This window comes from Pseudomonas sp. AC083, from assembly GCF_979253165.1.
This window is the reverse complement of record NZ_CEEDDH010000001.1, coordinates 57,672-115,342: the sequence shown is the minus strand read 5'-3', so window position 1 is coordinate 115,342 and position 57,671 is coordinate 57,672. Positions and strand designations below refer to the sequence as shown.

The 57,671-nt window shown below is 59.2% G+C and carries 48 protein-coding genes, 3 tRNA genes and 2 pseudogenes (2 of these 53 cut by a window edge); 24 read left to right on the top strand and 29 right to left on the bottom strand.

Features of this window, described 5'->3' with window-relative positions:
• Positions 1-401: the 5' portion of a cytochrome b/b6 domain-containing protein gene (locus AC0IXA_RS00465; protein WP_110599401.1), read on the bottom strand. 220 nt of this gene lie to the left of the window's left edge; only the first 401 of its 621 coding nucleotides appear in the window; it begins with the start codon at positions 399-401; the stop codon falls past the left edge of the window.
• Between the two features lie 71 nt (positions 402-472).
• Positions 473-1,081, bottom strand: coding sequence for a hypothetical protein (locus tag AC0IXA_RS00460; protein WP_042609816.1), 609 nt, complete (start codon positions 1,079-1,081; stop codon positions 473-475).
• Between the two features lie 215 nt (positions 1,082-1,296).
• On the opposite strand from AC0IXA_RS00460, the gene AC0IXA_RS00455 reads away from it, so the two are divergent.
• Entirely contained in the window at positions 1,297-1,992 is a 696-nt protein-coding gene (locus AC0IXA_RS00455) for a heavy metal response regulator transcription factor (protein WP_039760267.1), read from the top strand.
• Positions 1,965-3,353 carry a heavy metal sensor histidine kinase gene (locus AC0IXA_RS00450; RefSeq protein WP_039760264.1) on the top strand — a complete coding sequence of 463 codons (1,389 nt, stop codon included), beginning with the start codon at positions 1,965-1,967 and terminating at the stop codon, positions 3,351-3,353. The genes AC0IXA_RS00455 and AC0IXA_RS00450 overlap by 28 nt, the downstream gene beginning before the upstream one ends.
• Here the strand turns inward: AC0IXA_RS00450 and AC0IXA_RS00445 are convergent.
• Both AC0IXA_RS00445 and AC0IXA_RS00440 read right to left on the bottom strand, forming a co-directional pair.
• Positions 3,325-3,831: a nuclear transport factor 2 family protein gene (locus AC0IXA_RS00445; protein WP_042609814.1), complete on the bottom strand. Its 507-nt coding sequence runs from the start codon at positions 3,829-3,831 to the stop codon at positions 3,325-3,327. The genes AC0IXA_RS00450 and AC0IXA_RS00445 overlap by 29 nt on opposite strands.
• Positions 3,832-3,910: 79 nt before the next feature.
• Entirely contained in the window at positions 3,911-4,669 is a 759-nt protein-coding gene (locus AC0IXA_RS00440; protein WP_471811085.1) for an SDR family oxidoreductase, read from the bottom strand.
• Between the two features lie 168 nt (positions 4,670-4,837).
• On the opposite strand from AC0IXA_RS00440, the gene AC0IXA_RS00435 reads away from it, so the two are divergent.
• On the top strand, positions 4,838-6,349 hold the full coding sequence (locus AC0IXA_RS00435; RefSeq protein WP_223631549.1) for an MFS transporter: 1,512 nt from the start codon (positions 4,838-4,840) through the stop codon (positions 6,347-6,349).
• 1 nt (position 6,350) lies between these two features.
• Here the strand turns inward: AC0IXA_RS00435 and AC0IXA_RS00430 are convergent, their stop codons facing one another.
• Complete coding sequence (locus tag AC0IXA_RS00430) at positions 6,351-7,211, bottom strand: LysR family transcriptional regulator (RefSeq protein WP_122704478.1); 861 nt, start codon at positions 7,209-7,211, stop codon at positions 6,351-6,353.
• A 118-nt stretch (positions 7,212-7,329) separates the two neighbouring features.
• Here AC0IXA_RS00430 and AC0IXA_RS00425 point away from each other — a divergent pair, with 118 nt between their 5' ends.
• The 4 genes from AC0IXA_RS00425 to AC0IXA_RS00410 all read left to right on the top strand — a co-directional run bounded on the left by AC0IXA_RS00425 (position 7,330) and on the right by AC0IXA_RS00410 (position 9,873).
• Positions 7,330-8,181: an NAD(P)-dependent oxidoreductase gene (locus AC0IXA_RS00425; RefSeq protein WP_042609811.1), complete on the top strand. Its 852-nt coding sequence runs from the start codon at positions 7,330-7,332 to the stop codon at positions 8,179-8,181.
• 34 nt (positions 8,182-8,215) lie between these two features.
• Positions 8,216-8,548, top strand: a complete 333-nt coding sequence (locus AC0IXA_RS00420) for a chorismate mutase (protein WP_042609810.1) — start codon at positions 8,216-8,218, stop codon at positions 8,546-8,548.
• Positions 8,549-8,594: 46 nt separating this feature from the next.
• A complete protein-coding gene (locus AC0IXA_RS00415) occupies positions 8,595-9,248 on the top strand; it encodes a hypothetical protein (protein WP_471811082.1) in 654 nt (217 codons plus the stop codon).
• 232 nt (positions 9,249-9,480) lie between these two features.
• Positions 9,481-9,873 carry a RidA family protein gene (locus tag AC0IXA_RS00410; RefSeq protein WP_009049394.1) on the top strand — a complete coding sequence of 131 codons (393 nt, stop codon included), beginning with the start codon at positions 9,481-9,483 and terminating at the stop codon, positions 9,871-9,873.
• A gap of 191 nt (positions 9,874-10,064) precedes the next feature.
• Here AC0IXA_RS00410 and AC0IXA_RS00405 read toward each other — a convergent pair.
• Positions 10,065-10,666 (bottom strand): annotated as a pseudogene (locus tag AC0IXA_RS00405) (terminase small subunit).
• Between AC0IXA_RS00405 and AC0IXA_RS00400 the strand changes: the two are divergent.
• A pseudogene (locus tag AC0IXA_RS00400) lies at positions 10,666-11,151 on the top strand (tyrosine-type recombinase/integrase); the annotation flags it as partial. The pseudogenes AC0IXA_RS00405 and AC0IXA_RS00400 sit on opposite strands and share 1 nt — an antisense overlap.
• A 93-nt stretch (positions 11,152-11,244) precedes the next feature.
• Here the strand turns inward: AC0IXA_RS00400 and AC0IXA_RS00395 are convergent.
• A tRNA-Leu gene (locus tag AC0IXA_RS00395) sits at positions 11,245-11,331 on the bottom strand.
• Positions 11,332-11,825: 494 nt separating this feature from the next.
• On the opposite strand from AC0IXA_RS00395, the gene AC0IXA_RS00390 reads away from it, so the two are divergent.
• A complete protein-coding gene (locus tag AC0IXA_RS00390; RefSeq protein WP_163012213.1) occupies positions 11,826-12,359 on the top strand; it encodes a GAF domain-containing protein in 534 nt (177 codons plus the stop codon).
• Between the two features lie 83 nt (positions 12,360-12,442).
• Here AC0IXA_RS00390 and AC0IXA_RS00385 read toward each other — a convergent pair.
• The 6 genes from AC0IXA_RS00385 to AC0IXA_RS00360 form a co-directional block, all read right to left on the bottom strand.
• A tRNA-Cys gene (locus AC0IXA_RS00385) sits at positions 12,443-12,516 on the bottom strand.
• Positions 12,517-12,562: 46 nt separating this feature from the next.
• Positions 12,563-12,638 (bottom strand) — tRNA-Gly (locus tag AC0IXA_RS00380).
• Between the two features lie 60 nt (positions 12,639-12,698).
• Positions 12,699-13,259 carry a CDP-diacylglycerol--glycerol-3-phosphate 3-phosphatidyltransferase gene (gene pgsA / locus AC0IXA_RS00375; protein ID WP_016774513.1) on the bottom strand — a complete coding sequence of 187 codons (561 nt, stop codon included), beginning with the start codon at positions 13,257-13,259 and terminating at the stop codon, positions 12,699-12,701.
• 32 nt (positions 13,260-13,291) lie between these two features.
• A complete protein-coding gene (gene uvrC, locus AC0IXA_RS00370; RefSeq protein WP_024012762.1) occupies positions 13,292-15,115 on the bottom strand; it encodes an excinuclease ABC subunit UvrC in 1,824 nt (607 codons plus the stop codon).
• Positions 15,116-15,117: 2 nt separating this feature from the next.
• A complete protein-coding gene (gene gacA / locus AC0IXA_RS00365; RefSeq protein ID WP_024012761.1) occupies positions 15,118-15,759 on the bottom strand; it encodes a response regulator transcription factor GacA in 642 nt (213 codons plus the stop codon).
• 127 nt (positions 15,760-15,886) lie between these two features.
• Entirely contained in the window at positions 15,887-16,330 is a 444-nt protein-coding gene (locus AC0IXA_RS00360) for a GNAT family N-acetyltransferase (protein ID WP_341637666.1), read from the bottom strand.
• Between the two features lie 603 nt (positions 16,331-16,933).
• Between AC0IXA_RS00360 and AC0IXA_RS00355 the strand changes: the two genes are divergently transcribed.
• Positions 16,934-18,007 carry a 3-deoxy-7-phosphoheptulonate synthase gene (locus tag AC0IXA_RS00355; protein WP_341637667.1) on the top strand — a complete coding sequence of 358 codons (1,074 nt, stop codon included), beginning with the start codon at positions 16,934-16,936 and terminating at the stop codon, positions 18,005-18,007.
• 53 nt (positions 18,008-18,060) lie between these two features.
• Here AC0IXA_RS00355 and AC0IXA_RS00350 read toward each other — a convergent pair whose 3' ends face one another.
• Positions 18,061-19,140 carry a hypothetical protein gene (locus tag AC0IXA_RS00350; RefSeq protein WP_341637668.1) on the bottom strand — a complete coding sequence of 360 codons (1,080 nt, stop codon included), beginning with the start codon at positions 19,138-19,140 and terminating at the stop codon, positions 18,061-18,063.
• A gap of 334 nt (positions 19,141-19,474) precedes the next feature.
• On the opposite strand from AC0IXA_RS00350, the gene AC0IXA_RS00345 reads away from it, so the two are divergent.
• The 10 genes from AC0IXA_RS00345 to AC0IXA_RS00300 all read left to right on the top strand — a co-directional run bounded on the left by AC0IXA_RS00345 (position 19,475) and on the right by AC0IXA_RS00300 (position 32,400).
• A complete protein-coding gene (locus AC0IXA_RS00345; RefSeq protein WP_341638013.1) occupies positions 19,475-20,344 on the top strand; it encodes an esterase/lipase family protein in 870 nt (289 codons plus the stop codon).
• A 95-nt stretch (positions 20,345-20,439) separates the two neighbouring features.
• Positions 20,440-20,721 (top strand): peptidylprolyl isomerase, encoded by a 282-nt coding sequence (locus AC0IXA_RS00340; protein ID WP_016774509.1) that lies wholly within the window; start codon positions 20,440-20,442, stop codon positions 20,719-20,721.
• Positions 20,722-20,852: 131 nt separating this feature from the next.
• Positions 20,853-22,721 (top strand): extracellular solute-binding protein, encoded by a 1,869-nt coding sequence (locus tag AC0IXA_RS00335; RefSeq protein ID WP_341637669.1) that lies wholly within the window; start codon positions 20,853-20,855, stop codon positions 22,719-22,721.
• Entirely contained in the window at positions 22,721-23,782 is a 1,062-nt protein-coding gene (locus tag AC0IXA_RS00330; protein ID WP_471811077.1) for a microcin C ABC transporter permease YejB, read from the top strand. Before AC0IXA_RS00335 ends, AC0IXA_RS00330 begins: the two co-directional genes overlap by 1 nt.
• Positions 23,782-24,804, top strand: coding sequence for an ABC transporter permease (locus AC0IXA_RS00325; protein ID WP_024012756.1), 1,023 nt, complete (start codon positions 23,782-23,784; stop codon positions 24,802-24,804). The genes AC0IXA_RS00330 and AC0IXA_RS00325 overlap by 1 nt, the downstream gene beginning before the upstream one ends.
• 9 nt (positions 24,805-24,813) lie before the next feature.
• The gene (locus AC0IXA_RS00320; RefSeq protein WP_471811075.1) at positions 24,814-26,388 is read left to right on the top strand and encodes an ABC transporter ATP-binding protein; all 1,575 of its coding nucleotides are present in this window, start codon (positions 24,814-24,816) and stop codon (positions 26,386-26,388) included.
• Between the two features lie 132 nt (positions 26,389-26,520).
• Positions 26,521-27,948: a sigma-54 interaction domain-containing protein gene (locus AC0IXA_RS00315; RefSeq protein WP_186567145.1), complete on the top strand. Its 1,428-nt coding sequence runs from the start codon at positions 26,521-26,523 to the stop codon at positions 27,946-27,948.
• A 265-nt stretch (positions 27,949-28,213) separates the two neighbouring features.
• Positions 28,214-29,605, top strand: a complete 1,392-nt coding sequence (locus tag AC0IXA_RS00310) for a GntP family permease (protein WP_016774505.1) — start codon at positions 28,214-28,216, stop codon at positions 29,603-29,605.
• Positions 29,606-29,612: 7 nt separating this feature from the next.
• Positions 29,613-30,386 (top strand): 3-hydroxybutyrate dehydrogenase, encoded by a 774-nt coding sequence (gene hbdH, locus AC0IXA_RS00305; RefSeq protein ID WP_122610517.1) that lies wholly within the window; start codon positions 29,613-29,615, stop codon positions 30,384-30,386.
• Between the two features lie 58 nt (positions 30,387-30,444).
• Positions 30,445-32,400, top strand: coding sequence for an acetoacetate--CoA ligase (locus AC0IXA_RS00300; protein WP_471811072.1), 1,956 nt, complete (start codon positions 30,445-30,447; stop codon positions 32,398-32,400).
• Positions 32,401-32,448: 48 nt separating this feature from the next.
• On the opposite strand, the gene AC0IXA_RS00295 is transcribed toward AC0IXA_RS00300, so the two are convergent.
• Entirely contained in the window at positions 32,449-36,207 is a 3,759-nt protein-coding gene (locus AC0IXA_RS00295; RefSeq protein ID WP_471811070.1) for a hypothetical protein, read from the bottom strand.
• A 134-nt stretch (positions 36,208-36,341) separates the two neighbouring features.
• A complete protein-coding gene (locus AC0IXA_RS00290; RefSeq protein WP_130926598.1) occupies positions 36,342-37,451 on the bottom strand; it encodes a PilT/PilU family type 4a pilus ATPase in 1,110 nt (369 codons plus the stop codon).
• 109 nt (positions 37,452-37,560) lie between these two features.
• Here AC0IXA_RS00290 and AC0IXA_RS00285 point away from each other — a divergent pair, with 109 nt between their 5' ends.
• Together AC0IXA_RS00285 and AC0IXA_RS00280 are read left to right on the top strand one after the other, a co-directional pair.
• The gene (locus AC0IXA_RS00285; RefSeq protein ID WP_341637675.1) at positions 37,561-40,110 is read left to right on the top strand and encodes a PAS domain-containing hybrid sensor histidine kinase/response regulator; all 2,550 of its coding nucleotides are present in this window, start codon (positions 37,561-37,563) and stop codon (positions 40,108-40,110) included.
• Positions 40,111-40,150: 40 nt separating this feature from the next.
• A complete protein-coding gene (locus tag AC0IXA_RS00280; RefSeq protein WP_007912322.1) occupies positions 40,151-40,426 on the top strand; it encodes a peptidylprolyl isomerase in 276 nt (91 codons plus the stop codon).
• Between the two features lie 116 nt (positions 40,427-40,542).
• On the opposite strand, the gene kdgK is transcribed toward AC0IXA_RS00280, so the two are convergent.
• From kdgK to AC0IXA_RS00240, 8 genes are all read right to left on the bottom strand, one after another.
• Positions 40,543-41,463 (bottom strand): 2-dehydro-3-deoxygluconokinase, encoded by a 921-nt coding sequence (kdgK, locus tag AC0IXA_RS00275; RefSeq protein ID WP_336352786.1) that lies wholly within the window; start codon positions 41,461-41,463, stop codon positions 40,543-40,545.
• Between the two features lie 134 nt (positions 41,464-41,597).
• On the bottom strand, positions 41,598-42,812 hold the full coding sequence (locus AC0IXA_RS00270; RefSeq protein WP_471811067.1) for an amino acid deaminase: 1,215 nt from the start codon (positions 42,810-42,812) through the stop codon (positions 41,598-41,600).
• 38 nt (positions 42,813-42,850) lie between these two features.
• A complete protein-coding gene (locus AC0IXA_RS00265) occupies positions 42,851-43,615 on the bottom strand; it encodes an IclR family transcriptional regulator (RefSeq protein ID WP_136493653.1) in 765 nt (254 codons plus the stop codon).
• Positions 43,616-43,762: 147 nt separating this feature from the next.
• The gene (locus tag AC0IXA_RS00260) at positions 43,763-44,152 is read right to left on the bottom strand and encodes a RidA family protein (protein ID WP_016774497.1); all 390 of its coding nucleotides are present in this window, start codon (positions 44,150-44,152) and stop codon (positions 43,763-43,765) included.
• A gap of 31 nt (positions 44,153-44,183) precedes the next feature.
• Positions 44,184-44,975 carry an amino acid ABC transporter ATP-binding protein gene (locus tag AC0IXA_RS00255; RefSeq protein ID WP_471811064.1) on the bottom strand — a complete coding sequence of 264 codons (792 nt, stop codon included), beginning with the start codon at positions 44,973-44,975 and terminating at the stop codon, positions 44,184-44,186.
• Positions 44,972-45,634: an amino acid ABC transporter permease gene (locus AC0IXA_RS00250; protein ID WP_016774495.1), complete on the bottom strand. Its 663-nt coding sequence runs from the start codon at positions 45,632-45,634 to the stop codon at positions 44,972-44,974. The genes AC0IXA_RS00255 and AC0IXA_RS00250 overlap by 4 nt, the downstream gene beginning before the upstream one ends.
• 9 nt (positions 45,635-45,643) lie before the next feature.
• Positions 45,644-46,306, bottom strand: coding sequence for an amino acid ABC transporter permease (locus AC0IXA_RS00245; protein WP_471811062.1), 663 nt, complete (start codon positions 46,304-46,306; stop codon positions 45,644-45,646).
• Positions 46,307-46,357: 51 nt separating this feature from the next.
• A complete protein-coding gene (locus tag AC0IXA_RS00240; protein ID WP_016774493.1) occupies positions 46,358-47,206 on the bottom strand; it encodes a transporter substrate-binding domain-containing protein in 849 nt (282 codons plus the stop codon).
• A gap of 458 nt (positions 47,207-47,664) precedes the next feature.
• Here AC0IXA_RS00240 and AC0IXA_RS00235 point away from each other — a divergent pair, with 458 nt between their 5' ends.
• Both AC0IXA_RS00235 and AC0IXA_RS00230 read left to right on the top strand, forming a co-directional pair.
• On the top strand, positions 47,665-48,096 hold the full coding sequence (locus tag AC0IXA_RS00235) for a thioredoxin family protein (RefSeq protein ID WP_341637678.1): 432 nt from the start codon (positions 47,665-47,667) through the stop codon (positions 48,094-48,096).
• A 113-nt stretch (positions 48,097-48,209) separates the two neighbouring features.
• Positions 48,210-49,286 carry a GGDEF domain-containing protein gene (locus AC0IXA_RS00230; RefSeq protein ID WP_471811060.1) on the top strand — a complete coding sequence of 359 codons (1,077 nt, stop codon included), beginning with the start codon at positions 48,210-48,212 and terminating at the stop codon, positions 49,284-49,286.
• A gap of 35 nt (positions 49,287-49,321) precedes the next feature.
• Here the strand turns inward: AC0IXA_RS00230 and AC0IXA_RS00225 are convergent, their stop codons facing one another.
• The 5 genes from AC0IXA_RS00225 to cobW all read right to left on the bottom strand — a co-directional run.
• The gene (locus AC0IXA_RS00225; protein WP_122699206.1) at positions 49,322-50,881 is read right to left on the bottom strand and encodes a TerC family protein; all 1,560 of its coding nucleotides are present in this window, start codon (positions 50,879-50,881) and stop codon (positions 49,322-49,324) included.
• Positions 50,882-51,238: 357 nt separating this feature from the next.
• Positions 51,239-51,931, bottom strand: a complete 693-nt coding sequence (locus AC0IXA_RS00220; RefSeq protein WP_341638014.1) for a vWA domain-containing protein — start codon at positions 51,929-51,931, stop codon at positions 51,239-51,241.
• Complete coding sequence (locus tag AC0IXA_RS00215) at positions 51,904-52,914, bottom strand: magnesium chelatase ATPase subunit I (RefSeq protein ID WP_122610530.1); 1,011 nt, start codon at positions 52,912-52,914, stop codon at positions 51,904-51,906. Before AC0IXA_RS00215 ends, AC0IXA_RS00220 begins: the two co-directional genes overlap by 28 nt.
• A 230-nt stretch (positions 52,915-53,144) precedes the next feature.
• Entirely contained in the window at positions 53,145-56,993 is a 3,849-nt protein-coding gene (gene cobN, locus AC0IXA_RS00210) for a cobaltochelatase subunit CobN (protein WP_471811057.1), read from the bottom strand.
• A gap of 3 nt (positions 56,994-56,996) precedes the next feature.
• On the bottom strand, positions 56,997-57,671 hold the 3' portion of the coding sequence (cobW, locus tag AC0IXA_RS00205; RefSeq protein ID WP_024012737.1) for a cobalamin biosynthesis protein CobW. It continues 390 nt past the right edge of the window; 675 of the gene's 1,065 nt are visible here — the last part of the coding sequence; its start codon lies beyond the right edge, outside the window; its stop codon occupies positions 56,997-56,999.

The window sequence follows — 57,671 nt, the reverse complement described above, 5'->3', positions numbered from 1 at the left end:
ACGATCAGTACACCTGCCGCCAGCACGATCCAGTACATCAGGCGCTGTACTGCGTTATAGACACCCTTTTCATGCACCAGCCGAAAGCGCAAGGCATCGGTCAGATCATGCTTCAATGCGGCAATGCCGATGGGCAGCAGCTCACGTTTGAAATGACGACTGGCCAACCCGTACAGCACATAGATTGCGCCGTTGATCAGCAGCAGCCACATGAACGCAAAATGCCAGGCAAGTGCCCCGCCCAGCCAACCGCCCACGGTCAATGACACCGGAAACCTGAAACTGAACAGTGGCGAGGCGTTGTAGATAGCCCAACCGCTCATGAACATGCAGACCATGCAGGCCGCATTGAGCCAATGGGTGAGGCGAACCGGCCAGGGATGCAGTTTCTTCTGTCTCACGTGGTTCCCCTTGCAAGCCTTCCGTGTAGCGGAGCGTTGCCAGACGGCAACGCTCAAGCTTTCTCAGATGATTACATCGGTGGCTGGAAGCCATCCTTGCCGACTGCAATGCCGCGTGCGGTGCCATCTGCAGCGGGGAACACGACGATTTTCGTTCCTTTGACCAGCTCATCGGCTTTGCCTGGCTCGACGTAGGCGATAGGCACGTCATCCGGCACGACGATTTGTTTCTCGCCGCCCTGGTAGTTGACGGTCAACGTGCGGCCGTCGGTTTTGGACAGTTTGCCAACGGTGCCGTTGGTCATGGTGCCAGTGCTGCCGTCTGCGTTCTGCCAACCGTAATGACCTTCGCCGCTGCCCTTGAGCCTGGCGTCGAATACCGTGACCTCAAGCGCCTTCAAGGTTCCGTTGGCCTGCGGGATGGCCGCCGAGCCGATGAAGCTGTCGGATTTGATCGAGTCGATATTGGCCTTCGATACCCGGCTGATACCGGTCTTGTCAGTCAGTCCGATCGTCTGCTGGGCGCCAGAGCGGACAGTGAAGGTCAGCGTGTTGTTGCTGACGCTTTCCACCGTACCGCGCAGTGGTTTGATGACCGGCATGTCGGCGGCGGTGGCAATGACGGCAGCGCTGAGCATCACCAAACCGAACGTGGTAGACAGGGCGTTTTTGAGTTGCATGGCGACGATTCCTCATGGGTTGATGTGTCGCCATCCTCGACCGCAGACCGGGACGTCACGATGACCGTCGAATGACATTTTTGTCATTCGCCAACCCTGACCATGTATGACAGAAATGTAACCGACTGCGCCCGCTCATCCCGTTACACTGCACAGCCGAGATACCGATGTCGCGGACTTAACCCCGTCATGAAGAAACCCGAGCGCGCCTGACGATGCATATCCTGCTGATCGAAGATGACACCAAAACAGGTGAGTACCTGAAAAAGGGGCTCGGTGAGTCCGGTTACAACGTCGACTGGACCCAGCATGGCGCTGACGGCCTGCACATGGCCTTGCATACGACCTATGACCTGATCGTGCTGGACGTGATGTTGCCCGGGATTGACGGGTTTCAGATCATCGAGCTGTTGCGCGCCAGACAAGACGTACCCGTGCTGTTCCTTACCGCGCGCGACCAGTTGCAAGACCGCATTCGCGGTCTGGAACTGGGCGCCGATGATTACCTGATCAAACCTTTTTCGTTTACCGAACTGCTGTTGCGCATCCGCACTATTCTGCGCCGCGGTGTCGTGCGCGAAGCCGACCATTTCCACCTTGCCGATCTCGAACTGGATCTGGTCCGGCGCCGCGTGACCCGCCAACAACAGGTGATCGTGCTGACCAACAAGGAGTTCGCCCTGCTCCATCTGTTTCTCCGTCGAGCCGGCGATGTGTTGTCCAGGACACAAATCGCTTCGGAAGTCTGGGACATGAATTTCGACAGCGATACCAACGTGGTGGACGTCGCTGTCAAGCGCCTGCGCAACAAGGTCGACCAGCCCTACCCGATCAAGCTGATCCATACCATTCGCGGTATCGGCTATGTCTGCGAGGTGAGGCCATGCGGTCCCGACGCCAACCCTCGCTGACGCTGCGATCGACCGTGGCGTTTGCCATGGTCGCGATGCTGGCCGTGGCCGGCGCGGGCTTCTATCTGTATCAGACGATGAAGGCCTCGGTATTGGTCTACAGCGATCACGCGGTGATGGGCCGTCTGGAGCATTTTCGCAAGCTCCTGCATTACGAACTCGCCATCGAAAAGCTGCGCGACAGCCCGCAGATTTTCAAGAACATGCTCGACAGCGAAGACGACATCTTCATCATTGAAGAGCCGGGGCAGCCACCGGTCATCCAGGTCAATCCACTCAACGTCACGTTGCCTGAACTGCCGGTGATCGGCCAGGACACAAAGCTGAGCGTCAGTGATCTGCGCAGCGGCGTGACCGACTCGGGAACAAGGCTGCGCGCCGCCTCCGTAGTCACGACGTCGGGTGGCCGTGTAGTCCGATTGACGGCCGCCCACCTTATGGGCAAGGAAATGGCGATGCTTGCAGCGTATCGCGAGCGCATCTACCTGGCCGTGGCCCTTGCCTTTCTGGCAACCGCGTTGCTGGGTTATCTGTTATTGCGTCGCGGGCTGCGTCCGCTGCGCAAAATGGCCGCCCATGCCGCAGCCATAACGCCTGAGCGTCTGCACAGCCGTATGGACAGCGCCGATACGCCGGTTGAATTGCAACAGCTGAGTGACGCCTATAACGCGATGCTTGATCGTCTTGCTCAGGGTTATCAGCGACTGACGCAATTTTCCGCCGACCTTGCCCATGAAATCCGCACGCCGGTCGGGTCGTTGATGGGACATTGTCAGGTTGCCCTTCGCCAACGCCGTAGCGAGGACGAATATCAGGCGCTGATCGCTTCGAACCTTGAAGAACTCGAACGGATCTCGCGCATCGTCGAAAGCATTCTATTTCTGGCGCGCGCCGATGAAGCGCAAGCCGTAGTGGAGCGCCAACAACTGTCGCTGCATGACGAATCACAGCGCATCGCTGAGTATTTTGAGGGTTTGGCTGAAGAGCGGCGAATGAGCTTCCAAATAACGGGCGATGGTATCGTGCTCGCTGACCCCTTGCTGCTGCGCAGAGCGTTGAGCAACCTGGTGGCGAACGCTGTTCGCTACGCTTACGAGGGCACCGAGATTCTGATACGGGTATTGGAAACCCACGGAGGTGCCCGGATTGAGGTGGAGAACCAAGGGCCGGTGCTGGGCGACGAAACCCTCGGCAAACTCTTCGACCGCTTTTACCGTGGCGATGCGTCTCGGCACCAGAATTCCGACTCCTACGGGCTTGGCCTCGCCATTGTCGTGGCCATCATGCAACTGCATGACGGCCACGTGGGTGTCGAACAGCCAAGGGCCGGGACTATTCGTTTTTCGCTGTCGTTCCCTTGAGCTGCTCGAACGGTGCAAACTGTTCTTCGCCCGCTGCGGGTACCCAATCTTTTAACGGCGTCAGGAAATGCATTTCAAAACGACGTGACAGGAACGCCCACTTTCCGTCCCGACGTTCAAACCTGTCGTGGTAAAGACCGCTGACTTGCACCGGGCCTTTTTCAATGTCATGAAACAGGCAATCCGCAGCTACCGTGCCCACTGCGCTGTCACCCTCGATTTCAATCAGCGGGTTGGCCATCCAGTGGTGCATATGGGGCATCTGGCGCCAGCTGTTTTGCGCCATCGCCAGGATTTCGTCACGGTTTCCAGCCTGGCCAAAACCCGGTAGATCCAGTGTCGACTCTTCGTGCCAGATTGAGCTAAGAAGCGAGGCGTCGATGCGGTCGAAAGCATTGGCGTAGGCGCTGATCAGCGACTCGATGGCGGCGCGACTTTCCAGGGCGTCCAGTCGGGCTGTCAGTTGTTCATTGTTCATGATGAGGTTTCCTGCAGGGGCTGCGCATAAGCGAGGGAGGCAGCCCTGCGCGAGGGCTGCGCTACGGTTGAGCACGTGGTCAGATCTGCGACAGGCCGCCGTCGACCATCAACTCCACACCGTTGACATATTTCGCATCGGCAGACGCAAGAAACAGCGCCGACGAGGCGATTTCCTCAGGCTCGGCCATGTACCCCAATGGCGTGATCTGCTCGACGTGCTGACGCAGCGCGGCGACGTCGGTTTCGCTCATCTTCAAGCCGTTATCCATCAGCGGTGTGCGGGTGAAGCCAGGGCTCAGGACATTCGCTCTGATCTTGCGACCTTTGAGTTCGTTGGCCCACGTCCTGGCAAAGGAACGTACCGCGGCTTTGGAGGCGTTGTAGAGGCTCAGTCCTTCCATGCCATTGCTGGAACAGATAGAGGCCGTCAGCACGATCGAAGCGCCATTTTTCAACAATGGCATCAACGTCTGTACAGTAAAAAAGACTCCCTTTACGTTGATGTCGAACATGTTGAAATAGGCGGCCTCGGTGGTCTCGCCCAGCGGGTTCTTTTCACAAATACCCGCACTGGCAAACACTGAGTCCAGTTGATCGCCGTGCGCCTCAATCGTCGCCTTGAGCTCGTCCAGATCAACCTGGCGCGCGACATCGGAAATGACCGCGACCGCCCTGTCGCCAAGCTTGGCCACCGCAGCCTCCAGCGTGGCTGCAGAACGCCCGGTGATGTAAACGCGCCTGGCGCCCTCGGCAATCAAACCCTGTGCAATCGCAAATCCGATCCCGGTGGACGCGCCGGTGACGACTGCGACCTGATCAGCGAATTTACCTGACATAACTGACTCCTCGATTTCGGTTGTGTGGCTCGACTGGAACCACAGTGCGGCCATTTTGCGAGGAGGCAGGGGCGCAGCGGCACTGCCATAAATGAACATTGGCCGTTCATTTATGTGAGGCGTCAGCCAGGGTTTGATCGTTTAGATTGAAGTCAGCTTATTCAAAGCATGACTCGCAATCGAAAATATTCTGGAGCCGAAGGGTTTCAGAAAGGAGACCTTATGCCTGAGAAAATAGTAGCCCTTCCGGAACAGCGGCGCTGGCTGATGTTCGCCATCCTGTTGGTCGGTGCATTCTTGCCGCCGCTGGATTTCTTCATCGTGAACGTAGCGCTGCCTTCGATTCAGCAATCGCTGGGCACGGCCTCCTCTGCCGAACAGTTGATCATCTCTTCTTACGCGGCGCTGTATGCCGTGACACTGATCACCGGCGGAAGGCTTGGCGACATCTTTGGCCGCATGAGAATGTTCTTCGTTGGCCTGATTGGCTTTGCCGTCGCCTCACTGATCTGCGGTGTCGCCGAGTCACCCTGGGTGTTGATCGCCGGACGCTCGCTGCAAGGCGTGACGGCCGCTGTCATGGCGCCGCAGGCACTCGCTTCAGTGCAGGCGATATTCCCTGAGTCGGAAAAACCCTTGGCGTTGAGCCTGTACGGTGCGGTGTTTGGTTTGGCGTCGGTAGTCGGCCAGGCACTTGGCGGGATTCTGATCTCGCTCAACCTGATGAACCTGGGCTGGCGGTCGATATTTCTGGTGAATCTACCGATTGCGTTGCTGGTCATTCTGATCGCCATCCCCGTGGTCAAGGAAACCCGCGCACCCCAGACCAGCAAGCTGGATCTGGGTGGAACGCTGTTGTCGATGGTGACGCTTGCGGCGCTGATCGTTCCACTGATCGAGGGACGTGAAGCGGGCTGGCCGTGGTGGGCCTGGCTGTCGCTGGCGGCGGTGCCACTGCTGGCCTGGCTGTTCTGGCGCTACGAAGCCCGCTTGTATCAAGCGCAAGGCGCGCCGTTGCTGAACCCTGCTGCACTGCGTGCGCCCGGGCTGGGCCGGGCATTGCTGGTGGCGCTGACTTTTTACGCGATCGGCGTGTTCTTCCTGCTGTTTTCCATCTATTTACAGGGAGCGCTGCATACGAGCCCGCTCAGTGCAGGTCTGGTCTTTCTGCCATTCGGCGCTGGTTTCTTGCTGGGGCCGCTCGCCACCCATCTATTCCGGCGTTTGCTGGGGTCTTATGTGAATCCCTTCGGAATGGCACTCGAAGTGCTGGGGTTCGTGCTATTGGCCTGGCTCGTGGCGCACACGCCAACCGCCGTCACGCCCTCTGCGCTGTCCCTTGCCGTGATTCTCTTTCTGATCGGTTTCGGACAAGGACTGGCCCTTCCGACATTGATGCGCATGATCACTGGACGCGTGGCACCGGCGTATTCCGGCATGATTGCGGGCATCACCAGTTCCACACTGCAAATCAGCACGGCACTGAGCGTAGCGATCATCGGTGGCATTTTTTACACGCTTCTGGGCAAGGACACGGACGCGGCGGCCATCACCCACGCCTTCACCGTCGCCATACTGTGCATCGCTGCGTGTCTGGTGGTAGGCGCAGGACTGAGTCTGAGTCTGGCGCGCCAATCTGCTGCAGAGCTGCAAACGGCGGCCATGCAGCCGGCAGAGTGAATCAACCGCCTGCCTGAGTGCCAATCATGACGGAGGCCAGGTCGGCAAGCGCGCGCAGACTGTCCATCTGGCGCATGTCCTGGTGGTAGCCCATCCAAATGTCGCGGCCTGGTGGCGGTTCATCTGAATCGATCAGACGCAGCGCCGTCAACTGGTCGCCCAAAGCGCGGGGCAATACCGCGACGCCCTGCCCCTGCGCACACATTTGCGCCTGGACTGTGCGGCTGCTACTGGTAAACACGGTACGCGCCAGAGGGTAACGCTGCTGCAGCCACTGCACATCGGGATAATGAGACTGGGCAACACTCATGGTGATCAGACCCAGCCCGGCGCCCTGTGGCTCAGGGTCAGCAGATCCAACGGCTGCGTATAACCCGTAAGTCAGGGAGATCAGCTTGCGGTGCACGATATCGGGTTCGGTGAACGGAACGATTCGAAACGCGATGTCGGCGTCGCGGCGAGCCAGATCAAACAATCGATGCCCGGCAATGACCTCGGGCACGATCAATGGATAACGCCGGCCCAGTTCACTCAGCACCGGGGCCAGCACATAACAGGCGAACCAGTCAGCGCAGGAAATGCGCAGCACACCTTCGGGCTGTGCGCTGTCCCCCGCGAGGCGCCTTTCGATGGCCAACGCACTTTGCTCCATTTCCTGCGCGAGGCTGAGGAGCTTCTCGCCGCTGTCGGTCAACACGAGACCTTGGTTGGTACGCAGGAAAACGGGTTGGCCACTGAACTGTTCCAGCACCTGCAAGCGCCGCCCCACGGTCGGATGGCTGACCCCCAACAGCTTGGCGGCAGCCCCTAATGACCCGCTGCGGGCAATCGCGAGAAAGACCCGCACATCACTCCAGTCCATGCTCCGCCCCCGTACAAAAATGAACAGTGAGAGTGCAGCAATGGCAGTGCCGTAGCAATCCCGTGCCCGACATACTTGTCTGCATTCACCGTCGTCGAATACCAACCGGAGACTGCAAATGAAGATTGGTTTTATCGGAGTGGGATGCATGGGCAGAGCCATCATTCCACTGCTCGTCCGCGCTGGCCATCACGTCTCGGCATGGAACCGCAGTCAGGCGGCGATCAAGGATCTCGAAGGCATCAGCGTTATCGAAACGCCGGCCTCGGCGTTCCAGCAAGAGGTAGTCATCACTCTTCTGGCCGATGATGCCGCCGTCAGGCAAGTGCTGCTCTCCAGCGCTGTTCTGGAAACTGCAGACAAAGCTTGCGTGCATGTCGTGATGTCGACCTTGTCGCCTTCGCTGATGTTGGAGTTGCAGCGCGAACATGAAGCCGTCGGCATGCCATTGATCGCGGCGCCGGTCTTCGGCGTGCCCGCCGTGGCGGCCAAGGGCGAGTTGAATATCCTGGCGGCCGGATCGCAGGCCGCTGTCTCGACCGTCCAACCGCTGTTCGACCTGCTCGGGAAAAAAACCTGGTATCTGGGCGACCAACCTGAACAGGCCTGTATCGCGAAAATCGCCGGCAACATGATGATCACCCAAGCCATCCAGTCGCTGGGCGAAGCCAGCGGACTCGTTCAACGCCACGGACTGAGCCCTTCGATTTTCATCAAGCTCATGACCCAGACCCTGTTCGCCTGCCCCAGTTATCAACGTTATGGGCAGAACATCGTCAGCAGCAATTTTGAACCGGGATTCAAACTGTCGCTTGGCCTCAAGGATATGAATCTGGCGATCGATGCGGGTCGTCTCAAGGGGCTGGAGTTGCCAGCGGCGGATGCCGTGCGATTGAAAATGACGTCGGCGGTAGCCAGGGGAGATGGCGACAAGGACTGGTCGGTTTTTGCTCAGCAGACGAATCATTGAGAAGTTCTTTCGAACACCTGTCACGAGGTCATTCATGGAAAACTCCGACATCGCGCGTCAACTCTCAACATTCAGGAAAACCATCGACAATATCGACGCCGCCCTCATCCACCTGCTCGCGGAACGGTTTCGCTGTACCGATGAGGTCGGATTGCTCAAGGCCCGATATCAGTTGCCTGCGGTAGACGAGGCCAGAGAGCAGCAGCAATACCAGCGTCTGGCAGCACTTGCTCAGGAGGCCGAGCTGGATACGGCCATCGTGCAGAGGCTGATGCAGTTGGTCATTGGCGAAGTGGTCGAGCGCCACAGGCAGATCGCCGCCAGGCATGCCCCGGCACCCGCCAATAACCCTGACCCTCGGGCCTGACCCCGGCGCCACTTATCGAAGCAATCAGACAAACGAGCAGAACCGCATGAAATGGCCAACGATCGAGCAAATTCGCAGCTTCACCGATTTACCCTATGGCTACAGTTGGGATTACCTGAAACGTGAGGAGATCAATGTCGCGACAGATTTTTTCCGGACATGGTTTCCCTCCATTTCGGTGGGGTTGGCAAGCCCGTTTCTGGACCAGCAGTTCTACGCAGACAACGTGGTGCTCGAAGACGATCCGGATCGAGGCATATTCGCTACCGTCGTCCGCCAGAACGATGAGATTGTCGCTATCGCCACGTGGGAAAAAATTGACGATGCTGACGTTATTTTCGGGCGGGTCGGCGCGGTAGCCAAACCGCACAGACAAGCCAGACTGGCCGTTGCGGCCCAGGACCTGGGAGAAAAAATCGGCACGTTCATGGGCGCGGGGCTGATCTATGGCATGGCAACAACCCGCACGCCGTATATGCAACAAGCACTGGAGCAAGCCGGTTACAAAGCGGTAGGGATAATGCCTGGCTTGGACCGGGAAGAAACAGCACCTGGAATCGTGCGCAGGGTTTACGAAGTCATCTACGTAAAACGGCTCGCACCACACGCCGACTTTCTCATTCCTGCCGGTCATAACCTTACCCCTACAGTCGCGCGACTTTACGCAGATATATTTCAAGGTGATGACGACACGAACTGACGAGCCAGCCTAGCAGCGAACCAACCATCGAAATGCTTCTGATCAGTAACGCTACCGGCTCGCGCCTTTTGCATCGATCGAGGTAGCCACATTAGGTAATGAGTTCAAAAAGACTCAGCAGCGGCTAAAAGCACCTGTGGGGTTGATTAATAGATGAGAAGTGAACTGAGTGGACGCGGCTCTGGCCCCTGAGTTAGCTTTCGTAACCGTTCTAACTTGGGGCTCCGCAATCATGACTGACCGTCAGATCATTGTTCCAGATGGCATGAGATTGATCTACGAGCGCGCGGGTTATGCACCAGCAGTAAAGGTAGGAAAAACTCTCTACTGCGCGGGTCAGGTAGGCAGGACGCCGGAATTATCCGTCATTGAAGAACCTGAGCAGCAGTTTTTAGCTGCATGGGACAATCTCCGGATCGTCTTGGAGGCAGGTGGCTGTAAATTTGAAGATGTCGTAGAAATGACAACTTACCACGTCGACATGCACCGTCACATGCCAATTTTCAGACGCGTAAAGGATAAAGTATTTCCGAGAAGCACTTGTGCATGGACCTGCATTGGTGTCAGTGAATTAGCTCGACCTGGCCTTCTCGTGGAGATCAAGTGCGTCGCAGTAGAGCGATAACCCTCTGACAAGAACCTGCATATCCAGGTCTTAAAATGGGTGACTACGCATGCGGTGGTAGATTCAAAATTACACTTGCCTGCTGCATCGGTAGGCGCGTGATAACACTTTACGCCGACGGCTAATACTGACTGGAAGCAGGCGCCAATCAATTCCGATGCGAGCAGAAAAATGCCTATCAGCGGATATCCTTAGCACTCGCTAAACGCAAATCCAAAGTCATCGCTTGACACTTGTGCCGCTTCGTTAAGTCGTTGGCGCAGCGCAGCCGTTAGCTGCCTCTCCACCACCCACGGATCCGACAGCGGGGCGAGTTGTGGCGCCAATTGCGGCGACAGGCTCATTAGCGAATGATTAAGCGATCGCGCCGTTTCAAAAGCGGCTTTCTGCACAAAGCTGATTTCCACCAGCTCCCCCTGCGCCTTGCGAAACTCCATCTCAGCCATCCGCGCCAAGTAGTGCTCGCGATGTGCACGCGCTTTCTGAAAGTCCGGGGACTGCTCTTGCGCGGGATCAACGGGCGGCGGCGCAGCCATGTTGGTCGGTTCGGATTGTGTAGCGACGTGGCTGTACACATTACGCTGAAGCCGCTCCTGTTGGTGGCGAGCAGCGACGGCAGCCTTGCTCGGGTCAGCGGTATCGCGGATCAATGCTTCGGTGGCCAGAACGTCGACCTGCTTGCCATTGGGGACAGGACCAGTCGACCGTTTTCCTTCAGCCAGGTGATGTAACTCGGTGAGCGGCCGATGTGTGCGGCGAAGGCGCTCTTGGATAGGTACGTGGCTGCGGTCATACCAGCATGCCGATCAACCATTAAGAGATGCTTTGGACCTATTCTATCTAACAGGTCAGAGGGTCGCTGACACATTGAAGATGGATGAGCGCGACATAAAGGACGGAAAGCTCTCCGTCCAGCAAGGCAAAACTGGGGCTAAACGAAGGATCGAAATCATTGGTGAGCTCAAAGTCGTAATAGATCGAATCATGGCGCGAAAGACCGGACAGAAAATCAGATCAACACGCCTGGTAGTAATCGACTCTGGGCAGCCGATGACGACCAGCATGCTCAGAAAAAGGTTCGATGACGCCAGGGAAGCAGCCGGGATTCCAAAAGCAGAATTTCAGATGCGCGACCTACGAGCAAAAGCGGCCACGGATAAAGAGGAGTCAACAGGGAACATCAGAGAAGCTCGAGACCAACTTGGGCACACCACCGTAGGGATGACAGAACAGTACATCCGTATGCGGAAGGGCATGAAGGTCACCCCTACGAGGTGACTAACGGTCACGAATTGCGGAAAAGATTTTTTGATTGCGGAAAAAAGAACTAAGGGCTTGCATGAGGTATGTCATGCAAGCCCTTGATATTCATGGTGCCCGAAGCCGGAATCGAACCGGCACGCCCTTACGAGCGGGGGATTTTAAGTCCCATGCGTCTACCAGTTTCGCCATTCGGGCGGTAGCGCGGTGTTGCTTTGCTCAGCCTTGCGGTTGCGATCCTGACAGGATGGCCGCTTGAAAAGCCGAGCGGGGAATATATACATCACGTCCCGGTGAAGCAAGTTTGGAGTGCGCGATTTGAGAACTAAATATCGCTGACCGAGGAAAATCAAAAAGCCTCAGAAATCAGGGAGCTACGGAGTTTGCTTGAAGTAGACGCCGAGGTTACTGGCAAATCGCAGCAACCCGACTGGAAATTGAGACGATAAACTCAAAAGATTCAGACGCTCACCATCACCTTAGCTGCACGGGTGACAGATGTTTCATCGATTGAGATTATGAGCAGGCAACCCAGGACTGGACGGGATGTCTACGCTAAAGGATGGCGCCGAAATCAATAATCAAAGGGTAATCAGCACGCCCCCCCCTTCAACCACGATCACGCCTCACAGAACGTCACCAGAGCAGTGCTCAGGGATGTACAAGCAATCAGGAGATTTGATTCCATGCAAATGAGTGACACCGTTCTAAAAGCGTCTTTAAGCCAAGAGGAGCGCTCGGCGATCGCCGAGATCGAAGCGACCACCAATATCCTGCAACTTGTCACCCGTCTGACCGGTACACGCTTTGCCGGCATCGCAAAATTCACTGAAACAGAGTGGATCGTTTGTTCGGCGTACGATCCGATTGAACTGGGAATAAATGTCGGCGATACGCTGGATCTGGAAACCACCCTTTGCAGTGAGTTTCGACGAAATCCGCAAGCCCTCTTCCTTCCACAAATCAGCCAGGATGGACGACTTTCGTCACGTCCTGTGGTGAAGCAATATTCGATTGAAAGCTACGCAGGCGCGCCTGTTTTCCTGCCGGACGGGAGACTCTGGGGTGCCTTATGTGCTCTGGACTCAAGGGCTGTTCTGTTTGACAACCCCGATCTTGCAGAGACATTGACGCTGTTCGCGCGGCTCATTGGCTGCATCTTTTTCTCGAATCTCACGGTGGAAGGTGCCAGCCACATCCAGACCGGATCGTGCTTGACTGATTGACCCTCCGCAAACAGGTGAGCACCACATTTTTCTGCAGACAACAAAAAACCCCGTAGATCATTGATCTACGGGGTTTTTGATAGTGGAGGCCGAGGTCGGAATCGAACCGGCGTAGGTGGATTTGCAATCCACTGCATAACCATTTTGCTACTCGGCCTCAAAGTCTTTGCTGTCAGTAGCACAACAACAAACACTGTACAAATTGGAGCGGGAAACGAGACTCGAACTCGCGACCCCGACCTTGGCAAGGTCGTGCTCTACCAACTGAGCTATTCCCGCTTGGTGTGGCGCATTCTATAGAATTAAGATGCCCCGTCAACCCCTTGATTCAAAAAACTTTTATTTCTTTTCGACATCGGTCTTCAGGTGCGGCCAGGCGGCGCGAAGGTATTGAACCATCGACCACAGGGTCAGCCCTGCCGATACGATCAGCAGCGTATAACCGAGCACGACCCAGAAGCTGAATGCCTTTGGATGAGCCAGCAGAATCACCAGCGCGAGCATCTGCGCAGCGGTTTTCCATTTGCCCAGATTGGAAACGGCTACCTGCGCTCGTGCGCCGAGTTCGGCCATCCATTCGCGCAGGGCCGAAATCACGATCTCGCGACCGATGATGACCGCCGCTGGCAGTGTGAGCCAGAGATTGCCGTGTTCCTGCACCAGCAGGACCAGGGCAACAGCGACCATCAGCTTGTCGGCGACCGGATCGAGAAACGCCCCGAACGGTGTGCTCTGCTCCAGTCGGCGCGCCAGGTAACCATCGAGCCAGTCGGTTGCGGCCGCGAAGGCGAACACCGAAGCGGAGGCCATGTAACTCCACTCGTAGGGCAGATAGAACAGCAAAATAAAGATCGGGATGAGCAGGACGCGTAGAACGGTAATCAGATTAGGGATATTCATCGGCACAACTGGCTACGAGGTGAAGGGGCATTCTACTCACTATGCAGGTTCGCATAAATCGACTCAGCGAGCTTTTTACTGATCCCCGGGGCTTTGGCGATCTCTTCGATGCTTGCACGAGACAGCTCCTGCAATCCACCAAAATGTTTCAACAGGTCACGGCGGCGGGTCGGCCCTACCCCTGCCACGCCTTCCAGCGTTGAGGTTCGGCGGGTCTTGCCGCGACGAGCGCGATGCCCCGTAATTGCGAAGCGGTGCGCCTCATCGCGGATCTGCTGGATCAAGTGCAAGGCAGGTGAATCGCCGCGCAAGGTGAACTCGTGCGCTGCATCATTCAGATACAACGTTTCGAAACCGGCCTTGCGGGTAGCACCTTTGGCGACGCCCAACAGGATCAGATCCGGTACGGCCAGTTCGTTGAGCACATCCCGGGCCATCGACAATTGGCCTTTGCCACCGTCGACCAGCAGAATGTCCGGCAACTTGCCTTCGCCGTCCTTGAGTTTGCTGAAGCGGCGAGTCAGCGCCTGGTGCATGGCCGCGTAGTCGTCGCCGGCGGTGACGCCTTCGATGTTGTAGCGGCGATAATCCGACTTGATCGCGCCTTCCGGCCCGAACACCACGCACGAGGCCACCGTGGCTTCGCCGCTGGAATGACTGATGTCATAGCATTCCAGGCGCTGCGGCGGTTCATCCAGATTCAGCACTTCGGCCAGCGCATCGAATCGCGCGGCGGTGTGCTGACGGTTGGCCAGACGCGCGCCCAACGCTTGTTCAGCGTTAGTCACGGCCAATTGCTGCCAGCGCGCGCGCGTGCCGCGCACTCGATGGCTGATTGCCAACTCGCGGCCGCGCAAGGTATGAATGCCTTCGATCAACGCCGGGAAGTCTTCGTGAACCACGTTGACGATCAGTTCGCTCGGCAGATCGCGTTCGGGGCTACTAATGTAGTACTGACCGAGGAATGCTGCCATGACCTCGGAAACGTCTTCCTCAATGCCGACCTGCGGGAAGAAATTCTTGCTGCCGAGCACGCGCCCGCCGCGCACGCTGATCAGGTGGACACAGGCGCCGCCTGGGTTGACGAATGCGGCAATAACGTCGATATCGCCGGTTCCGCCTTCCATGCTCTGCTGGTCCTGCACCCGGCGCAGCAAGGCAATCTGGTCGCGCAATTCGGCCGCGCGTTCGAATTCGAGATTGATCGCTGCCTCTTCCATCGCGGTGGACAGCTCGTTGGTCAGCGCGTGGCTGCGACCTTCGAGGAACATCACCGAGTGGCGCACGTCTTCGGCGTAGACGTCAGGCTCGACCAGGCCCACGCATGGCGCCTTGCAGCGTTTGATCTGGTATTGCAGGCACGGACGGGTGCGATTCTTGTAATAGCTGTCCTCGCACTGGCGGACGAAAAAGGTTTTTTGCAGGATGCTCAGGCTTTCACGTATGGCGCCGGCACTCGGATAGGGGCCGAAATACTTGCCCTTGGCCTTTTTGGCGCCGCGATGGATGCTCAGGCGCGGAAACTGTCCGTCGGAGAGAAACACGTACGGATAGGATTTATCGTCGCGCAGCAGGATGTTGTACGGCGGGCGCCACTCCTTGATCAGCGTCTGTTCCAGCAGCAGCGCTTCGGTTTCGTTGGCGGTGATGGTCGTCTCGACCTGAGCGATACGCCCTACCAGTGCAGCCGTTTTCGGCGCCAGCCCGGTCTTGCGAAAGTAGCTCGCCAGACGTTTCTTCAGGTTTTTCGCCTTGCCGACATACAGCAGGCGCGCCTCGCTGTCGAACATGCGATAGACGCCCGGGCGACCGCTGACGGTCGACAGGAAAGCACTGGAATCAAATGTCTCGGTCATGGTCAGGCGCTGGCATCCACCATGCCGTGACGCACCGCGAGCAGTGTCAGCTCGACGTCGCTGCTGATCGAAAGCTTCTCGAAAATGCGGTAGCGGTAGGTGTTCACGGTTTTCGGCGACAGGCACAACTTGTCGGAAATGATCTGGACCTTCTGGCAGCCGACAATCATCAAGGCAATCTGGATTTCCCGCTCCGACAAGGCATCGAACGGCGAATCATTGGTTGGCTGAAATGATTTGATCGCCAACTGCTGAGCGATCTGCGGACTGATGTAACGCTGCCCGGCGAAAACCAGCCGAATGGCCTGAACCATTTCCGGCAGACCCGCCCCCTTGGTCAGGTAACCGGCGGCGCCGGCCTGCAGCAAACGCGTCGGGAAAGGGTCTTCCTCGCACACCGTAACGGCAACCACCTTGATGTCCGGGTGGCTGCGCAGCAGTTTCCGTGTGGCTTCGAGGCCGCCGATGCCGGGCATCTTGACGTCCATGAGCACTACGTCAGGCTTCAATTCACGGGCTTTGATCAGGGACTCTTCACCTGACTCGGCCTGACCCACCACCTGCAGGCCATCGATATCGGCCAGCATCCGTGTAATGCCTGTACGAACGAGATCATGGTCGTCGACCACTAGCACCCTAATCAAGCAGACACCTCGCGATATGGTCTTATTGGGATGCCGGACACCTTAGCAAAAAGTGCCAGACAGACCTAGCGGAAAGCCGCATTTAAAAAGTTTCAATTCATCATTCAGGGCTTGCCGGCTGTGGGTTTCAGAGCACAGCTGTACTCACATCAAGCTGCATTCTGAGGAAACACTCATCCCTGCCTACGATACGCAGTCCTTTGCGGACATACAGTGCTTGCGCAGGATTGTTATCGAAGACCGTCAGTCGCAGTGCAGGACGTCGCGCCTGACGGGCCATGTCAATAACCTGATCGATAGCCCAGGACCCGGCGCCCTGCCCTCGCCAGGTCTGATCAATCTGCAATTCGCGTATGTACAGCGCCCGCGAATCCTCGCTCAGACTGACAAAGCCGATCAGCAGTTCATCCTGGAGGATCATCCAGCTCTCACGATACTGCCAGCCTGCGTCAAACGCCTCGTCCTGCCACAACAGATCGTGGTCAATGTAATAACGCAGCATGTTGCGACAGGTCAGGTCCCGCGCAAAAGCAAGATCATCATGGGTGGCATGCCGAATTCGATAACTCATTCAGCTCTCTCCAATCGTAAAAATGCACTTTAACCAGATCGTTTGCCAGTGATAGCCGTTTCGCTCGGCACGCAATAGCATTTTCTGATTGCTGACGCGTATCAGCGTCGAGTAAGCTCGGCGCATTCATCGGAGACAGACCATGTTCAACGCCCCTTCACAGTCTTGCATCGCCAGCGCCTCGCGCTCGATTGCGGCTGCGTGGGTGAACGACGCCTGCGCTCCAGACAACTTTTATTTTGGGTATTGGTTTAGCCACTGGCGCGCCTGATACCCAAACGGCGCCCATGATAACGGGTCGCCTACCAGAGATTTCTCAACCCCCGGTCGGCTTCCCGACCGGGGGTTTTGTTTTTTCAGGCCCATCACTTTCAGCGACACACCACATTTCGAGGTTTACACCATGAACTACGCCACTTATTACCGTTACGACAGCTTTAGCGCCTGGCGATTTACCAGCCTCCGCTCGGGACAGCCTGCCGCCTCCGATCGGTCACCTACAGGTGGCAAACACACACGCCTAGCCAGTACGGCCATTTGTCGAACACCCCAGTAGGGCCGAGTGCGCGGGAAAAACCCGCCATCCGCCCAGGAAGACCGAACATGAACTCTTCAGTTTCCGCTTTGCCGCCGTCCATCCTCGATTCTGCCAACGAAGCGCTGACCCTGCGTCTGCCCAGCTCGTTGCAGCTCAAACAGCAATTACCGCTCAGCCACTCCCTGCATCAGCAGGTCACTGCCCATCGCCAGGCGGTGCGCGCCATCCTCGACGGTGAAGACCCGCGCCTGCTGGTCATCGTTGGCCCCTGCTCTATCCATGATCCGCAGTCGGCAGTCGAATACGCCAGAAAACTCGCTCGCCTGGCCGAAGATGTCAGCGGTGAAATGCTGCTGGTCATGCGCGCCTACGTCGAAAAGCCGCGAACGACGATCGGCTGGAAAGGTCTGGCCTACGATCCGCATCTGGACGGCACTGACGACATGGCTACCGGCCTGACGCTGTCGCGCGAACTGATGCTGGAAATGATCCGGCTCGGACTACCGGTCGCTACCGAACTCCTGCAACCCATGGCCGCCAACTACTTTGATGACCTGCTGAGCTGGGTGGCCATTGGTGCCCGCACCACCGAATCGCAAATCCACCGCGAAATGGCCAGCGGCCTGAACATGCCGGTGGGCTTCAAGAACGGCACCGACGGCGGCGCCGCCGTTGCTGTCGACGCCATGCGCTCGGCAGCCCATGCGCATCGGCACTTCGGCGTCGACAGCCAAGGGCATCCGGCGATCGTGCAGACAGCTGGCAACGCTGATACCCACATCGTGCTGCGCGGTGGCCATCAAGGGCCGAACTACGATGCAAGCAGCGTGGCCAACATCAGCGCCGAGCTCAGCCGACTGAAGATCCCCAGCCGGATCATGGTCGATTGCAGCCATGCCAACAGCGGCAAGGATCCACTGCGCCAGCCAGCCGTGTTCAACGATGTGCTTGAACAACGCCTGCATGGTAACCATGCGCTGATTGGCATGATGCTCGAATCCCATCTGTTCGAAGGCTGCCAGCCGCTGAGCAGCTCTCTGCGCTACGGCGTATCGATCACCGACGGCTGCCTCGGCTTCAGCGCAACGGAACAATTGTTGACCGACGCTGCTACGCGCCTGGCACAAGCCAGAGCCTGATCGCAGATTGCCCTCCCGCTCCATCAAGAGCGCGGAGGGCTCACTGCCCCGGTCTAGGCCACGACGCTGATCCGCCTCACGGCAGATTGCTGACTGATGTCGTCCAGACGTTCGATGATGTAGCCAATCTCCACCGTCGTGCCGTGGTGCTCGCGCCAGAACCGATGGGGAACAGTGAAACTCACCGGTTGCCCGGCCGTCTCCCGAGTGATTTCAAGATCATCGCGATGACTGAAGAACTCACCATCGCACTTGAGATAGACCAACTCGTCTTCGTGCACCTGCGGGTCTTTGATCAGAATGGCAACCCCCTCTATCGAGTCCTTGACCGACAGCACATCATCGATCGCCCCAACAATATCCGGCGCGGCCAGTTCAGCACGCACTGCCGGCCCAATGAAAACCGTCGCAGGCTCCGACGTTCGGATCGTTCCCCAGCATTGTTCAACACGGTAGGCGACCACCACCTCGCCACCGCGATGCGCCTCGATGTAGCTACCCGGCACCCAGAACGACAGGCATTGCGCGACGGAGTAGGCCTCCACGTTCAATGAGTCGGTAAAGATCTCGGGCGAGGTATCGCCGTGCCAGGACAACATCACCCGATCACCCGCCGACATCCTCGCGTAAGGCTGCAGAGTCACCAGGGTGCCCTCTGCCACTCGCGATGGCTCCAGCGCTCCGTTTACCGAGCCTTCGATCTGTGGCGCCAAAAATTGCGTGCGCATATCGCCCACAGACAGTTGCAGGCGTGCAGATTCCAATGCCTTGGGCGCGGACGCACTTTGCAGTGTCCAGTAAACCTCCAGCGAGCCTCCATCCAGCGCAGCCACATGCATGCCCTTGATGATGAAGATTACGTCTTTGCCAATCTGGGCCTGGCTGATGAATCGAACGCTCTCGTATTGATAGGCAAAGCCTTCGATATCCAGCCCCTCCCAATACAGCACCAGCTGATCGCCACAGCTCATGTTGGCATAAGGAGAAATGCGAACGATGGCCCTGACCAGAGAAGGCTCAAGCACGCTGCCCTCAAGCCCGTCAATGGTCGGCGCGATCAGAGGATCGAAAGACACATCGGCAACCGCGGACGGACGCATCCGCCAGTAAAACTCGACTTCATGGCTATTCATTTTCGTCTCCACTCCCTGGAAAACGTGCCGTCCCGAATGACGACACTGACACCTACATTGAGGACTTCCTTGCAGGTTCTGGATGTCAGCCGAATACACCGCGACGACGGCGCAACCTCTACTCACAAGGTAGGCAACTGGGGTGTTCGCGCTGTTGTGACGACAAACGACCCTATGAACTTCCGATTCGGATTTCACAGCTCTCCGAAACTTCGTACGTCTCTTAGTCCATTTTCAAACGCAACGTGAAGCGTCTTCGTACTTCTTCAACGAGATGAGTGTTTTAGAGTGGCTCGGTGATTTCCCGATGAACTTCTACGAAAAAGGTAAGAACATGCAACGGAATGCTACAACTCGTTATCCCATCCTGTTGGTCCACGGTCTGTTCGGGTTCGAGCGTATCGGTCATTTCGAGCTGTTCCATGACGTCAAATCCGCGCTGAAAGCGGCTGGCTGTCGATTGTTTGTTCCACACCTTTCGGCCACCCATGACAATGAAGTGAGGGGTGAGCAATTGCTGTCACAGATTGCCTGTGTGCTGCGAGGCACAGGCGCGAAGAAAGTCAACCTTATAGGACACAGTCAGGGCGCACTCGCTGCACGCTATGCGGCGGCGCTTGCACCAAACGTAGTCGCTTCGGTCACCTCCGTCAGTGGTCCGAACCATGGTTCGGAGCTCGCCGACTTCCTGCGCAAGGCGCTGATCCCGGGCAAGCTCCCCGACGCCGTCGCTCAAAACGTGGCGACCCAATTTGCTGACTTAATGTCGCTGCTCAGCGGCAGCGTGGCACTGCCACAGAACGCGTTGGCCGCACTCAACGCACTGACCACGGTCGGCGTCGGTCAATTCAATGACAAATTTCCACAGGGGCTGCCACTGACTTGGGGCGGTCACGGCGCCGAGCAGGTCAACGGCGTGCGCTATTACTCGTGGAGCGGCGTTGTCCCGCAATCCACGTTGCCAGCGCAGGATCCGGTTCAGGGCATCTGCTGGGTGCTGTCGCAATATTTCACCACCGAACCCCAGCAGAATGACGGTTTCGTCGGACGCTTCAGTAGCCATCTCGGCCAAGTGGTCCGCTCTGATTATCCAATGGATCACTTGGCTAGTTTGCGGCGCAGCCCAGGCGTAAACGCGTCTTCGCCGGACCCTATCGAGCTGTACGTCGAGCATGCCCAGCGCCTGCGGGCGGCGGATCTGTGAGTAGAGTCAGGGAATCAGAATGGAACTTTGCCGAGAATTCACCGACTGATTCCGGTACGCTCCACCTTTTATTGAAACAGTTCGGAGAATTCCCCATGGCCAAAGCCACTGCCCGCCACATCCTGGTTTCCAGCGAAGACAAGTGCAACGAACTCAAGGCTCAGATCGAAGCCGGCGCCGATTTTGCTGAAGTCGCCAAAGCCAACTCCAGCTGCCCATCCAGCCGTCAGGGCGGAGACCTGGGTTCGTTCGGTCCAGGCCAGATGGTCAAGGAATTCGACACCGTGGTGTTCAGCGCGCCGATCAACGTCGTGCAAGGCCCGGTGAAGACCCAGTTCGGTTACCACCTGCTGGAAGTCACCAGCCGTCAGGACTGATTCGTCGTCCTGTTGCTGACAACGGCCCACCCTTTGGTGGGCCGTTGTGTTTCGGTTACATATACGGCTGGCGAGTGGCGCGCCGCTCGCGTACAACTTGCGCTTATCGATTTTGCGTTCCAAGGCTGACGATGCGACTGGTTTTTCCCACACTGATGCTCACCGCCCTCGCCCTGCTCACGGGTGCCGCCGGTGCGACCGCTGCCCCGCAACACGCACTGACCGTTTACGGCGAACCGGCCAAATACCCCGCCGGCTTCGGCCATTTCGACTACACCAACCCGCAGGCGCCGAAGGGTGGGACGATGCGGCGCTCGGCAATCGAAATCGGCCACTTCGATCATCTGCTGCCCTATATAGACAAAGGCATCGGCGTCACGCAGATCGACGGCCTGCTGTATTCGCCACTGGCCCAGCGCTCGCTGGATGAGCCCTACACGGTGTACGGTCTGGTGGCGGAAAAAATGGAACGCTCGGAAGACGGCCTGTCGCTGCGCTTTTTCATCAACCCGAAGGCGCGCTTTGCCGATGGCAAACCGATTACCGCCGAAGACGTTCGCTACACCTACAACCTGCTGATGACCCAGGGCAGCCTGCGTTATCGCACCCAGTTTGCCGACGTCAAAGGCGTCGAAATCGAGGCGCCACTGACCGTGCGCTTCGACTTCAAAAGCAACGAAAACCGCACCCTGCCCCTGGATATCGCGACCCTGCCGGTGTTCCCCGAACACTGGTGGAAGAGCCGCGATTTCGCCAGCGGCGGTGGTTATGAACCGCCGCTGGGCAGCGGGCCGTACCGGGTTGGCAAGGTCGACTCCGGGCGCAGCATCACCTTTGAACGCAATGGCGACTGGTGGGGCAAGGACCTGCCGGTCAGTCGCGGCCTGTACAACTTCGACCATTTCAGTATCGAGTATTTCGGCGACACCGATGTCGCCCGTCAGGTGCTGCGTGGTGGCGCCTACGACTACAACCGCGAGTTTTCCGCGACCGGCTATTCGATCGGCTACGACAGTCCCGCCCTCAGCGATGGCCGTTTGCAGAAGGCCCACCTCGCCACTGAAGCGCCGCAATCGGCCCAGGGTTTCGTGTTCAATCTGCAAAAGCCGATGTTCCAGGACCGCCGGGTACGCCAGGCACTGGCGATGCTCTGGGATTTCGAATGGAGCAACCGGCAGATGATGCGCAACGTCTATATCCGCCAGCAGAGCTACTTTTCCAATACCGATCTCGCCGCCCGGCAGTTGCCCGATGCAAAAGAGTTGGAAATCCTTGAACCGCTGCGCGGTCAGGTGCCTGAGGAAGTGTTCAGCAAAGTCTTCGAGGCGCCGAAGACCGACGGCAGCGGCATCATCCGTGACAAGCAGTTGCAAGCCCTGCAACTGCTGGAGCAGGCCGGCTGGAAACCGGATGGCGATCAACTGGTCAACGGCGCCGGCGAGCCGCTGAGCTTCACTTTTCTGGTCAGCCAGAACGGCATGGACCGCCTGCTGTTGCCCTACAAGCGCACGCTGAAGCAGATCGGCATCGAGCTGAATATCCGTCGCATCGACGCCTCGCAATACGTCAATCGCCTGATGAGTCGCGACTACGACATGATCGTCACCGGCTACCCCGTTACCACTTCTCCGGGCGGTGAGTTGCTCAACTATTTCGGCTCGGCAGCGGCCAACGATCCGGGCGCGAACAATTACATGGTGTTGAAAAACCCGGCGGTCGACACCTTGATCAACGGCCTGATCCGCGCCTCTACTCAGTCGGACATGCTGCATTACGCCCATGCGCTGGACCGGGTGCTGCAATGGAATTACTACTGGATTCCCAACTATTACCCGCCGGGCACCTCGACCGTGTGGTGGAACCGCTTCGGCATTCCCACGGTGCAGGCGAGCAATGACGAAGCCATCGAGAGCTGGTGGGAAATCAGCCGCACGCCGCTGACCAATCAGCAAATGACCGCCGAGAAAATCAGTCGCGGCCGACCCGGAGGACCGCACTGATGTGGGGTTACATACTGCGGCGCCTGCTGCTGATCATTCCGACGCTGGTGATCATCCTGCTGGTCAATTTCGTCATCATTCAAGCCGCGCCCGGCGGACCAGTGGAACAAGCCATCGCCCACCTGCAAGGCATTGGCGGCGCCGGTGTTGGCGGTGGTGCCAGCGAGACATCGAGCAACGCTTCGCGCGCCAGCCGTGGCCTCGATCCGCAATTGATCAAGGACATTGAAAAGCAGTACGGCTTCGACAAACCGGCCCACGAGCGCCTGTGGCTGATGCTGATGAATTACGCGCAACTGGACTTCGGCAAGAGCTTCTTCCGTGGCGCGACAGTTACCGACCTGATTCTGGAAAAGATGCCGGTGACCATTTCGCTCGGACTGTGGGCGACACTAATCACCTATCTGGTGTCGATCCCGCTGGGCATCCGCAAGGCTGTGCACCACGGCAGCCATTTCGATATCTGGAGCAGCACGGCGATCATCATCGGTTACGCCATGCCGGCGTTTCTGTTCGCGATGTTCCTGATCGTGGTATTCGCCGGCGGTACTTCGTTGAACTGGTTTCCGGTGCGCGGACTGGTTTCGGACAACTTCGAATCGCTATCGACCCTGGGCAAGATCGCCGATTACTTCTGGCATCTGGTGCTGCCGGTCACCGCGCTGGTGATCGGTGGATTCGCGACCTTGACGATCCTTACAAAAAACTCGTTCCTCAATGAAATCACCCGACAGTACGTAGTAACGGCTCGCGCCAAAGGCTTGAGCGAACGCCGCGTGCTGTACGGACACGTGTTTCGCAACGCCATGCTGTTGGTGGTCTCGGGCATACCTCAGGCGTTCATCAGCGTGTTCTTCGCCGGCTCGCTGCTGATCGAAGTGATCTTCTCCCTCGATGGCCTTGGGCGCATGAGTTACGAAGCAGCGGTATCGCGCGACTATCCGGTAGTGTTCGGTTCACTGTTCATCTTCACCCTGTTCGGCCTGCTGATAAAACTGATCGGCGACCTCTGCTACACCCTGGTCGACCCGCGTATCGACTTTGCCGCGAGGAATGCCTGATGTTCAAGCTCTCGCCTTTGGGTCGTCGCCGTTTCGAACGCTTCAAGAAAAACCGTCGTGGCTGGTGGTCGCTGTGGCTGTTCATCGGCCTGTTCCTGCTGACGCTGGGTGGCGAATTGATCGCCAACGACAAACCGTTGATGGTCAGTTATCAGGGCCAATGGTACTTCCCGGTGTTCAAGCGCCATACCGAACAGGAATTCGGCGGGCAACTGCCGTTCCAGGCCGATTACCGCAGCGAGTACGTGCAGAATCTGATACGCAAGGACGGTGGCTGGTTGCTGTTCCCGCCGATTCCGTTCAGCGACGACACGCCCAACTATGACCTGAACAAACCGGCGCCGAGTCCGCCGACTTCGGTCAATTGGCTGGGCACCGACGATCAGGCGCGCGACGTGCTGGCGCGGGTCATCTTTGGTGCCCGGGTGTCGATTCTGTTTGCCTTGATGTTGACCTTTGTCAGCGCGCTGATCGGTATCGCCGCCGGCGCGTTGCAGGGCTATTACGGCGGCTGGGTCGACTTGCTCGGACAGCGCGTGCTGGAAGTCTGGTCGGGGCTGCCGGTGTTGTATCTGCTGATCATCCTTTCCGGGTTCGTCGAGCCGAATTTCTGGTGGCTGCTGGGGATCATGGCGCTGTTTTCCTGGTTGGCGCTGGTGGACGTGGTGCGCGCCGAGTTCCTGCGCGGGCGCAATCTGGAATACGTCAAAGCCGCACGCGCCCTGGGCCTGACTGACCGCAAGGTGATCTTCCGGCACATCCTGCCCAACGCAATGAACGCGACGCTGAGCTACCTGCCGTTCATTCTGACCGGGGCCATTTCGACGCTGACCGCGCTGGATTTCCTCGGCTTCGGCATGCCGGCCGGCAGTGCCTCGCTGGGTGAACTGATCGGTCAGGGCAAGCAGAACCTGCAAGCGCCGTGGCTCGGGTTGACCGCGTTCTTTACCCTGGCGCTGATCCTCTCTTTGTTGGTATTCATCGGCGAAGCGTTACGTGACGCTTTTGACCCTCGATCCTGAAGCGTGACCATGACTGAAAACCTGATTGAAATCCGCAACCTCAATGTCGCCTTCCATGGCCAGACCGTGGTGCGTGACCTGTGCCTGGATATCCGCCCCGGTGAGTGCCTGGCACTGGTGGGCGAATCGGGCTCGGGGAAATCGGTGACCGCGCATTCGATCCTGCAGCTGCTGCCCGATACTGAGGCGCAAACCCGTGGCAGCATCCGCTATCGCGGGCAAGAATTGCTCGGTGCTGATCCGAAGGTCTTGCGAGAACTGCGCGGCAATCGCATCGCCATGATCTTTCAGGAGCCGATGACTTCGCTCAATCCATTGCACACCATTGAAAAGCAAATCGGCGAAACCCTGTTGCTGCACCGTGGCCTCGGTGGCAAGCAAGCGCAGCAGCGCATTCTGGAATTGCTCGGACTGGTCGGCATTCAAAAGCCCAAGGAGCGGTTGAAAGCCTATCCGCATCAGCTCTCTGGCGGGCAACGGCAACGGGTGATGATCGCCATGGCCCTGGCCTGCGAACCGGAGTTGTTGATTGCCGATGAGCCGACCACGGCGCTGGATGTCACCGTGCAGCGCAAGATTCTCTTGCTGCTCAAGTCCCTGCAACAGCGGCTCGGCATGTCGCTGCTGCTGATCAGTCACGATCTCAATCTGGTGCGCAGCATCGCGCAGCGGGTGTGCGTGATGAAGGCTGGCGAGATCGTCGAGCAGGCGCCCTGCGAAACCCTGTTTACCGAACCCAAACACCCTTACAGCTGCGTGCTGTTGAACGCAGAGCCGGAAGGTGAAGCCCTGCCCCGTGACGAACGTGAAAATGTGCTGGAAGTCGCTGACCTGCGCGTCGATTTCCAGGTCGGCGGCGGGTTGTTCAGGCGCAAGCAGTACCTGCGCGCTGTCGATGGCATCAGTCTGAATATTCAGCGCGGCAAGACCTTGGGCATTGTTGGCGAGTCCGGTTCGGGCAAGTCGACGCTGGGTCAGGCGATCCTGCGTTTGCTGGATTCCGAGGGCAGCATTCGCTTTCAGGGCGAAGCGCTGGATGGCCTCAATCAAAAGCAATTGCGCCCGTGGCGGCGGCAGATGCAGGTGGTGTTTCAGGACCCGTTTGGCAGCCTCAGCCCGCGCATGTCGGTGGCACAGATCATCAGCGAAGGTCTCGAAGTGCATTGCGAGTCGACCGCAAACGAATGTGATAAGCAAGTGATTCGCGTGCTCAAGGAAGTCGGCCTCGACCCGGAAAGCCGCCATCGCTACCCGCATGAATTTTCCGGTGGCCAGCGCCAACGCATCGCCATCGCCCGGGCTCTGGTGCTCAAACCCGCACTGATCCTGCTCGATGAACCGACCTCGGCCCTCGATCGCACCGTACAGAAACAAGTGGTCGCCCTGCTCCGTGATTTGCAGGAAAAATACGGTTTGACCTACCTGTTCATCAGCCATGATCTGGCCGTGGTGCGCGCGTTGGCCCACGACATGATCGTGATCAAGGACGGTCAGGTGGTCGAGCGTGGTGCCAGTCACGACGTGTTTGACAACCCGCAGCATCCCTACACCAAAGAGCTGTTGGCGGCGGCGCATCCGGGGTAGGTTTTTTTCTGCTACTTCGCGGCTCGGCATTCGCGAGCAGTCTCGCTCCCACATTGGAATGCAGTCCCCTGTGGGAGCGAGCCTGCTCGCGAACGGGCCGGTACCGGCAACAAACAATCAGGACCAGCCTCCATGAACACCACCGAAAGCCTCAAGGACTACCAACGGGTACGCACCCTGGCGATCCGTTCGCTGTTCGAGATCATCGAGCAATCCAGTGAGGGCACGGTGATTGTCGATCGCGATGCGAATATCGTCTGGATGAACGAACGCTACGCCCGGCGCTTCGGTCTCGATTCAGCGGCCGGCGCTATCGGCAAACCCTGCGAAAGCGTGATCCCCGGCAGTCTGCTGCGCGAGGTGGTACGCACCGGTCGGCCGATTCTGCTGGATATGCAGGACACGCCAAAGGAACCGCTGGTGGTGATGCGCCTGCCGATCCACGACGATGCCGGCAGCGTAATCGGCGCCATCGGTTTCGCTCTGTTCGACGAGTTGCGTACGCTGTCGCCGATGCTCAAACGCTACCTGAGCATGCAGGAAGAACTGGCCTCGACCCGTTCGCTGCTGCGTGCGCGGCAGACCAAATACAACTTTGCCCACTTCATCGGTACCAGCGCCGCCAGCCTCGAAGTCAAACGCCGCGCCAGGCGCAGTGCCAGCGCCGATTCGCCGGTGTTGCTGCTGGGCGAAACCGGCACCGGCAAGGAGTTGCTCGCGCAAGCGATCCACAGCGCCTCGCCACGCGCGCACAAAGCCTTCGTCAGCATCAACAGCGCGGCAATTCCCGAGGCGCTGCTGGAAGCCGAGTTCTTTGGCACGGCACCCGGCGCCTTTACCGGCGCTGACCGCAAGGGCCGCACCGGTAAATTACAAATCGCTCAGGGTGGCACGCTGTTTCTCGATGAGATCGGCGATATGCCGCTGCCGCTGCAAAGCAAACTGCTGCGCGTGTTGCAGGAAAAGGAGTTCGAGCCGGTCGGCTCCAATGAAGTGATTCAAAGCGATGTGCGGGTAATCGCCGCGACGTCGACGGATTTGCAGGCTGCGATCAAGCGCGGCGAATTTCGCGCCGATTTGTACTACCGCCTCAACGTACTGCCGATCCAGGTGCCGCCGCTGCGTGAACGTCTTGATGATCTGCCAGCGCTGAGCGAAGCGATTCTGGAAGAGCTGCGCAGCCAGCATGAACTGCACCGCGATGCGCTGGCGTTGCTCGGCCAGCATGCCTGGCCGGGCAACATCCGTGAGTTGCGCAATGTGCTGGAGCGGGCGGCGTTGCTCAGTGATGATCTGATGCTGACCGAGCAGGATATTCGCGGCGCGATTGGCACCTTTACTCCGGTTGAGCGAACGTCCGAGCCGAGCATGCAAGCCTCCGCTGGGGAGACATTTGCACAGGCGCGGGCGCGGTTTGATCGGCAGTTGATCGAGTCGACCCTGGCGCAATGCGCGGGGAAAGTACCGGAGGCTGCGGTTCGGCTGGGGCTGGGGCGGTCGACGCTGTACAAGAAAATGGCTGCGCTGGGGATTGCAGAGTCTACATATAGAGACATCTGATCTCCATTTTAAGACTAGAGCAAAAGCTTCGCGAGCAGGCGCGCTCCCACAGGGGAATGCATGACCAATGTGGGAGCGAGCCTGCTCGCGAAGGCGACGGCCCATTCAAAGAAAATCTCAATTAAGAGACAAAAACAGCTCCCAGAACGCGACTCTGATCTAATTTCCTTATATTTCAAACAGTTAGAAGATTGGCACAAATCTCGCTAACCCACTCTCCGCACCCGTTCCACCCACAAAAATAACAATCCTGGAGAGACACACCATGAGTGTGATCATTGCCTTGGCAGCCCTGACGCTGCTGATGCTCGCCGCCTACCGTGGCTACAGCGTCATCCTCTTTGCCCCGATCGCCGCCCTCGGCGCGGTCCTGCTCACCGATCCGTCCGCCGTTGCCCCTGCGTTCACCGGGGTGTTCATGGACAAGATGGTCGGTTTCATCAAGCTCTATTTCCCGGTATTCCTGCTCGGCGCGGTGTTCGGCAAGCTCATCGAACTGTCCGGTTTCTCGCGCTCGATCGTCGCCGCTGCGATTCGCCTGCTTGGCACCAAACAAGCGATGCTGGTGATCGTGCTGGTGTGCGCCTTGCTCACTTATGGCGGCGTGTCGTTGTTCGTCGTTGTCTTCGCTGTTTACCCGTTTGCAGCGGAGATGTTCCGCCAGAGCAATATTCCCAAACGTCTGATCCCGGCGACCATTGCCCTCGGTGCATTCTCGTTCACCATGGACGCCCTGCCCGGCACGCCGCAGATCCAGAACATCATCCCCAGCACCTTCTTCAACACCACCGCATGGGCGGCGCCGTGGCTGGGGGTGATCGGCACGATTTTCGTGTTCTGCGCCGGCATGCTGTTTCTGCAGCGCCAACGCAACAAGGCGCAACGTGCCGGCGAAGGTTACGGCACTGAACTGCGCAACGAACCGGAAACCGCCGAAGACCTGAAGCTGCCCAACCCGTGGATTGCCCTGTCGCCATTGCTGGCGGTGGGCATCATGAACCTGCTCTTCACCCAGTGGATTCCGCAGTGGTACGGCAAGACCCACAGCCTGGCACTGCCGGGCATGGCCGCGCCGGTCACCACCGAAATCGCCAAGCTCACGGCGATCTGGGCGGTGCAGGCGGCGTTGCTGGTCGGCATCCTCATGGTCCTGGCGTTCGGTTTCAAGGCGATCAAAAGCAAGCTCGCCGAAGGCAGCAAAAGCGCGGTCAGCGGTGCGTTGCTCGCGGCCATGAACACCGCGTCTGAATACGGCTTTGGTGCGGTAATCGCTTCGCTGCCGGGGTTCCTGGTGCTGGCCGACTGGCTCAAGCAGATTCCCAATCCGTTGGTCAACGAAGCGATTACCGTGACACTGCTCGCCGGCATTACCGGATCGGCGTCGGGCGGCATGAGCATCGCGCTGGCGGCGATGTCCGAGCAGTTCATCAGTGCAGCGCACGCGGCGAATATTCCGCTGGAAGTGCTGCACCGCGTGGCCGCGATGGCCAGCGGCGGCATGGACACCCTGCCGCACAACGGCGCGGTAATCACCTTGCTGGCGGTGACCGGACTGACCCACCGCGAAGCCTACAAAGACATTTTCTGTATTACGCTGATCAAGACCCTCGCGGTTTTCGTGGTGATCGGCACTTTCTACGCCACTGGCATTGTGTGAGGTATTCATGACCACTCTTTCCGGCAAGACAGCCTTGGTAACCGGCTCCACCAGCGGCATCGGCCTGGGCATCGCGCTGACCCTCGCGAAAGCGGGCGCCAACCTGATTCTCAATGGCTTCGGCGACGCCTCGAAGGTGATCGCCGACGTCGCTCAGTACGGCGGCAAGGTCGGCCATCATCCCGCCGATGTCAGCGACCCGGCGCAGATTGCCGACATGGTCGCCTACGCCGAGCGCGAGTTTGGCGGCGTCGACATTCTGGTCAACAACGCCGGCATTCAGCACGTTGCGGCCGTAGAAGAGTTTCCTGTTGAGCGCTGGGATTCGATCATCGCGATCAACCTGTCATCGGTATTTCACAGCACGCGGTTGAGCCTGCCGGGCATGCGCCGCAAGAATTGGGGGCGCATCATCAATATCGCCTCGGTGCACGGCCAGGTCGGCTCCACCGGCAAAGCCGCGTACGTCGCCGCCAAGCATGGCGTGATCGGTCTGACTAAAGTGGTCGGGCTGGAAACCGCGACCAGCAACGTCACCTGCAATGCGATCTGTCCGGGCTGGGTGTTGACGCCGCTAGTGCAGAAGCAGATCGATGATCGCGCGGCCAAGGGTATTGATCCGCAGCAGGCGCAGCATGATCTGCTGGCGGAAAAACAGCCGTCGCTGGAGTTCGTTACACCGCAGCATTTGGGTGAGCTGGTGCTGTTCTTGTGCAGTGAAGCCGGCAGCCAGGTGCGCGGCGCGGCGTGGAATATTGATGGTGGGTGGTTGGCGCAATAAACACCTGGCCATTGTGGGAGCGAGCCTGCTCGCGAATCCGATAAGAAGAGGCAAACCCATGTCCGACATCCTCTGGCAACCCGACGCCCAGCGTATCGACCGTTCGCGGATGGACGTTTTCCGGCGCGAAATCAATCAGCGGCATTCGCTTGAGCTCGACGGCTACCCTGCCCTGCACCAATGGAGCATCGAGCAGCGCCCGGCGTTCTGGCAGGCGATCGTCGATTTCTTCGACATCCGCTTTCACACCCAGCCCGACGCCATCTTGCGTGAAGGTGCGGAAATGCCCAGCGCCGAGTGGTTTCCGGGCGCGACGCTGAACTTTGCCGAACACCTGCTGCGCCGCCGCGACGATGCCGTGGCGGTGGTTGCTGTGGCGGAAAACGGCCAGCGCGAACAACTGACCTGGGCCGAACTGGCCGAACACGTCGCCGGTTTTCAGGCGAGCCTGCGCGCAACAGGCGTTGGCCTGGGTGATCGCGTGGCGGCGTGCATGCCCAACACCTGGCAAACCCTGGTGGCGATGTTGGCCACCACCAGCCTCGGCGCGATCTGGTCCTGCTCGTCGCCGGACTTCGGCACCCACGGCGTGATCGATCGCTTTGGCCAGATCGAACCGAAAGTGCTGCTCACCTGCGCCGGTTATCAATACGCCGGAAAAATCCTGGATCAGACCGCCAAGCTCAACGAAATCCTGATACAGCTGCCGTCGCTGCAGCAGTTGATCATCGTGCCGTACGCCCGTCCGCAAGCGCGCATCGAGGATTACCAAACCCTGGCCGATGTCTGCTTCTGGGAGGATTTTTATCAACCCGGCGGCGAACCGGATTTCGCTCCAGTGCCGTTCAATCATCCGCTCTACGTGCTGTACTCCAGCGGTACCACTGGCGTGCCGAAATGCATCGTCCACAGCACCGGCGGTGTGCTGCTGCAACACGTCAAGGAACATGGCTTGCACTGCGACCTCGGTCCCGGTGACCGCTTGTTCTACTACACGACCTGCGGCTGGATGATGTGGAACTGGCTGGTTTCAGGGCTCGCGGTGGGCAGCGCCGTGGTGCTCTACGACGGCTCGCCGTTTCATCCGGACCATCAGCGCTTGCTCGATCTGATCGACGACGAACGCATCAGTGTGTTTGGCACCAGTCCGAAATTCCTTGCCACGTTGGAAAGCAGCGGCGCCAGGCCCCGCGAAAGTCATGATTTGGGCAGTTTGAAAACGCTGCTGTGCACAGGTTCGGCTTTGTCACCGCAAAGCTACGATTTCGTTTACCGCGACTTCAAAACCGATGTGTGTCTGGCCTCGATGTCCGGTGGCACCGACATCGTTTCCTGCTTCGTCAATGGTAATCCGCTGTCGCCGGTGCGGCGCGGGGAAATCATGGGCAAGAGCCTGGGCATGGCCGTCGAAGTGTGGAACGACGCTCGCCAGCCGGTGATCGGTGAGAAAGGTGAGCTGGTCTGCACACGGCATTTCCCGGCGATGCCGATCGGCTTGTGGAATGACCCCGACGGCTCAAAACTCCGCCAGTCCTATTTCAGCCTGTTCCCCGGCGTCTGGGCACAGGGTGATTACGCCGAACAGTTGCCCCACGGCGCGATGATGATTCATGGCCGCTCGGATGCGGTGCTGAACCCGGGCGGCGTGCGCATCGGCACGGCGGAAATCTATCGTCAGGTCGAGAAAATCACCGAGGTACTGGACAGCGTCGCCATCGGTCAGCAGTGGCAGGATGATGTGCGGGTCGTGCTGTTCGTGCGTTTGCGCGATAGTGTCGAACTCGATCAAGGACTCGAACAGCGAATCCGCGAGGTGATCCGCGCCAATACCACGCCGAGGCATGTCCCGGCGCGGATCGTTGCAGTGACGGACATACCGCGCACCATCAGCGGCAAAGTCGTGGAGCTGGCGGTGCGTGATGTCGTGCATGGAAGGCCGGTAAAAAACACCGATGCACTGGCCAATCCCGAAGCGCTGGAGCAGTTTCGGGATCGACCGGAACTGGCTGATTGAAACCGGCACTGACGCCCTCATCCGACAGGCTGGCGGCAGTGCTTTTCATCAACGAGGTTTGTTCAAGGTAATGACCACCGGCTCGCCAATCGCCCGGCCCGCACTGGCCTCGAGCGCACTGTCGAGAACAGTCATGTTTTGATCGAAAGTGACCTCGTCAGTGATCAGTTGACTCAGCAATGAGGTGACCAGCGTGAGCGAGTCGGCGTTTTCGAAGGCTCTGGACGGCGCATGACAATCAGTGCCGCTCTGCGACTGCGCCAGGCAACCTGCCCCCAGATTGAGCAATACGGACACATCCAGCTGCTGTCCGCTGTCACTGGCATGCACGGCGTCGGTGGCATAACCGACATCGTCGGTTTGTGCGCTGGCGTGGAACAGCTCATGAATCAGGTCGTCGGCGATCACATCGTGGTTCAGACCCATGCTGACGAAGTGTCGATTGAAGTTTTTCGTGTAGACCTCAACAAACGCTATAGCGCAATCACCGCTCGAACCCGCGTCTTTCCAGCGCTGGTAATTGTTTGCATCGAACGATGCCAGGGTGTCGTTGATCTTGAGGCCGTCGAGAACCATGTTGCTCAAGGAGAAACCGGCGAAATCGAAGCGGATCAAACGCAAGTAGTTCACCAGCCGATCAGTGGACACCTGAGAAGCATCGCCGAACACGATCTTCATCAGCGCGTCGCGATCGCGTTTGAAATCATGACGGTTGAAGATTTCCAATGCGTTGTCGATCTTGGCCCGTGCACGGGGCAGGCTTTGCTCGATGAACTTGCGCGTGTAACTGAGCGGCAACGTGCGCGGCGAAGCAGGCAGCTGCAAGGGGGCTTGATACACAAAACCCTCCAGAGACTTGCCCCACAAGTTGCCGCGTCGATTCAGCGAGTACCATTTGTCACCACTGCGCGCGGCCAGCACGGCGACGGCTTCATGCGTAGCCCCGCGTGGCCGCCAGCTCCCCAACCCGAATTGCGCGTTATCGGCCGCTTCAAGCAGATCATAGGATTGCCGGCGACCGCTGATCCTGTGCAATTGCCCCCTGGCCAGAGTAATCAGGTCATGAGTGTTCTTGTTGAACCGCAGCAGGCCCTTGTGTACCAGTTTACCGCCCGCCTGCAGACCAGAGGGCACACCGTCGAAGGGATTGAAAAGCGAGATGGCCGAAGTAAACGCCAGCCGGGTGAAACGCGCGGCCTTGGCAGTAGTGGAAATGGCCCTGGTGGAAATACTCAGCGCCTTCGAGCTGGCGCCAGCCACTGTTCCCACCAGGCCGATGCCGTCCATCAAACATCCGTAAACCCCGTCCACCATCTTGTTGTGTTCGCCCGAGGCGATGTCCTCGATGCATTTTTTGAACGGCACCAACAGGTCGATGAAGTAAGTCAGCAAGCGTTCGCCCTCTTCCCGGGAGAGCTCGAGCGGCGTCGGTACACGCACGAGCTCTCTGAGCTCGGTTTTATTCAGGAACGGTCTGTTCTCGGCGAGAAACCCGGCGATGCGCACGACGTTCGGGTCGTTGAATTTCTGGTAGAACCCTGGTTGCAACTGCGCAGATTGCGCTGGTGCTTTCAGCGCGCCGAAGTAATCGATGATCGCCATACTGCTGCTGATCGAAGCGTCCTCGGCCGCGGCATGGGTATAGCGCCTGATGTTCAGCGGAACGCTCTGGGTCAGGGTGTTGCTCAGGGGCGTCGTCATGTTGGCACTGGCGCTCATTCTTGAGCGTTGCTGAAGCTTTCTTTCCCGCCTGATGAAAGCACCCAGCGCATCATTCCTGCGGGTTTCTGCACGCGAAGTGAATAATTCATAACAAAGATCAGCGTCTTCATCAGACGTGTACATCACAACGCCGAAGCGGCCCGTGGCGGCATCCCGGCTGTGTTGTGTTTCTTGTTCAAGCCCTAGATTCAAAGGTCCGCCGGCCCGGCGCGTAGTCACATAGGATGCCGATTCGCGCACGGTGAAAAAATGAATGTCGGCATTCATGAACACTTGCAGATCCGCTTCCGGCATGTGTGCCAACGCCAGCTTGACGGCAGACATCATGCCGCCGTTCACCGCTTCGAAATGCACGGCCAACTGACGATCCATTTCCTCGTCACAGGATTCAATCGTCAGCAGTCGCGGATAACGCTGATAAAGACTGAGACCCGCAGGGTTGTAGTTGATCGCAGGTTGCAGCAATCCGTTGACGATCAAACGTACGGTGCGCCTGTCCCACTGACCGGTGACCAGATCGCCCGATTGGTGCAGCTCGACCATGGACATGATTAGCTGTCCGCCTTTCTCGGACAGCGCCTTTTCATCCAGTGTGTCGCAGCCAGGTGCAGCTTTTCTCAATTGGCTTCGGGCAATTTCCGCTCGGTTGGGTAACGGTGTCGAAAATGCGCGGGCTAGCTGGGCGAATTGGTCTGCGTGGTGCTCAAACGCGTCAATCGCCCTTCGTGTACAGGTTTCTTCTGCCTCTTCGAGTTCGGCTCTGGAGATAATCCGGTTGAGCAACGCCCACTCCACGATCGGGTCGATCAGCGCCAGATCGCGCATATGCTTCTGCGCTTCACTGACCGGCTCCAGTTCGCCGTAAGCGATGATCTGTGCATAGGTCAATTCCCGCGAGGCCCCGGTCTTTACTGCCTCGACCAATACTACAGCGCGACAGAACTTGACCCAGGCGATCGACCCAAGTGTCACTTCTGTCGGAATTTTCCTGACCAGAAATTCGGGTGCGTTGCGTGCCAGGAGAAGATGAACCACCAAAGGCGCCAATATCGGATCTACCCAGCGCTTGTTCCGCACAAACTCGGTGTAATCCTCGAGTATCTCTGATGGATGGCGCTCAAGATTGTCTGGCGAGTACAGGTCCCGCCGTTCGACCAGGTGGCGATGGCCGATCGATGGGTCCAGGTCGAGTAGGATCGCGGTCATCAACAATTGGCGGAGAATATTTTCGGAAAGCGTTTGCCCGTCATTCACCCCGTACCAATTCAGCTCTTTGATATAACTTCTGGCAAGATCCAGCGAAACTGGATAGGCGACAAATTCAACGAGGCGCTGCGCCGCCGTTTCGTGAGATATATCCGCGCGCCCCGTGACGTTGTACAAGGCTGTCAACAGTTTGCGCTTCGGCATCAACTTGGCGGTGACGCCACGAATATCTGCAAACTGCTCTTCGGATAACGCGTTGTGACTCTGCTCACTGGATTGAAAGTGATCCCAAAAAGCAACTGGCTCCCTGACCTCGGGTGAAAACTTGAACAAGCCGATCAAGTTACTGATCTTGGCCTTGGTGTCAGGCAGATCGATATCATGAAACTTGAACCACTGATCCAGGGTTACATCCAGATCGGGCCATACAAAACCGCCGGCGACTGCGGCAATGTCGGCGATGAGACTCACCGTCGAGCGCGTAGGTTGACTGTATTCAAAATACTGCGCCGCAACCAGATCTACCCAACCTCTGACGGCACGAACTTCCATCTTGCCTTCCGGCGTAATCCGAACCAGGCCGTTATGCTCGCGCGCCTCCTCTCGACCGATTGCACCAATGACCGGCCCGGTTTTCAGCAGTTCATTGAGCAGAAGTCTGCCGGGGTTATATATTTCATGCAGTGAAGAGCCTGGTTGCAACTCTACTTCACGCCCATACCAGTCTATATCGTGATCTTCAGTGTACTCATTCAATGCCTCTTCCAGATGCCGAAGAACCATATCGCGCTCGGTAGCATCTGCCGCAGACCGATACTTCCATTCAGCCAGCGCAACTTTCGATGGGCGGAATACTTTATTTTTCTTAACTTCGCTCAAGGTAAAACCTAATCAAACCAACTAGCTGACCATTCAGCGTGATGACGTTTTACCCAAACACATACAACCGAACCACGAGTTAATTATTAAGTGTTGTTGCCGTGCAAACACTCGATGCAATCGAAGACACCAAGTCAATCCATCAAACCCCACTCGCCAGTGCCTGTATTGTTAACACCTGCCTGATCGTGCTGAAGTTTGATTCGCAACTTCAAGTTATTCACCGAATCGGCATTCTTCAATGCTTCCTGCTCACTGATTGCACCTTCTGCAAACAGCGCAAACAGTGCCGCGTCAAATGTCTGCATACCGAGTCCGGTCGATTTTTCCATCATCGGCTTGAGCTCTTCGAACTGGCCGCGTCGGACCAGGTCAGCGATGGTCGGCGTACCCAGAAGAATTTCGACTGCCGCGCGCCTTTGCCCATCGACAGTGCGGAGCAGACGCTGCGAAACACAGGCTTTCAGGTTGTTGCCCAATGTCTGCAAAAGCTGTTCGCGCTTCTCCTCGGGAAACATATTGATGATTCGATCCAGCGCCTGATTGGCGTTGGTCGCATGCAGCGTCGACAACACAAGATGGCCGGTATCAGCGAATGACAGCGCATGCTCCATGGTTTCGCGGTCACGGATCTCACCAATCAATACAACATCCGGAGCCTGGCGCAGAGTGTTCTTCAAAGCCGCATGAAAGCTTCGGGTATCTACGCCGACTTCACGCTGATTGATGATCGAGCGCTTGTGCCGATGGATATATTCGATCGGGTCTTCGATCGTCACAATGTGTCCGGCACTGTGACGGTTGCGGTGATCGATGAGTGCCGCCAGCGAAGTCGACTTGCCTGAACTGGTCGCGCCGACAAAAAGAATCAGGCCACGTTTGAGCATCACCGTTTCCAGCAACACCGGCGGCAGCTTCAGGTCTTCGAATCGCGGGATGTCGACCTTGACGTTGCGGATCACGATCGAAACGTCGTTGCGCTGCTTGAAAATGTTCACCCGGAACCGCCCGACGCCCGTTCGGGAGATTGCCAGGTTCATTTCCAGATCCCGGTCGAACTCCCGGCGCTGCTCGGCGTCCATCAGGGAGGTGGCGATGGCCGCGGTTTCGCCGGGTTTGAATGGCTGATCGCTGAGCGCCGTCAGCACGCCATCAATGCGCGCGCTCGGCGCTGCGCCGGTAGAGAGGAACAGATCCGAGCCGTTTTTTTGCGACAATATTGACAACAGTGCATCGATTTCCATGGCTGAAAGCACCCGCGAAGCATTGAATGAGCAAATTTGGCCGACGCTTGGCGCGGCTCCTGCAACAATGATAGACCCCGTCTCACCGAACCACGCTCAGGATTGAAACATGAATGCTGTATCCACCACCGATGACGCTCAGGCCCTGATTGCCCGCACCGACTGGAGCCGCAGCCCGCTGGGCGCCGCCGGCACCTGGCCGCAGAGCCTGCGCACGGCGGTGGACATCGTGATTCATTCGCCGATGCCGATGCTGCTGTTATGGGGGCCGCAACTCACGCAGATCTACAACAATGGCTTTGCCCTGCTCGCTGGCAGCAAGCATCCCGAAGCGTTCGGGCAGCCGACGCATGAGGTCTGGCCAGAGGTGCGGGATTTTGCCGAGCCGATATACCAGGCGGTGCTGCAGGGCCAGGTGCGCAGCTTCAGCGAGCAGCGGTTCAGCGTGCAGCGGGACGGCAAAAAAACCGATTTCTGGCTGGATCTGACCTACAGCCCGATTCGCGATGAAACCGCACAGGTGGCCGGGATTCTGATCACTGCCATCGAAACCAACGAGCGCCGACGCATTGCCCTGGAATTGCAGCGTCGTTCCGAAGAAAGCCTCAAGGCCCAGCGCCAGTCCGAGGAGCGTCTGCAACTGGCCCTCGCCGCCACCGACGCCGTCGGCACCTGGGATTGGGACATTGGCGAAGACCGTTTCATCGCCGATGCGCACTTCGCCGAACTGCACGGCGTCGATCCGACCAGGGCCGGGCAGTTGCCGATCAGCGAATACATGCACGGGGTGCACCCCGAAGACCGCGCCATGGTCGCGCGCGGCATCAAATACTGCATCACCCATGGCACCGAGTACGCTGAGGAATATCGCCTGTTGCAAGCCGATGGCACGCTGCGCTGGGTGTTCGCGCGCGGGCGTTGCTACAAGGATCATCATGGTCGGCCGATGCGCTTTCTCGGCGCGGCGCTGGACCTGACCGAACGCAAACATACGGAGCAGGCGCTGCGTCAGAGCCAGACCGAATTGCAGTTGATCATCAACGCCATGCCGATCCTGATCAGCTATGTCGACGCCGAAGAACGCTTTCGCTTGAACAACGCAGCCTATCTGGACTGGTACGGCCTGACGCCGCAGGAGTTGTATGGGCGCACGATCCGCGAAGTCATCGGCGAAGAGGCGTATTTCCTGCGTGCGCCGTACATCGCCGAAGCACTGGCCGGGCGCTCCTGCTCCTTCAGTTTCTACACGCCGCACCGCGACGGCAGCACCCGTCATGCCCTCATGAATTATCTGCCGCGACATGGCGCGGACGGCGCAGTGAATGGCTTCTACATCTTTGTCATCGACGAAACCGAGCGCAAGAAAACCGAGGAAGCCCTGCGCAATCTCAACGAGACCCTCGAAGAGCGCGTCAGCGCGCGCACCGAGCAACTGGCTCAGGCCAACGAGCGTTTGCAGAACGAGATGTTCGAACGCGAGCGCGCCGAAGACGCCTTGCGCCACGCGCAGAAGATGGAAGCTGTCGGCCAGCTCACCGGCGGCATCGCCCATGACTTCAACAACATGCTCACCGGCATCATCGGCAGCCTCGACTTGATGCAGCGCTACATCGCCAACGGTCGCGCCGATGAGATTGGTCGCTTCACCGAGGCGGCCGTGTCGTCGGCCAACCGTGCGGCCGCGCTGACGCATCGCTTGCTGGCCTTCTCGCGGCGCCAGTCCTTGGATCGCAAGCAACTGCACGTCAACGAACTGGTGCATTCACTGGAAGACCTGATCCGCCGCACCAAGGGCGATGCCATCGAGCTGCAACTGCGCCTGCCCGAGGATTTGTGGCCGGTGAGTACCGACGTCAGCCAGCTGGAAAATGCCCTGCTCAATCTGGTGATCAATGCCCGCGACGCGATGCCCGACGGCGGCACGTTGCTGATCCAGACCGCGAACGTGTATCTCGACAGCAGCGACACCACCATTCTCGAGCCGGTGAAGGCCGGGGAATACGTGATGCTAGCGGTCAGCGATAACGGCACCGGCATGACGCCGTCAATCCGTTCCAAGGCGTTCGACCCGTTTTTCACCACCAAACCGATCGGCCAAGGCACCGGGCTCGGCCTGTCAATGATTTATGGTTTCGCCCAGCAGTCCGGCGGCCATGTCAGCCTCGACAGTGTGCCGGGGCAAGGCACTTGTGTACGTCTGTACTTGCCGCGTTTGCTTGAGCCAGCACCCGAATCCTCGTCTGTGGAGAAAGCCGAACCGATTGCAGCTTCATCTTCAGGCGAGACCGCGATTGTGGTCGAGGATGATCCGGCAGTGCGCATGCTGGTGCTCGATCTGCTCAAGGAACTGGGCTACACAACCTTCGAAGCGGAAAACGCCACGAACGCCCTGCCCGTGCTCGAGTCCGTGCAACGCGTCGATCTGCTGGTTACCGATGTCGGCCTGCCGGGCATGAACGGTCGGCAGTTGGCGGAGATTGCTCGCCAACATCGTCCGGGGCTTAAAGTGCTGTTCATGACCGGTTACGCGCAGATTGCTGCCGAGCGTCAGGGCTTTCTTGAAGAGGGCATGGACATGGTCGCCAAGCCCTTTGTCCTTGAAGTGCTGGCGAGCAAGATTCGCAAGTTGAGCAACCCGACCCCGCGACTTGAGGCATAATCGCGCGCCCCGCTGTCACCCCGTTATCAGGTATTGCACGATGAAAGCCCAAGCCCGCCACATTCTGGTGAAAACCGCCGAAGAGGCCGAACAACTCAAACAGCGCATTGCCAAGGGCGAAGCGTTCGATGTGCTGGCGAAGAAATTTTCCACCTGCCCGTCCGGCAAACGCGGCGGCGACCTGGGCGAAGTGCGGCCGGGGCAGATGGTCGGCGCGATTGATGCGGTGATTTTCAAGAAGCCACTGCGCACCGTGCATGGGCCGATCAAGAGCAAGTTTGGTTATCACCTGGTGCAGGTGTTTTATCGGGATTGATCGGCTGGCTGCCGGACTTCTTCGCGAGCAGGCTCGCTCCCACATGTCGACCGCGTTTTCATTGTGGGAGCGAGCCTGCTCGCGAACCGATTGCGCAGCAAGCGGCCATTCTCTGATTACCTGGGGATCAGCGCTCCAGGCACCTGTATCACCCGACTGGCCAATTCATGTCCCGCTTGCGCCGCCTCTGCCGGACTGCCGCCGAGCAAGCGCCTGGCCAGGTACGCCGCACTGAACGAATCCCCCGCCGCCGTGGTGTCGACAACCTTATCGACCTTCTGCGCCGGCACTTCAAACGCCTCCCCCTGACAACGAATCAGGCACGCCTCGGCGCCGCGCTTGAGCACCACTTCCGGCGTGCCGATCTGTGCGTACGTGGCAAACACCTCAGCGCAATCGGCAAACCCGAACAATGCCTGTTCGTCATCCACCGTCAGCAACGCCAGATCGACATATGGCAAGACGCTGCGATATGCCGCGCGCGCCTCTTCCACCGACGCCCACAGGCGCGGGCGGTAGTTGTTGTCGAAAACGATGCGTGCGCCGCGCTGTCTGGCTTCAATCAGGGCCTTGATCAGTCGGGCGCGGCCTTGCATTCCGAGTACGGCGAGGGTGATCCCACTGAAATACAGCACGTCGTAGTGCGGCAACGCCGCGAGGATCGGCTCGGCCGCAGGGGTGGTGAAGCAATCGCGTACCGCCGCTTCGTTGCGCCAGTACAGAAAACGCCGCTCGCCGTTGGCGTCGGTCTGGATGCAATACAAACCGGGCAGCCGACCGGGCAGGCGCTGCACCAGATCGAGGCCGATGCCTTCGCTGCGCCAGATCTGGCACATGGCGTCGCTGAAACTGTCATCGCCCAGCGCGGTGACGTAGTCGACCTGCGCCTTGTCGCCCAGCGCACGGGACAGATACACCGCCGTGTTGAGGGTGTCGCCACCGAAGCTTTGCTGCAGACTGCCGTCGGCGCGTTGCTGCAGTTCGATCATGCATTCGCCGATCAGGGCGATGCGCGGGGTGTTGCTGAGGATTTTCATCGGGTGGGATCTCGGGTGGTTCAGTGGTGGCTAAGCGGGCGTCTTCGCGAGCAGGCTCGCTCCCACAATGGAGCGCATTGATCTTGTGGGAGCGAGCCTGCTCGCGAATAGCCGCCGCAACGCAATCTCAAGCCTTAGAAACAAGTCTCCATGGTCTCGATGACCGCCATCTGCTTATCCACCAGCAACCCAACACGCCATTTATCGAACGTCAGGCACGGGTGCGATGTACCAAATGAGATGATGTCGCCGACCCGCAACTCGACACCCGGCGCCACGGTCATGAACGCATGCTGATCCATCACCGCGGTGACCTTGCACGCGCCGACATCATCCCCCGCCGCCGGCACCACACCGGCCTTGTAGCGCAACAACGGCACCGGCAAACCGGCATCGAAGGCGACGTCGCGCTTGCCCAGGGCGATCACCGCAAAACCCGGTTCCGGCAGCGACTGCACATGGGCCCAGACTTCCAGTGCCGGACGCAGACCCTCGTGCAAATCGCTGCGACGGTCGAGCACGCAGCACTGCGCCTCTTTGTAGATGCCATGGTCGTGCGCGACATAACTGCCCGGGCGCAACACACTGAGGAAGCGGCCAGCGGCGTTCTGGGTTTCGAAAGATTCGGCGATCAGGTCGTACCAGGCCGAACCCGACGCAGTGATGATCGGTCTGGCGATGGCAAAGGCGCCGCTGTCCTGTAGCTGCACCGCGAGGCGAACCAGCGACGCGGCGAATTCGCGAATGCCACGGACCGCGTGGTCGCCGTGAATAACACCTTCGTAACCTTCGATGCCGGTCAGGGCCAGTGCCGGTTGCGCATCGATGGCCTTGGCCAGCTCGATGACTTCCTGCTCGCTGCGGCAACCGCAACGGCCGCCAACCACGCCGTATTCGATCATCACGTTGAGCTTCACTCCCCGCGAAGCGAAGTAAGCCCCAAGGTCGGCGACGTTGTCGGGGTGATCGACCATGCAATGGAAATCGAACGTCGGATCAGCGAGCAGGTCGGCAATCAACGCCATGTTCGGCGTGCCGACCAGTTGATTGGCCATCAACACCCGGCGCACGCCGTGGGCATAGGCGGCGCGGGTCTGGGTGGCGCTGGCGAGGGTGATGCCCCAGGCGCCGGCGTCGAGCTGTCGTTTGAACAGTGCCGGAGTCATGCTGGTTTTGCCGTGAGGCGCCAGTTCGGCGCCGCTGTCGCTGACAAATTTCTGCATCCAGCGAATGTTGTGCTCCAGCGCCTCGCGGTGCAGCACCAGCGCCGGCAGGCTGACGTCGCGAGTCAATTGCGCACCGATGGCGGCGTCGCCTTTTTCTACGGCAGAGTTGATGGCAGTGGTCATGGTCCAATCCTCACAGGCGCGGCCGCAGGCAGCCGCGGTTATTCGTTGATCCGCCGGGCGAGGCTGTTGGCGCTCTCGATCAGCACCCGGCGATAGTCGTTGTAATTGTTTTTCGCATCGGCGCGCGGGGCGACGATGCACAAAGTGCAAATGGCCACGCCCTGCCGGTCTTTGACCGGCGCGGCGAAGCAATGGGTGAAGGTGTCGGCGACGCTGTCGAAGGAGAAGAAACCATCGCTGCCGGCCTGACGAATCTCCGCCAGAAAACGGTCCAGTGGCAGGCGTTCGCCGTCGGGCAGGATGTAGTCGTCTTCGTCGATCAGGTCGATGATCTGTTGATCGCTCAAGTGCGCGAGCAACAGACGCCCGGAAGCTGTCCATGGGATCGGCGCGTTTTCGCCGATATCCGATGAGATGCGGAAATGCCGCTCGCCCTCCTTCATCAACGCCACGGTGTATTTGCGCCCGTTGAGCAGACACATCTGCGCAGTTTCGCGGGTCTGGCTGACGATCTCCTGCAAAGCGTGATCGGCCTCGCGGCTGAGGTCGAAATGGCGCAAATGCGCCTGGCCAAGGAAGTACAACTGGCGGCCAAGGTAGACGTGGCCGTCCTTGCCCACCGGCTCGAGAATCCGTCGCTCCAGCAAGGATGCGACCAGTTCGTAGACCGTCGATTTCGGACTGCCGATGCCGTTGGCGATGTCGTTGGGACGCAGGGGCTGGCCGATTTCCTTGAGAAAATCGAGGATATCGAACGCCCGGTCCAGACCGCGTGCCCGGCGCTTGATGGTGTCTTCGGTCATGTCAGTGGTTTCCATTCAAAGTCGCCGGGAGTTTACCGAGAGTCCAGTGTCGCCTGTTACATCGCTTTCGCGAGCAGGCTCGCTCCCACAGGAAAACGCATTCCAAATGTGGGAGCGAGCCTGCTCGCGAAGAGGGCTGCACTTGTTTCAGGCCTTCTTCTTGTAGGCAATGCAGTCGATCTCAACCTTGCAATCAACCATCATGCTCGCCTGCACACAGGCCCGCGCCGGGGCGTGTTCGGGTTTGAAATACTCGGCGAAGACCTTGTTGAAACTGCTGAAATCCCGTGGATCGTCCAGCCAGACGCCGGCGCGGACCACGTCCTCGAGGCCATAACCAGCCTCTTCGAGAATGGCGATCAGGTTCTTCATGGTCTGGTGGGTCTGTTCGACGATGCCGCCAACGATAATCTCGCCATCCACCGCCGGTACCTGGCCGGACACATGCAGCCAGCCATCCGCTTCAACAGCGCGGGCGAATGGACGAGGCTGGCCGCCGGCGGCGGTGCTGCCGGTGCCGTAACGCGTAATGCTCATGGGTGTTTCTCCTGATTGCAAAAGTACAGATTCAAAACCGCGTGCTCTTGAGAAATTCCGCCAGACGCGGCGATTGCGGGCGTTCGAACAGTTCCTTGGGAGGCCCCTGCTCTTCGATCCGCCCTTGATTCATGAAAACGATCTTGTCCGAGACCTCAAAGGCGAAACGCATTTCGTGGGTCACCAGCAACATCGTCATGCCGTCCTCGGCCAACCCCTTGATCACGTTGAGCACCTCGCCAACCAGTTCCGGGTCGAGGGCCGAGGTGACTTCGTCAAAGAGCATCAGACTCGGGTTCATCGCAATCGCTCGGGCAATCGCCACGCGCTGTTGCTGACCGCCGGACAACTGACCGGGAAAGTGATTGCGCCGCTCCAGCAGGCCAACGCGCTCCAGCCATTTCTCCGCGAGCACTACGGCTTCGTCCTTGTGCATCTTCTTCACCTTGAGCAGGCCCAAGGTGACGTTCTGCAACGCGGTCAGGTGCGGGAAGAGGTTGAATTGCTGGAAGGCCATGCCGGTCATCGCACGATGGCGGGCAATGACCTTTTCCGCATGGCGCACGCGTTTGCCGTTGACCTCGTCGTAGCCGATGGACTCGCCGTCGAGCAGGATCTGCCCGCCCTGGAATTCTTCGAGCATGTTCACGCAACGCAGCAGCGTGGTTTTGCCCGAACCGCTGGAGCCGATCAGCGTGACGACGTTGCCGCGCTGCATGCTCAGGTCGACACCCTTGAGCACTTCCACCGTGCCGTACTGTTTGTGCAGGCCGCGAATGTCCAGCAATGCCTGATTTTGTGAAGCAACTTGAGCTTGAGTCATGGCAGGGCCACCCGCTTTTCAATGTGCCGGCCGAGTAATTCGATGCCGTAGTTGATGACGAAGAACAGAAAACCGGCGAACAGGTAGAACTCCAGGGTCATGAAGTTCCGGGCGATGATCTGTTGTGTGCTGAGCAGCAATTCGGCGACGCCGATCACCGAGAGCAAGGTCGACGCCTTGACGATTTCGGTCGACGAATTGACCCAGGTCGGCAGGATCTGCCGCAATGCCTGAGGCAACAGGACGTAGCCGAGGGATTGGTAGAACGTCAGGCCGATGGCTTTCCCCGCCTCCATCTGCCCGCGCGGCAAGGCTTGCAGCGCACCACGAACGATTTCGGCGACGTGCGAGCCGCAAAACAGCGTCAGGCCCAGGGCTCCGGCCTGAAACGCACTGATCTGCCAACCGAGCGCCGGCGCCATATAAAAGCAGGCCAGCACCAATACAAACACTGGCGTGCCGCGAATCAGATCGACGTACAGCCGAAACGGCGCGCGCATCCAGAATCTGCCGTAAGTCAGGACCAGGCCGGCAACCACGCCGAGCATGGTGCCCAACACAATGGCCAGCGCCGAGACCTGCACGCTGGTCAGAAAGCCCTGCCACAACGGCTCGCGCGCGACCCACAATTCATGCAACCAACTGGGAGATTCGTACATCGCAGCCTCCTATCGGCGGATCGCCAGACGCTGCTCGAGGTAACGCAGCAGCATGGCAATGAGGTAACAGGCCGCGACATACAACGCCGTGGTCACCAGCCAGGTTTCGATCACCCGGTAGCTCTCGACGTTGATCTTGCGCGCGTAATAGGTCAGCTCCGGTACCGCAATCGCAGCCGCCAGCGAGGTGTCCTTGAACAGCGAAATGAAGTTGTTCGACAGCGCCGGCAACACGTTGCGCAGCATCACCGGCACGGTGACGTAAGCCTTGACCTGCCATTCACCGAGACCGATTGCCAGCCCGGCTTCGCGCTGGCCTTTGGGAATGCTCAGCAAGCCGCCACGGAAGACTTCGGTCAGGTACGCGCCGGCATACAGCGACAGCGTGATGATGAACGAAGGAATCTTGTCCAGACGAATGCCAAGGCTGGGCAGCGCAAAGTACATCAACAGAATCAACACCAGGATCGGCGTGTTGCGTACCACCGTGACGTACACCGAGGCCAGCACCCGCAAGGCGCGATGCTTCGAAAGCAAGGCAAACGCCATCAGCAGGCCGATCACGCAGCCGATGGCGATCGACACCAGCGCCAGCTGCAAGCCCAGACCGAGCCCCGCCAGCAAGGTGTCGAAATCGCGCCACACGGCGGCAAAGTTCAACTGATAGTTCATGGTCAGCAGTACCTTGAGCGGGGCGATTTAACTCGCCCCACTCTCACGGGATCATTTGAATTCGACTGGGAAACCGATGGCTGGAGATGGCAGATCAACACCGAACCATTGTTTGAACGAAGCGGCGTAGGTCGGGAACTCAACTCCGGTCATGGCTTCATGCAGCGCGGTGTTGACGAAGTTCAGCCAGTCCTGATCGCCACGTTTGACGGCGCAAGCGTAAGTCTGCGGACTCCAGGCATAGCTCGGGCTGCGGTAACGGCCGGGATTCTGCACCATCAGGTATTTGACCGAGGACTGATCGGTGGCAGCGGCATCGGCGCGACCGGAGTTCACCGCCTGGTACATCAGATCGACGCTGTCGTACTGGTCGACCTTGGCCTTGGGCAATGCCTGATGCACCAATTCTTCGGCGTAGACGTTCTGCAGCACCGCAACGGTGACGTCATCGCCCGCCGCCTGCAGGTCTTCGATTTCCTTGTACTTGCTGTTGTTCGGCAACAGCAGGCCAACACCTTCGCGGTAGTACGGCAAGGTGAACGCGACTTGCTGGGCGCGGCTGGCGGTAACGGTGATGAACTGGCAGCTCATGTCGACCTTGTCGGTGAGCAGATTGGGAATCCGCGCATCGGACGACTGCACCACGAACTCGACCTTGCTCGGGTCGTTGAACAGCCCTTTGGCCACGATCCTGGCGATGTCGATATCAAAACCCTGCAACTTGCCGTCCGCGCCCTGAAAGTGCCACGGCGCATTGGTGCTGCCAGTGCCCACGATCAACTTGCCACGGGCGAGAACACTGTCGAGCTTGCTGTCGGCAGCCTGGGCCAGGCCCATGACCGAGGAAGAAGCCGCGAGAACAAAAACACACGCTTTGAACAACGAAGGACGGCGATGCATGGCAAGCACTCCAGAATTGTGTTTATTCCGCTATACCGGAACACGGTTTGTTACTACGGAATAGACAGCAGAAAGTGTGCCACAGGAATCTCGCGAAATCTGTAACTGCTTTTAACGCTATTGGAATCAACAAGATATGATTCGTGGACCAAGGGGTTTGGCCCGACTTAGAACGAAGGAAAGACCTGACACAGCCATTAAAGGGGTAATGCGTTCCCAACTTGGGTCAGATCGCGCCGTTGTGGTGCGAATCAGGGTGACAGTTGAACAAGACCCGGTATCAGCGCTTTAGCGCCTGCCTGTAGACATCCCCACCCTGCCGTTTCCCGACGGCTATCACCGTCACGACAGCACTTCTCGTGGTTACGCACCCCACCTGTAATTTCTGACAGTAGACCGCGACGCCCCTGCTCCTTTAACGTCAAGGTGCCTACCCGCTCGTTGAAAAGGACCCTTCGATGAACGCCACAAACACAACTTCCGCGCTGGATCCGGTCTACCGCAAAGCCCTGAAAACCTGGCGTCCGGTCATTCTGTATTTCGCCAATGATCACTGCCCCGCCTGCGAATGGGCCGGGCCGATCTTTCGGCAGATTGCCGAGCCATACCGACTGCGCGCCAACATCTATATGCTCAACACCAGCCAATCGCCCAAGCACCCGAACGTCACGGGCACGCCGACAGTGCTGTTCTATAAAAACGGCAGGCTGCTGAAAAAGCTCAAAGGTATCGGCACCGAGGAAACCCTGGCGAGGGATATGGCCCGGCATGTCGGCAGGACAAAGGCTCCCGCAACGCCACGCAAACATCACCATGATCTGGCATGGCTGCGGCGCACCCTCAGGACGTTGCGCACCGTCACTGGTTCGCGCCACCGGGTTTTGCGCTGACCCGACCGGTATTGGACAACCTGTTGTCTGCCTGCTTTGCTGTTGAGCAAACACATTGCGCGCCGCCCGCCGGTTCGGGTGGTTGCCAGATTTGCGCAGACAGCAGGATAAGCATGTTCGAAACCATTGAAGCGCAAGCATTGAAGGAAACCGCGTCTAACGAGTTGAGGGACGAGTTTCTCCAGCGCGAGTTCGAACGGCTCAAACCATTCAGCCTGTTGATCTACGTGGTCAGTGTGTTCATGTGGCTGCTGTTTGATCTGATCGTCAGTTTTCTCGGCGGCCAAGGCTTCACGTGGCGCTCGATGGCGTTTCTCGCTGGTTTCGCGCTGTTGACGGTGGTGCTCGGTTTTACGCGCAGGGCTAGCCATTTCGATGTGCTCACCCTGTTGCTGGTCCTGGGATTGACCGTCGGTGTGCGAATGATCGTCGACGGCCTCGCGCCTGCTTCGCACAGCTTGTGGCTGGTGCTGGCAGCAGCGAGCATGTTGTACAGCGTGTCAGTACTGCCGCTGCGGCGCTGGGCGTTCTTTGCGGTACAAGTTGTGATCTGGGTGATCCTCAACCCGTTTCTCGCCACCACTACCGAAATCACTGAACTGCGCGGCGTTCTGACTGCCTGCTACAGCGTGTTCCTCTGCGCACTCACGGTGTACACCTTTTTGAAGTTCCGTGAGGCCAAGCTGAACAACTACCTGATGTCGCGGTTGCTGCTGGATCAGGCCTATAACGACCCGCTGACGCAGATTCCCAACCGACGCTCGTTCATGACCCACGCAGGGCAACGGCTGCTGGCAAGCCCGCGCGAGCGCGATCATTACCTGATGATGATCGACATCGACAACTTCAAGAAGGTCAACGATACCTACGGGCATGACATCGGTGATGAGGTGCTCATTCGCGTCGCAGCCGATATCAAGGCAGTGATGATTGCGTTTGACTACGCGCGTATGGGCGGTGAGGAGTTCGCGATCTATCTGGCGGGAGTGCGGCGCGAGGATGTTGAAAGCCTTGCCACGCAACTGTGCCAGTCAGTGCGTGAACACCCCACCCGGCACCCGGTCACCATCAGCATCGGCATTACCCGGGTGGCCGAGGGTGACTCGTTGAATCAGGCGCTGATCAAGGCGGATGCGGCGTTGTACGAATCAAAGCATACGGGCAAGGACCGCTTTACGTTTCATCAGTAACAAGCGCAGCGACCGCTGCGCCATTCCACGAATGCTCAAGCCACCTCACGCTCCAGCAACACCCGCGTCACCCGTCGCTCTTCAACCGCTTTGACGGTCAATTGCCAGCCCTCGTATTCCAGTCGATCTCCGGTCATCGGCAACCGATCCAGCAGACTCATTACCAACCCGGCCATGGTCTGATAATCCTCGGTCGGCTCGGCATCGAAGCCGGTACGCTGGCGAACGCGGGCCAAGGGCAGCGCGCCACTGACCAGAAACCCGCCGCGCTCTTCGACCACATCAGGGCCTTCGATTTCACTGGCATCGGGCAACTCACCGGCGATCGATTCGAGGATGTCGGTCATGGTCAATACGCCGACGAAATCGCCAAACTCATTGACCACGAAGGCGATGTGCGTCGATGCCGCGCGCATCTGCTCCAGGGCATTGAGGATCGAATAACTGTCGAGCAGATTGACGGTCTTGCGTGCCAGATGCTCAAGGTTCGGCTCGTTGCCGGCCAGATACTCCTTGAGCAATTCCTTCTTGTGTACGAAGCCCAGCGGCTCGTCCACCGCGCCATCGCGAATCAGCGGCAAGCGTGAATACGACGAATGCATCAGCTTCGTGCGAATGGCTTCGGCGTCATCGGCAAGATCAATCAGGTCAACGTCGGCGCGCACCGTCATCAGGTTGCGAATCGGCCGCTCCGCCAGTTGCAGCACACCGCTGATCATCACCCGCTCACGACGGTCGAACAGCTCGGCCACCGGCGCTTCACCGTTGTCCAGCAGGTCGGAGATTTCCTCACCAACCTCCTCCGCCGCCAGCTTGCGGCCACCGAGCAGACGCATCACCGCATGGGCTGTGCGCTCGCGCATCGGGCGCACGCCCTGCATCGAACGTTTGCGCCGAGCCCGGGCGATCTGGTTGAAGACTTCGATGAGGATCGAGAAACCGATCGCGGCGTACAGGTAACCTTTCGGAATATGGAAGCCCAGACCTTCTGCGGTCAGGGCAAAACCGATCATCATCAGGAAACCCAGACACAGCATGATCACGGTCGGATGTGCGTTGACGAAGCGGGTCAGCGGCTTGCTGGCGACGATCATCAGGCCGATGGAAATGATCACGGCGATCATCATCACCGCCAGTTCATCGACCATGCCCACAGCGGTAATCACCGCATCGAGGGAGAACACCGCGTCGAGCACCACGATCTGCGCCACGATCGGCCAGAACAGCGCGTAGGTTGTGTTGGTCGAGCGCTCGCCGACATGGCCTTCGAGGCGCTCATGCAACTCCATCGTCGCCTTGAACAACAGGAACACGCCACCGAACAGCATGATCAGATCACGACCGGAGAAGCTCTTGTCGAACACCTCGAACAACGGCTGCGTGAGCGTAACCAGCCAGGAAATGCTCGCCAATAGGCCCAGGCGCATGATCAACGCCAGCGACAGGCCGATGATCCGCGCGCGATCACGCTGATGCGGCGGCAGTTTGTCGGCAAGAATTGCGATGAACACCAGGTTGTCGATACCCAGTACCAGTTCCAGCACGATCAGAGTCAACAGGCCTAACCAGGCTGTGGGATCCGCTAACCATTCCATAAAACGTCTCGATCTCTCTTCAGTGAATTCAGGCGGCCGGACACGGCGAAGTGCAACGCAAAGGCTCAAGAGCCGCGTTATCAACCATAGTCGGAAGTCGGAAGACGGGGTGCTGCGAAAGGATCAAGACCGCGCGAAGGCGTGCTGGAGAGTGCTGACTGGGAGGCTCCGAGAGGGTGTTCATGTAGATCCTGAATGAAAAATGGCCTTGGAGCGTACAGGTTCAACCGGCCTGTTCTATAGAGGCAAATCATTTCAAAATCTGTATGAATGAACTCGACCGGAGATTTTCAGCGTTGCTGAAGACGCCTTCGCGAGCAGGCTCGCTCCCACAGGGTGCGAGCGGCGCGGCGGATTTCAGCGCAAACCCAGCTCATCGATATGCTGATACTGCGCTTGCAGCGCGGTCGCCAGATCCTTCGCCCGGCCCAGTCGAATCGGCCCGCGCTCGATGTCGATGAGCAATCCGGGGCACGCCAGCACGGGCAACGCCGACAGCTCTTTCACGCGACCATCGGTCACGATCAGGCAGCGTTGCTGTTCGGCGGGAAAACGCTTGCGCCGCAGCGTCAGCCATTGCTGCGCCTGTTCCAGTGCCGCGAGCAACGGCGTGCCGCCACCGGCGCCCAGACCGTCGAGCCAGACGCGCAGGCCGCTTGAGGCCTTCAAGCCTTGCACCTGCCATTTCGGCGCAAAACCACTGGCGGTCAGCAACGCCAGCCGCGCCCGCTGGTGGTAAGCATCGTCGAACAACTGCGCGAGCAGGCCCTTGGCATCGCTCAAGGCCTGATGGCGACGGGTCGAGGCCGACGCGTCGACGATCACCAGCCAGATTTCATGGGGCGAGCGGGTACGCTGTTGAAACAGCAGATCGGCGCGGCGCTGGGGGCGGCCATTGAGCAGCGTGCCCGGCCAGTTCACCGATCCGCTGCCGGCCGCATGCCGCTGGCCCTGGCGGCCATTGTCTAGTTGTCCGGCACGGGGTCTGGCATTCGCCCCCGCGTCGGACCGGGGGCGAATGCCTAGGGCTTTTTTGCCAGTGGTGGCCAGCTCGGAACTTCGCGGCGGGTACCGGTGGCTTGCGCCGTCGCCGGCATCTCGCCCCACTGGCCCTGCCCTTCACCGGATTTGCTGTCTGCGCCTGACGGAGATTGCGCTTGTGGCTCCGCGCCGGCCAAGGGCTGCTCGCGACGGCGATGGCGCAGGGCAAATTCGGCCACCGCGTCGATGTCCTCTTCAGCAATCGCATCCGCCCCACGCCACGCCGCATGGGCGCGAGCCGCGCGCAACCAGACCAGATCGGCACGCAAGCCATCGACGCCAGCAGCGAAACAACGCTCGGTAATCAACGCCAATGCCGCGTCATCCAGTGGGATGGCTGCCAAGCGCTCGCGGGCGCTTTCACAGCGCGAACGCAGGATGTGTTGCTCGCTCGCCCACTGCGCGCAGAACCCTTGTGGATCGCTGTCGAAATCCAGCCGCCGGCGAATGATCTGTCCGCGTTCGGCGGGCGCGGTGTGGCCGCTGAGGGCAACGTTCAAACCGAAGCGGTCAAGCAGTTGCGGCCGCAGTTCGCCCTCTTCCGGGTTCATGGTGCCGATCAGGACGAATTTGGCCGAATGCCGATGGGAAATGCCGTCACGCTCGATCAGATTGGTACCGCTGGCGGCGACATCGAGCAGCAGGTCGACCAAGTGGTCGGGCAGCAGATTGACCTCATCGACATAGAGCACGCCACCGTCAGCCTTGGCCAGAACACCGGGCGAAAACTGCGCGCGACCGTCGCTCAGGGCAGCGTCGAGATCGAGGGTGCCGACCAGCCGCTCTTCGGTAGCGCCCAACGGCAAAGTGACAAACTGGCCGCTGGCGAGCAGATCTGCCAGGCCCCGGGCCAGCGTCGACTTGGCCATGCCGCGCGGACCTTCGATGAGTACGCCGCCGATTTTCGGGTCGATGGCGGTCAGGCACAGGGCGAGCTTCAAGTCATCGGCGCCGACCACGGCGGAGAGTGGGAAATGCGGGGTGTCGGTCATTTGGGTTTTCCCTTTCGTGGTCTTTGGTGTGCTTGAGTTTTAGTGGGGTGTCAGTTGGGTGGCCCTCACCCTAACCCTCTCCCAGAGGGAGAGGGAACTGATCCGGGTGTTCTTGAAAGTTGCGCCGACCTGAATTATCGATTTGAACTCAGGCCTCAAAACCAACACAAATCGGCTCCCTCTCCCTCTCCCTCCGGGAGAGGGCTGGGGTGAGGGTAGCTTTTTAGCGGCTACATATCTTCCTCGACATCCAACAGCAAATTCTCCAGCGCCTCTTTATAAGCCCCAGGCTCCTGCCACATCCCGCGCTGCTGCGCTTCGAGCATGCGTTCGGTCATGTCGCGCAACGCATGGGGATTATGTTCACGAACAAAATCCCGGGTCGCCGGATCAAGCAAATATGCCTCCGCCAGCAACGCATATTGATGGTCATCGATCAACTGCGTAGTCGCATCGAAGGCGAACAGATTATCAACCGTCGCCGCCAGTTCGAACGCGCCTTTGTAGCCGTGACGCTTGATTCCGTCGATCCACTTCGGATTCGCCGCGCGCGAGCGCACCACACGGTTCAACTCTTCCTTCAGGGTACGAATCTTCGGCAAATCCGGCTGGCTGTGATCGCCGTGATAGCTGGCCGCCGCTTCGCCACGCAGAGTCTCCACCGCCGCGAGCATGCCGCCCTGGAACTGGTAGTAATCGTTGGAATCGAGCAAGTCATGCTCGCGGTTGTCCTGGTTTTGCAGAACTGCCTGTACCTGGCTCAGACGCTGGCTGAATTGCGCGCGGGCAGCCGTGCCCTCGTCGGCGCCGCCGTAAGCGTAGGCGCCCCAGTTCAGGTAAACCTCGGCGAGATCTTCGCGGCTCTGCCACAAACGCCCGTCGATTGCGCCTTGCACCCCGGCGCCATACGCCCCCGGTTTCGCGCCGAAGATGCGCCACCCGGCCTGACGCCGCGCGGTGTCTTCATCGACGCCCGACTGCAACAGCGCCTCGCGTTCGGCACGCACTTTAGCGGCCAGCGGATTCAGGTCGTCCGGCTCGTCCAGCGCGGCCACCGCTTGCACGGCGGCGTCGAACAGGCGGATGAGATTGGCAAACGCATCACGGAAAAACCCCGAAACCCGCAATGTCACGTCGACCCGCGGACGATCGAGCAGACTCAGCGGCAGAATCTCGAAATCATCCACACGCTGACTGCCCGTGGCCCAGACCGGACGCACGCCCATCAACGCCATGGCCTGAGCGATGTCGTCGCCGCCGGTGCGCATGGTTGCGGTGCCCCACACGGACAAGCCGAGCTGGCGCAAGTGATCGCCGTGATCCTGCAGGTGTCGCTCAAGAATCAGCGTTGCCGACTGGAATCCGATGCGCCACGCGGTGGTGGTCGGCAGATTGCGCACGTCCACCGAATAGAAGTTGCGCCCGGTCGGCAGCACGTCGAGACGGCCACGGCTCGGAGCACCGCTGGGGCCGGCAGGGACGAAACGACCGCTGAGGGCGTCGAGCAGCCCGCGCATTTCGGCCGGGCCACAAGCATCGAGCCGTGGGGCGACGACTTCGCGCAGATGCTCGATTATCGAATTAACCTCAGCCCAACCCGACCCTTGTGGGAGCGAGCCTGCTCGCGAAGGCGTCGGGTCAGACAGCTGTTCTTTTACTGACACACCGCTTTCGCGAGCAGGCTCGCTCCCACAGGGCACGTTCAGTGTTTGGGAGATCAAGTCTGCGGCAAACAATTCGAGGCGCTCGCGGGTGTCGCCGGCGGTGCGCCAGACTTCTTCGCTGATGGTCTGCAACTCGGTCGGACGCGGGCCGTTCCAAGGATCGGCCAAGGCGCAATCCAGCGGATCAAAACCGAGATCAAACGCGTTGGCCAGTGCTCGCAGCAGACTCGACTGCGCGCCCTTGCCGTCACCGCGCGGGATGCGCAGCAACGCCAGCAAGGTGTCGATACGCAAGCGCCCGCTCGGCGATTCGCCAAAAATGTGCAACCCATCGCGAATCTGCGATTCCTTCAGGTCGCACAGATAAGTGTCCAGACGCGGCAACCAGATCGCCGCATCGGCGTCGCTGTCCAGCGCTGCATCCAGTTGCAGTTCCCTGTCGATCTGCGTGTCCCGCACCAGTTGCAGAATGTCGCGTTGCAACTCGCGGGCACGGCGCGGATCGAGCAGTTGCGCCTCGTAATATTCGTCGGCGAGCAGCTCCAGATTGCGCAGCGGCCCGTAGGTTTCGGCGCGGGTCAGTGGCGGCATCAGGTGGTCGATGATCACCGCCTGCGTGCGGCGTTTGGCCTGAGCGCCCTCGCCCGGATCGTTGACGATAAACGGATAGATATTCGGCAGCGGCCCGAGCAGCGCGTCCGGCCAGCAATTCTCCGAAAGGCCGACGCCTTTGCCCGGCAACCATTCGAGATTGCCATGCTTGCCGACGTGGATCACGCCGTGAGCGCCGTAGGTGTTGCGCAACCAGAAATAGAACGCTAGATAACCGTGCGGCGGAACCAGATCCGGGTCGTGGTACACCGCGCTCGGATCGACCTGATAACCGCGGGCGGGCTGGATGCCGACAAAGGTCAGACCGAAACGCAGACCGGCGATCATCAAGCGACCGTCGCGACACATCGGATCGTTGTGTGGCGATCCCCAACGCTCGAGTACCGCGGCGCGATTCGCTTCCGGCAACGCATTGAACATTGCCAGGTAATCGTCCATCGCCAGGCTCTGCTGGCACGGGCGCAAGTCGAGACTGTCGAGGTCGTTGCTGACGCCGCCGAGCAGTTGCTGGATCAGTTCGGTGCCGCTGTCGGGCAACTCGGCCGTGATCGGATAACCTTCGGCACGCAATGCGCGGAGGATGTTCAGCGCCGCCGCCGGCGTATCGAGGCCGACGCCATTGCCGATGCGGCCGTCACGGGTCGGGTAGTTGGCGAGGATCAGCGCGATGCGTTTTTCGCCGTTCGGCACGCGTGCCAAAGCTACCCAGCGCCGCGCCAGTTCGGCGACGAAATCCATGCGTTCGGGCTGGGCGCGGTAGCAGACCACATCGGACTGGCTGCGCTCGCTGCGCCAGGCCAGATCCTTGAAGCTGATCGGTCGGCTGATGATGCGCCCGTCAAGCTCTGGCAAAGCAATGTGCATCGCCAGATCACGCGGCCCGAGGCCCTGTTCGCTGTCGCGCCAGCCGGGCTCGTTGTCCTGGGCGCAGATCGCTTGAATTACCGGGATGTTGCGGCGAAACGGGCGCAGATGCGGTGCTTCGGGACTCGATTGGGCAAAACCGGTGGTGTTGATAATCACCCCCGCCTCGACTTCATCCAGCCAATCCTCGACCACCGACAAGCAACCGGGTTCTTTCAGACTGGCCACCGCGATCGGCAGCGGACTGAGCCCGGCTGCCTGTAAGCGCTGGCAGAACACATCGATGAACGCCGTGTTCGCCGCTTGCAAATGCGAGCGATAGAACAACAGCGCCGCCACCGGTTGACCGGGCAGCCATTCGGCTTGCCAGTCGCTCAGGGCAGCGCTGTTTTTCTGTGGTTGATAAATCGCCGTGCGCGGCAGGGTTTGCGGCTCGTTCCACGGGTAATCGCGGGCGAACCATTGGTGGCCCAGGCAACGGAAGAAATCCAGTGCATTGCCCATGCCGCCCTGACGCAGAAATTGCCAGAGTCGATCGCGTACTTCGGCGCTGACCGTGCTCAAGTCACTGAGCTCGGGGTCCGGGCGGTCGTCGCCGGGCACCAGAATCAGTTGCACGCCGCGTTCGGACAACTCGACCAGCCGCTCGACACCGTAGCGCCAATAGGCGATGCCGCCGTGCAGTGAGATCAGAATGACCTTGGCGTGGCGCAGCACTTCGTCGACATACAGATCGACCGAGGCATGATTCTGCACCTGCATCGGGTTGGCCAGACGCAAGCTCGGATAGTTATCGGGCAATTGCTGCGCAGCCTCGGCAAGCAGCGCCAGGCTGGAATCGCCGCTGCACAGGATCACCAGCTCGGCGGGGGTTTGTCCGAGATCGGCAATGTTGTCGTCCGAGACGAATCCGCCGGGCTGGGTCCTGAGCAGGTGCATGGCTTAAACGCTGAGCGCAGCGCGCAATTGCGCTTCGAGTTGTGCGGCATCGAGTTCCTGGCCGATCAGCACCAGACGCGTGACGCGCGCTTCTTCGGCGCCCCACTGACGGTCGAAATGCTTGTCAAAACGCGTGCCCACACCCTGAATCAACAGGCGCATCGGCTTGTTCGGAATCGCCGCGAAGCCTTTCACGCGCAGAATGCCGTGCTGCACCACCAGTTGCGTCAGCGCGTCGAGCAGCAGGCTTTCATCGGCTTGCGGCAGTTCGATTGAGATCGAATCGAACGCGTCGTGATCGTGATCGTCGTCATCACCGTCATGGTGGTGATCGTGGTGACTGTGGCGGCTGTCGATGTGCTCCTCGGAGCCGGCACCGAGGCCGATCAGCACGTCGAGCGGCAGGCGGCCATTGCTGGCTTCGATGATTTTTACCGCTGGCGGCAGCTCTTCGGCGACTTCAGCGCGCACCCGAGCCAGATCTTCCGCGCTGGTCTGGTCGGCCTTGTTGAGGATGACCAGGTCAGCACTGGCCAGTTGATCGGCGAACAATTCGTGCAGCGGCGACTCGTGATCAAGGTTCGGATCGAGTTTGCGCTGGGCATCGACCTGATCCGGGAACGCTGCGAAGGTGCCAGCAGCGACGGCCGGGCTGTCGACCACGGTGATCACCGCATC

Bases quoted from the DNA above. Each gene is read 5' to 3' on its own strand.
- uvrC (WP_024012762.1), bottom strand. From the start codon at position 15,115: ATGACCGAGACATTTGATTCCAGTGCTTTCCTGTCGACCGTCAGCGGT.
- AC0IXA_RS00285 (WP_341637675.1), top strand. From the start codon at position 37,561: ATGAATGCTGTATCCACCACCGATGACGCTCAGGCCCTGATTGCCCGC.
- AC0IXA_RS00430 (WP_122704478.1), bottom strand. From the start codon at position 7,211: ATGGACTGGAGTGATGTGCGGGTCTTTCTCGCGATTGCCCGCAGCGGG.
- AC0IXA_RS00425 (WP_042609811.1), top strand. From the start codon at position 7,330: ATGAAGATTGGTTTTATCGGAGTGGGATGCATGGGCAGAGCCATCATT.
- AC0IXA_RS00265 (WP_136493653.1), bottom strand. From the start codon at position 43,615: ATGACCGAAGACACCATCAAGCGCCGGGCACGCGGTCTGGACCGGGCG.
- AC0IXA_RS00330 (WP_471811077.1), top strand. From the start codon at position 22,721: ATGTGGGGTTACATACTGCGGCGCCTGCTGCTGATCATTCCGACGCTG.
- AC0IXA_RS00290 (WP_130926598.1), bottom strand. From the start codon at position 37,451: ATGGAAATCGATGCACTGTTGTCAATATTGTCGCAAAAAAACGGCTCG.
- AC0IXA_RS00335 (WP_341637669.1), top strand. From the start codon at position 20,853: ATGCGACTGGTTTTTCCCACACTGATGCTCACCGCCCTCGCCCTGCTC.
- pgsA (WP_016774513.1), bottom strand. From the start codon at position 13,259: ATGAATATCCCTAATCTGATTACCGTTCTACGCGTCCTGCTCATCCCG.
- AC0IXA_RS00345 (WP_341638013.1), top strand. From the start codon at position 19,475: ATGCAACGGAATGCTACAACTCGTTATCCCATCCTGTTGGTCCACGGT.
- cobN (WP_471811057.1), bottom strand. From the start codon at position 56,993: ATGCACCTGCTCAGGACCCAGCCCGGCGGATTCGTCTCGGACGACAAC.
- AC0IXA_RS00415 (WP_471811082.1), top strand. From the start codon at position 8,595: ATGAAATGGCCAACGATCGAGCAAATTCGCAGCTTCACCGATTTACCC.
- AC0IXA_RS00460 (WP_042609816.1), bottom strand. From the start codon at position 1,081: ATGCAACTCAAAAACGCCCTGTCTACCACGTTCGGTTTGGTGATGCTC.
- AC0IXA_RS00325 (WP_024012756.1), top strand. From the start codon at position 23,782: ATGTTCAAGCTCTCGCCTTTGGGTCGTCGCCGTTTCGAACGCTTCAAG.
- AC0IXA_RS00255 (WP_471811064.1), bottom strand. From the start codon at position 44,975: ATGACTCAAGCTCAAGTTGCTTCACAAAATCAGGCATTGCTGGACATT.
- AC0IXA_RS00450 (WP_039760264.1), top strand. From the start codon at position 1,965: ATGCGGTCCCGACGCCAACCCTCGCTGACGCTGCGATCGACCGTGGCG.
- AC0IXA_RS00410 (WP_009049394.1), top strand. From the start codon at position 9,481: ATGACTGACCGTCAGATCATTGTTCCAGATGGCATGAGATTGATCTAC.
- hbdH (WP_122610517.1), top strand. From the start codon at position 29,613: ATGACCACTCTTTCCGGCAAGACAGCCTTGGTAACCGGCTCCACCAGC.
- AC0IXA_RS00230 (WP_471811060.1), top strand. From the start codon at position 48,210: ATGTTCGAAACCATTGAAGCGCAAGCATTGAAGGAAACCGCGTCTAAC.
- AC0IXA_RS00320 (WP_471811075.1), top strand. From the start codon at position 24,814: ATGACTGAAAACCTGATTGAAATCCGCAACCTCAATGTCGCCTTCCAT.
- AC0IXA_RS00355 (WP_341637667.1), top strand. From the start codon at position 16,934: ATGAACTCTTCAGTTTCCGCTTTGCCGCCGTCCATCCTCGATTCTGCC.
- AC0IXA_RS00300 (WP_471811072.1), top strand. From the start codon at position 30,445: ATGTCCGACATCCTCTGGCAACCCGACGCCCAGCGTATCGACCGTTCG.
- AC0IXA_RS00225 (WP_122699206.1), bottom strand. From the start codon at position 50,881: ATGGAATGGTTAGCGGATCCCACAGCCTGGTTAGGCCTGTTGACTCTG.
- AC0IXA_RS00435 (WP_223631549.1), top strand. From the start codon at position 4,838: ATGACTCGCAATCGAAAATATTCTGGAGCCGAAGGGTTTCAGAAAGGA.
- AC0IXA_RS00250 (WP_016774495.1), bottom strand. From the start codon at position 45,634: ATGTACGAATCTCCCAGTTGGTTGCATGAATTGTGGGTCGCGCGCGAG.
- AC0IXA_RS00310 (WP_016774505.1), top strand. From the start codon at position 28,214: ATGAGTGTGATCATTGCCTTGGCAGCCCTGACGCTGCTGATGCTCGCC.
- AC0IXA_RS00245 (WP_471811062.1), bottom strand. From the start codon at position 46,306: ATGAACTATCAGTTGAACTTTGCCGCCGTGTGGCGCGATTTCGACACC.
- AC0IXA_RS00215 (WP_122610530.1), bottom strand. From the start codon at position 52,914: ATGACCGACACCCCGCATTTCCCACTCTCCGCCGTGGTCGGCGCCGAT.
- AC0IXA_RS00240 (WP_016774493.1), bottom strand. From the start codon at position 47,206: ATGCATCGCCGTCCTTCGTTGTTCAAAGCGTGTGTTTTTGTTCTCGCG.
- AC0IXA_RS00315 (WP_186567145.1), top strand. From the start codon at position 26,521: ATGAACACCACCGAAAGCCTCAAGGACTACCAACGGGTACGCACCCTG.
- AC0IXA_RS00420 (WP_042609810.1), top strand. From the start codon at position 8,216: ATGGAAAACTCCGACATCGCGCGTCAACTCTCAACATTCAGGAAAACC.
- AC0IXA_RS00360 (WP_341637666.1), bottom strand. From the start codon at position 16,330: ATGAGTTATCGAATTCGGCATGCCACCCATGATGATCTTGCTTTTGCG.
- AC0IXA_RS00260 (WP_016774497.1), bottom strand. From the start codon at position 44,152: ATGAGCATTACGCGTTACGGCACCGGCAGCACCGCCGCCGGCGGCCAG.
- AC0IXA_RS00445 (WP_042609814.1), bottom strand. From the start codon at position 3,831: ATGAACAATGAACAACTGACAGCCCGACTGGACGCCCTGGAAAGTCGC.
- AC0IXA_RS00440 (WP_471811085.1), bottom strand. From the start codon at position 4,669: ATGTCAGGTAAATTCGCTGATCAGGTCGCAGTCGTCACCGGCGCGTCC.
- AC0IXA_RS00390 (WP_163012213.1), top strand. From the start codon at position 11,826: ATGAGTGACACCGTTCTAAAAGCGTCTTTAAGCCAAGAGGAGCGCTCG.
- AC0IXA_RS00455 (WP_039760267.1), top strand. From the start codon at position 1,297: ATGCATATCCTGCTGATCGAAGATGACACCAAAACAGGTGAGTACCTG.
- AC0IXA_RS00270 (WP_471811067.1), bottom strand. From the start codon at position 42,812: ATGACCACTGCCATCAACTCTGCCGTAGAAAAAGGCGACGCCGCCATC.
- AC0IXA_RS00280 (WP_007912322.1), top strand. From the start codon at position 40,151: ATGAAAGCCCAAGCCCGCCACATTCTGGTGAAAACCGCCGAAGAGGCC.
- AC0IXA_RS00340 (WP_016774509.1), top strand. From the start codon at position 20,440: ATGGCCAAAGCCACTGCCCGCCACATCCTGGTTTCCAGCGAAGACAAG.
- kdgK (WP_336352786.1), bottom strand. From the start codon at position 41,463: ATGAAAATCCTCAGCAACACCCCGCGCATCGCCCTGATCGGCGAATGC.
- AC0IXA_RS00350 (WP_341637668.1), bottom strand. From the start codon at position 19,140: ATGAATAGCCATGAAGTCGAGTTTTACTGGCGGATGCGTCCGTCCGCG.
- AC0IXA_RS00235 (WP_341637678.1), top strand. From the start codon at position 47,665: ATGAACGCCACAAACACAACTTCCGCGCTGGATCCGGTCTACCGCAAA.